This window comes from Bordetella muralis, from assembly GCF_965139205.1.
GTDB lineage: Bacteria > Pseudomonadota > Gammaproteobacteria > Burkholderiales > Burkholderiaceae_B > Bordetella_A > Bordetella_A muralis.
This window is the reverse complement of sequence record NZ_CBCSIU010000033.1, coordinates 1-42,415: the sequence shown is the minus strand read 5'-3', so window position 1 is coordinate 42,415 and position 42,415 is coordinate 1. Positions and strand designations below refer to the sequence as shown.

General features: G+C 60.2%; 33 protein-coding genes. 22 read left to right on the top strand and 11 right to left on the bottom strand.

Going from position 1 to position 42,415, the window contains the following annotated elements:
• Positions 1-149: 149 nt before the first annotated feature.
• The gene (locus tag ACNA0I_RS25285) at positions 150-830 is read right to left on the bottom strand and encodes an epoxyqueuosine reductase QueH (protein ID WP_415808786.1); all 681 of its coding nucleotides are present in this window, start codon (positions 828-830) and stop codon (positions 150-152) included.
• A 202-nt stretch (positions 831-1,032) separates the two neighbouring features.
• Entirely contained in the window at positions 1,033-3,828 is a 2,796-nt protein-coding gene (gene glnE / locus ACNA0I_RS25280) for a bifunctional [glutamate--ammonia ligase]-adenylyl-L-tyrosine phosphorylase/[glutamate--ammonia-ligase] adenylyltransferase (RefSeq protein WP_415808785.1), read from the bottom strand.
• 80 nt (positions 3,829-3,908) lie between these two features.
• Here glnE and ACNA0I_RS25275 point away from each other — a divergent pair, with 80 nt between their 5' ends.
• Entirely contained in the window at positions 3,909-7,703 is a 3,795-nt protein-coding gene (locus ACNA0I_RS25275) for a YhdP family protein (RefSeq protein ID WP_415808784.1), read from the top strand.
• A 77-nt stretch (positions 7,704-7,780) separates the two neighbouring features.
• Here ACNA0I_RS25275 and rho read toward each other — a convergent pair whose 3' ends face one another.
• On the bottom strand, positions 7,781-9,037 hold the full coding sequence (rho, locus tag ACNA0I_RS25270) for a transcription termination factor Rho (protein WP_415808783.1): 1,257 nt from the start codon (positions 9,035-9,037) through the stop codon (positions 7,781-7,783).
• A gap of 117 nt (positions 9,038-9,154) precedes the next feature.
• Positions 9,155-9,481: a thioredoxin TrxA gene (gene trxA, locus ACNA0I_RS25265; protein WP_415808782.1), complete on the bottom strand. Its 327-nt coding sequence runs from the start codon at positions 9,479-9,481 to the stop codon at positions 9,155-9,157.
• Between the two features lie 310 nt (positions 9,482-9,791).
• Between trxA and ACNA0I_RS25260 the strand changes: the two genes are divergently transcribed.
• The 3 genes from ACNA0I_RS25260 (at position 9,792) to ACNA0I_RS25250 (ending at position 15,404) form a co-directional block, all read left to right on the top strand.
• Positions 9,792-11,753 (top strand): DNA topoisomerase IV subunit B, encoded by a 1,962-nt coding sequence (locus ACNA0I_RS25260; protein ID WP_415808781.1) that lies wholly within the window; start codon positions 9,792-9,794, stop codon positions 11,751-11,753.
• A 160-nt stretch (positions 11,754-11,913) separates the two neighbouring features.
• Positions 11,914-14,232: a DNA topoisomerase IV subunit A gene (gene parC / locus ACNA0I_RS25255; protein ID WP_415808780.1), complete on the top strand. Its 2,319-nt coding sequence runs from the start codon at positions 11,914-11,916 to the stop codon at positions 14,230-14,232.
• Between the two features lie 233 nt (positions 14,233-14,465).
• Entirely contained in the window at positions 14,466-15,404 is a 939-nt protein-coding gene (locus ACNA0I_RS25250; protein ID WP_415808779.1) for a dihydrodipicolinate synthase family protein, read from the top strand.
• On the opposite strand, the gene sugE is transcribed toward ACNA0I_RS25250, so the two are convergent.
• Entirely contained in the window at positions 15,401-15,715 is a 315-nt protein-coding gene (sugE, locus tag ACNA0I_RS25245) for a quaternary ammonium compound efflux SMR transporter SugE (protein ID WP_415808778.1), read from the bottom strand. The genes ACNA0I_RS25250 and sugE overlap by 4 nt on opposite strands.
• Positions 15,716-15,933: 218 nt before the next feature.
• Here sugE and ACNA0I_RS25240 point away from each other — a divergent pair, with 218 nt between their 5' ends.
• The 3 genes from ACNA0I_RS25240 (at position 15,934) to ACNA0I_RS25230 (ending at position 19,779) form a co-directional block, all read left to right on the top strand.
• On the top strand, positions 15,934-16,980 hold the full coding sequence (locus ACNA0I_RS25240) for a CDP-6-deoxy-delta-3,4-glucoseen reductase (RefSeq protein ID WP_415808777.1): 1,047 nt from the start codon (positions 15,934-15,936) through the stop codon (positions 16,978-16,980).
• 205 nt (positions 16,981-17,185) lie between these two features.
• Positions 17,186-18,451 (top strand): D-amino acid dehydrogenase, encoded by a 1,266-nt coding sequence (locus ACNA0I_RS25235; RefSeq protein ID WP_415808776.1) that lies wholly within the window; start codon positions 17,186-17,188, stop codon positions 18,449-18,451.
• Complete coding sequence (locus ACNA0I_RS25230; protein ID WP_415808775.1) at positions 18,448-19,779, top strand: extracellular solute-binding protein; 1,332 nt, start codon at positions 18,448-18,450, stop codon at positions 19,777-19,779. The genes ACNA0I_RS25235 and ACNA0I_RS25230 overlap by 4 nt, the downstream gene beginning before the upstream one ends.
• A 210-nt stretch (positions 19,780-19,989) precedes the next feature.
• Here ACNA0I_RS25230 and ACNA0I_RS25225 read toward each other — a convergent pair whose 3' ends face one another.
• Positions 19,990-20,439 (bottom strand): hypothetical protein, encoded by a 450-nt coding sequence (locus ACNA0I_RS25225; protein WP_415808774.1) that lies wholly within the window; start codon positions 20,437-20,439, stop codon positions 19,990-19,992.
• 218 nt (positions 20,440-20,657) lie between these two features.
• A complete protein-coding gene (garD, locus tag ACNA0I_RS25220) occupies positions 20,658-22,268 on the bottom strand; it encodes a galactarate dehydratase (protein WP_415808773.1) in 1,611 nt (536 codons plus the stop codon).
• 325 nt (positions 22,269-22,593) lie between these two features.
• On the opposite strand from garD, the gene ACNA0I_RS25215 reads away from it, so the two are divergent.
• A complete protein-coding gene (locus tag ACNA0I_RS25215) occupies positions 22,594-23,568 on the top strand; it encodes a tripartite tricarboxylate transporter substrate binding protein (protein ID WP_415808772.1) in 975 nt (324 codons plus the stop codon).
• Positions 23,569-23,577: 9 nt separating this feature from the next.
• On the opposite strand, the gene ACNA0I_RS25210 is transcribed toward ACNA0I_RS25215, so the two are convergent.
• Entirely contained in the window at positions 23,578-24,621 is a 1,044-nt protein-coding gene (locus ACNA0I_RS25210; protein ID WP_415808770.1) for a LacI family DNA-binding transcriptional regulator, read from the bottom strand.
• A 1-nt stretch (position 24,622) separates the two neighbouring features.
• Positions 24,623-25,552 (bottom strand): LysR family transcriptional regulator, encoded by a 930-nt coding sequence (locus ACNA0I_RS25205; RefSeq protein WP_415808769.1) that lies wholly within the window; start codon positions 25,550-25,552, stop codon positions 24,623-24,625.
• Positions 25,553-25,713: 161 nt separating this feature from the next.
• On the opposite strand from ACNA0I_RS25205, the gene ACNA0I_RS25200 reads away from it, so the two are divergent.
• A complete protein-coding gene (locus ACNA0I_RS25200; protein ID WP_415808787.1) occupies positions 25,714-27,213 on the top strand; it encodes a CoA-acylating methylmalonate-semialdehyde dehydrogenase in 1,500 nt (499 codons plus the stop codon).
• 75 nt (positions 27,214-27,288) lie between these two features.
• Here ACNA0I_RS25200 and ACNA0I_RS25195 read toward each other — a convergent pair whose 3' ends face one another.
• Entirely contained in the window at positions 27,289-28,005 is a 717-nt protein-coding gene (locus ACNA0I_RS25195) for a FadR/GntR family transcriptional regulator (RefSeq protein ID WP_415808768.1), read from the bottom strand.
• Between the two features lie 182 nt (positions 28,006-28,187).
• Between ACNA0I_RS25195 and ACNA0I_RS25190 the strand changes: the two genes are divergently transcribed.
• The 5 genes from ACNA0I_RS25190 (at position 28,188) to ACNA0I_RS25170 (ending at position 31,732) form a co-directional block, all read left to right on the top strand.
• Positions 28,188-29,396: a mandelate racemase/muconate lactonizing enzyme family protein gene (locus ACNA0I_RS25190; protein WP_415808767.1), complete on the top strand. Its 1,209-nt coding sequence runs from the start codon at positions 28,188-28,190 to the stop codon at positions 29,394-29,396.
• Positions 29,397-29,509: 113 nt separating this feature from the next.
• Positions 29,510-30,475: a Bug family tripartite tricarboxylate transporter substrate binding protein gene (locus ACNA0I_RS25185; protein ID WP_415808766.1), complete on the top strand. Its 966-nt coding sequence runs from the start codon at positions 29,510-29,512 to the stop codon at positions 30,473-30,475.
• Between the two features lie 225 nt (positions 30,476-30,700).
• Complete coding sequence (locus tag ACNA0I_RS25180; protein ID WP_415808765.1) at positions 30,701-31,063, top strand: TrbG/VirB9 family P-type conjugative transfer protein; 363 nt, start codon at positions 30,701-30,703, stop codon at positions 31,061-31,063.
• Between the two features lie 52 nt (positions 31,064-31,115).
• Positions 31,116-31,445 (top strand): type II toxin-antitoxin system RelE/ParE family toxin, encoded by a 330-nt coding sequence (locus tag ACNA0I_RS25175; RefSeq protein WP_415808764.1) that lies wholly within the window; start codon positions 31,116-31,118, stop codon positions 31,443-31,445.
• Complete coding sequence (locus tag ACNA0I_RS25170; RefSeq protein ID WP_415808763.1) at positions 31,442-31,732, top strand: addiction module antidote protein; 291 nt, start codon at positions 31,442-31,444, stop codon at positions 31,730-31,732. Before ACNA0I_RS25175 ends, ACNA0I_RS25170 begins: the two co-directional genes overlap by 4 nt.
• Before the next feature lie 25 nt (positions 31,733-31,757).
• Here ACNA0I_RS25170 and ACNA0I_RS25165 read toward each other — a convergent pair whose 3' ends face one another.
• A complete protein-coding gene (locus tag ACNA0I_RS25165; protein ID WP_415808762.1) occupies positions 31,758-32,756 on the bottom strand; it encodes a LysR substrate-binding domain-containing protein in 999 nt (332 codons plus the stop codon).
• Between the two features lie 125 nt (positions 32,757-32,881).
• On the opposite strand from ACNA0I_RS25165, the gene ACNA0I_RS25160 reads away from it, so the two are divergent.
• The 8 genes from ACNA0I_RS25160 to ACNA0I_RS25125 all read left to right on the top strand — a co-directional run bounded on the left by ACNA0I_RS25160 (position 32,882) and on the right by ACNA0I_RS25125 (position 42,274).
• Positions 32,882-35,167, top strand: a complete 2,286-nt coding sequence (locus ACNA0I_RS25160) for an NADP-dependent malic enzyme (protein ID WP_415808761.1) — start codon at positions 32,882-32,884, stop codon at positions 35,165-35,167.
• 249 nt (positions 35,168-35,416) lie between these two features.
• Complete coding sequence (locus tag ACNA0I_RS25155; RefSeq protein WP_415808760.1) at positions 35,417-36,625, top strand: MFS transporter; 1,209 nt, start codon at positions 35,417-35,419, stop codon at positions 36,623-36,625.
• A 33-nt stretch (positions 36,626-36,658) separates the two neighbouring features.
• Entirely contained in the window at positions 36,659-37,540 is an 882-nt protein-coding gene (locus ACNA0I_RS25150) for a LysR family transcriptional regulator (RefSeq protein WP_415808759.1), read from the top strand.
• A gap of 68 nt (positions 37,541-37,608) precedes the next feature.
• A complete protein-coding gene (locus ACNA0I_RS25145; protein WP_415808758.1) occupies positions 37,609-38,550 on the top strand; it encodes an NAD(P)-dependent oxidoreductase in 942 nt (313 codons plus the stop codon).
• A gap of 34 nt (positions 38,551-38,584) precedes the next feature.
• The gene (locus ACNA0I_RS25140; RefSeq protein WP_415808757.1) at positions 38,585-39,535 is read left to right on the top strand and encodes a Bug family tripartite tricarboxylate transporter substrate binding protein; all 951 of its coding nucleotides are present in this window, start codon (positions 38,585-38,587) and stop codon (positions 39,533-39,535) included.
• Between the two features lie 69 nt (positions 39,536-39,604).
• Positions 39,605-40,183, top strand: a complete 579-nt coding sequence (locus ACNA0I_RS25135) for an amino acid synthesis family protein (protein ID WP_415808756.1) — start codon at positions 39,605-39,607, stop codon at positions 40,181-40,183.
• A gap of 143 nt (positions 40,184-40,326) precedes the next feature.
• Positions 40,327-41,292 (top strand): tripartite tricarboxylate transporter substrate binding protein, encoded by a 966-nt coding sequence (locus tag ACNA0I_RS25130; protein ID WP_415808755.1) that lies wholly within the window; start codon positions 40,327-40,329, stop codon positions 41,290-41,292.
• Positions 41,293-41,320: 28 nt separating this feature from the next.
• Complete coding sequence (locus tag ACNA0I_RS25125; protein WP_415808754.1) at positions 41,321-42,274, top strand: 2-hydroxyacid dehydrogenase; 954 nt, start codon at positions 41,321-41,323, stop codon at positions 42,272-42,274.
• The last annotated feature ends 141 nt before the right edge of the window (positions 42,275-42,415 follow it).

The following is a 42,415-nucleotide window of genomic DNA, read 5'->3' as shown; positions in this document are numbered from 1 at the left end:
GGGCCGTAGAGCGCGGATTNAGTCCGCGCAGCGGACCGAGCCCCCTGNTCATGGGGCGAGTCCGTGCGATAGGCCCGGTGCGGCTTTCTGCCCCCCGACAGGAACGTCTAAATAGAGACTCTGTATGCCAGCAAATAATGACTACGCAATCAATCTTTCAACGTAGTCAGATCGACAATCTCTTCTTTGCCGTAAAACTTTACGCCGATATGAATCCGGTCCCGCCCCTGAGAGCGCCGATGCCGGTTCGTGTCGCGCAGTGAATACACGCATCCGCAGTATTCCTGCTGATAGAAGTTTTCCCGCTTGGAAATCTCGATCATGCGCTGAGATCCGCCGCCCTTGCGCCAGTTGTATGTCCAGTAGACCAGATCGTCATAACGGCCCGCTGCACGCTCGCCGCAGCCGTTGATCTGGTTCATGTCTTTCCAGCGCGAAATCCCCAGTGAGCTGGTGATCGTATCGAAGCCGTGTTCGTGTGCATACAACGCCGTGCGCTCGAACCGCATGTCGAAACAGACGGTGCAGCGTTCACCGCGTTCGGGCGAGTTTTCCAGGCCTTTGACTCGGTCGAACCAGTTATCCATGTCGTAATCGGCATCGATGAATTCGATGCCGTGTTGCTCGGCAAAGCGGATGTTTTCCTGCTTGCGGATCTCGTATTCTTTGACGGGATGGATATTGGGGTTGTAGAAGAAAATCGAATAATCGATGCCCGATGCCTGCATGGCTTCCATGACTTCGCCGGAACAGGGCGCGCAGCACGAGTGCATCAGCACCTTGCGGCGGCCGGTGGGCAGTTCGAGTTTGGGACGCACGAATTCAGACATGGCAGGCAGGGGTATGGCGGTAAAAACCCTTATTTTACGATGATTTGCGAGTGCCCCATAGGGCTCTGGCGTGGCGTGTCTGTCTCCAAGGCATGCCGCGTGGCCAGCGCGAGGTCGGCTCCAAGACGGAACAGGGCCGTTTCTTCCAGGAGCGCCTCGAAACTCGACGCTGTCCGGCGGTTCCCGGCCAGCGTTGCCGCCGTTATCCCAGTACCGTGTTCCACAGCGCCGTGACGGCCGCGCGCTCGTCGATCAATCGATCCTGGGGCACGCGGGCTTTTTCGACGCCTTGCAGACGTAGTTGGTGTTGTGTGCGTCGCAAGGTGCGATACGCGTCGCCTGCGAGTTGGGCGAGGTCGGCGGGGATCAGGCCTGCCTCGCTGGCCAGGCGCAACAGCGCGATGTTGCCCAGGTTGTTGACCAGCACCCGATGGGTGGCTGCGTGGCAGAGCACCAGATACTGGGTGACGAATTCCACGTCGACCATGCCCCCGCGATCGTGTTTCAAATCGAAATCGCCGCTCTGGTTGGGATGCCCGGCGCTGATTTTGTCGCGCATGGCGAGGACTTCGTCGCGTAGGGCGGTGGTGTCGCGGGGTTGGACGAGGACGTCGGCGCGAATGCGCTCGAAGTGGGCGCCGATGCTGGTGTCGCCGGCGGCATAGCGGGCGCGGGTCAATGCCTGATGTTCCCAGGCCCAGGCGTGTTTCAACTGGTATTGTTCAAAGGCTTCGACGGACACGGCCAAGAGCCCGGCATCGCCATCGGGCCGCAAGCGCAGGTCGGTTTCGTACAGACGGCCCGACGACGTCATGGTGGAGAGCCATGACGTCATGCGGCGGCCCAGTTTGGCGTAGACCTCGGCGGCGTCGTCACGCGGGTCGTCAAAGAGGAACACCAAATCCAGGTCGGAGGCGTAGCCCAGTTCTTTGCCGCCGAGTTTGCCGTAGGCAATGATGGCGAACTGCGGCGCGGCGCCGGGTTTTTTGTTCACCAGCGGCCAGACGCGGTGAATGGTTTCGGCCAGCAGCATGTCGGCCAGGGCGGATAGCTGGTCGCCGAGCGCTTCGACAGTGAGTTCGCCTTCGAGGTCCTGGGCCAGTAATTGGAAGCTGGCCTGGCGTTGGACGTCGCGCATCAGGTTCATCTGCCGCTCGATATCCGGCTCTCCGTCGGGCAGCTTGCAGGCGTCGAGGTCGGCAGAGAGTTGACGCGCGATCTGCGCAAAATCCAGCGGCTGGAATAGGGTGCGCCAATCGATCAGGCTGTCCAGCAGCAACGGATGCTGCGTCAGGTATTGAGCCGCCCATGGGCTGGCAGCCACCATGCGGGCCACCCGAGCCAGTGTGTCCGGGAATTCGGCCAGCAAAGCCAGATAGGCACTGCGCTGTGCGATGGTTTCGATCAGGTCGAGTAAGCGCACGGCAGCCTGTTGCGGCGCTGACGTCTGCTGGGCGGCCTCGATGGCGGCAGGCAGCAGCGTTTCGAGGCGGCGCCGGCTGCTCTCCGGCAGGGTGCGTACGCGCGGGCCGTTCAACAGGGATTCGGCACGGCGCAGCAGGTCGTCGGCATCCTCGCCGAAGGCCTGCTTGATTTGTTCTGCCAGGCGGCTTTCCGCATCGTGTTCGTCGTCATGGGATGATGACTTGGCATCCTGGGCGTGGTCGAGCCTGGAGGCGGTTGCGGGCTGATCGTCGGTGTCGCCCATGCCGGCCAGACGGAAAGCGTTGCGAAATGTCTGTTCTACAAAGGTCCTGTGTTCCGTCAACGTGCGTTCGAATTCCTCGCTGCCCAGGCCGAGGGCGTTGGCCAGACGAGCGCGTTGTTCGGTATCGCCCGGCAATAGGTGGGTTTGCTCGTCTTCGCGATACTGCAGGGTGTGCTCGACGCGGCGCAGAAAGCGGTAGGCGTTTTCCAGTCGTTGTGCGTCGTCGGTGCTGATCAGGCCGGCATCGCGTTCGGCGTGCAGGGCCTGCAACAGGCCGCGCCGCTGCAGGGCAGGCATGCGGCCGCCGCGGATGAGCTGGAATAATTGCACGACGAATTCGATTTCGCGAATGCCGCCGTCACCGAGTTTGATGTTGTTGGCGCTGTCGACGCCGTTGCGCGCCAAGGCGCGGCGCTGCCAGTCCTGGCGGATGCGTTCGCGCAGGGCGCGTAATGATGCCAGGGCATCGAAGTCGAAATATTTCCGATAGACAAAGGGTACACGCAGGCTTTCGAGCTGGCGGGCTTGTGCGGTGGAGTCGCTATCGGGAAAGGCCTGCGCCGGAATCAAGCGCGCCTTGAGCCAGGCATAGCGCTCCCACTCGCGGCCTTGGGCGACGAGATAGTGTTCGAGCGCATCCAGGCTCCACGCGGGTGGGCCGGAGTCGCCGTCGGGGCGCAGGCGCAGGTCGGTGCGAAACACCTGGCCGTGGGCGTCGGCCTCTGACAGCACAGGCATCATGCGGCGCGTGAGACGCCCATAGAACTCGTGATGGCTGATGCGGCGGGGGCCATCGGTTTCCCCTTCTTCGCCATACAGCATGATCAGATCGATATCTGATGAGACGTTCAACTCGCCGCCGCCGAGCTTGCCCATGCCGAGGATCAGCATCTCCTGAGGAGCCCCGGTGGCGGGATCGCGCGGGATGCCGTGGGTCTCAGCCAGTTCTGCTGCGACGCTGCGATACGTGATGGCCACCGCCAGATCTGCGAGGGCCGTCATGGCGCCTACGACTTCTTCCAATGTGGCCTGGCCCGCCAGGTCGCGCACCATCAACGTCGTGAACACGCGTTCGCGCAGTTTGCGCAGGACCTCCCGGCATTGCGGGACCGGCAGGACGGCCGAGGCCTCGGCGCCTGCCAGTTCTGCTTGCCAGGCGGCCAGCACATTCGGCGTGACGGGGTGATGGCTGGCGACTTCCAGCCAGGCAGCCAGATCGGGATGGGTATCGACACGGCGGCGCAGATAACCGGACCAGGCCAGGGCGGGGGCGAGCAGAGAGGCAGACATGGGAGGGGAGTGCAGACGGAAAGACGCGTTTCAGGTATAAGGGGACGATACCCCAAGAAGTTCTTTCTGCCCACTGCTCTGTGTCGTTAATCGCCAAAGTCTTCCGTTGTCTATTCTGGACCGGTTTCGCCATATATATTGCCGCGGCCGCTGCGCTGCTCGGCTTGCGATATTGGATCCTGCCCAATATCGATCAGTGGCGTCCCCGCATTGAGGCCTATGCCAGCGATGCCCTGGGCGCGCGCGTGCAGATTGGCGAGCTGAGAGCGGATTGGCGCGGCCTGAATCCGAGTCTGCGCTTAACGTCGTTGGTGGTGTACGGCTCGGACAACGAGCCGGTGTTGACCTTGCCGACGGTCTCGGCCGTGTTGGGCTGGCGCAGCGTACTGGTGTTGTCGCCGCGTTTGCTCAGCCTGCGGGTGGATGGGCCGGAATTATGGGTTCGTCGCGACGCGACAGATCATTTGTGGATCGCAGGCCAATCGATCGATCTCAATACCGATACGGACAGTGAGCATGACCGCTCCCCGTTGGTGCGCTGGTTGGCGAATCAACGTGATCTGGCGTTGGTTGGCGCGACAGTGCACTGGCAGGATGAACTGCGGCAGGCTCCCGATGTGGCGTTGCGCAACGTCAGTCTGCGGCTTTACAACGGATTGCTGTCTCACCGCTTTGCTTTATCGGCAGAGCCGCCTGCCACCCTGGCAGGTGAGGTGATGGTGCGTGGCAACGTTCATCGCAATCCTCTGCAGGTGGGGGCGCCCCGTTGGACGGGAGAGCTCTATGCGGAAATCAAGGATGCTGAACCCGAGGCCTGGACACCCTGGCTTTCCGTGCCGGCCGTGTCGGGTCGAGGGGCAGCGCGTGCCTGGTTGACCCTGGATGAGGGAAAGATCACCGATCTCACGGCCGATGCGGCATTGCGCGAGGTGCGATGGCACGCGACCGATGATGCGAGTGCAACGCTCTCGCCATCGCAATCCGGCGGCGAGGCGTCGGCGACGTCTTCCACCTCTGCATCCGGGGCCATCGAGCGTTCCACGGCGACGTCGGCCTCCGGCACGAAAACCCAGACGGCACAGGTAGCTGATGGACATGCTTTTCCATCCGGACCGACGCGGGCGTTGCGCCTGGAGTCTGGCACTTTCCATCTGCAAGGGCCTCCAGGCAGCGTCGTGCAGTGGGACGGCGTGCCGCTGGCTTCCGCGGCAGAGGAGGCGGGGATGACCGTCCGGGCTGAGTTGACCGGCCTGCAGGCCAATCTGCCCGAGACATTCGATCCCGCCTTGCTACAGGCCGATACGGTGCGTCTGGATGCGACTGTGCGTCATCCCTCGCAGCAGCCATTGGTGGTCGACGTCAGGCAGTTTGACCTCGCCAATGAGGATCTGGATGCCCGTCTGAATGGGCGCTGGATCGGGCAGGGCAAGACCATCGCGGGCACCGCGGATTTCCAGGGAAACCTGGCTCGCGGCAGTATGTCGGCGATTCACAAATACCTGCCTTTGACCGTGAACGCCGATGCGCGTGAATGGCTGGCGCGTGGCCTGCCTGCGGGACACATCCGCGATGCTTCAGTGACGGTGAAAGGCGACCTGGACGAATTTCCCTTTGAGGACAAAGAGGATCATGGCCAGTTTCGTATTGCGGGCGCCTACAGCGGGGCGATCGTCGACTATGCGCCGCCGCACGGTCGGAACAAGGGCTGGCCGCGGCTGGAAAATGTCTCGGGTAACTTTGCCGTGGATAAAGTCAGCCTGTCGCTGGATACGCCGGGCGGAGCGATCGCGCATATCGGTGATGACCATACGCTGACGATCGGGGCGGTGAGGGCCACGATTCCCGACATGGAGCACGCGTCGACGCTGCATCTCGATGGTGAGATCTCCGGGGCCGTGCCCGCCTATATGGCGCTGGCAAACCATTATCAATTGGGACAGTTGTTGGACGGCATTCTTGATACCGCCGAAGGCACCGGCAATTGGCGGGTGCCGCTGAAGCTCGAGGTGCCGCTGTTGAACGCGGAAGACACCAAGGTGGATGGACGGATCGTGTTCGCGGACAATGATTTCCGTTTTGTGCCGCAAATGCCGATGTTGCGGGAATTGCAGGGCGAACTGATGTTCTCCGAGCGTGGATTGCGGGTCGATACGCTGCGCACGCAGTTTCTGGGCGGCCAGGCACGTATCAGCGGCAAACTGGAGCAGCGCCAGGACGCGTTGCTTGTCGAAGGAACGCTACCGGCCTCGGGACTGGCGCAATGGATACGCAACCCTCTCATGGAACGCCTTGCGGGCCAGACGTCGTATCGCGGGCATGTCGGCTATGGGCCGGGCGGGATACTGGATCTGGATATTGATTCGGACCTGGCTGGGATGGCGATCGACCTGCCCGCACCGCTTGGCAAGACGAAAACGGCTGCGTTGCCGCTGAAAGCGAGTTGGGGTGCGTCGAGTGCAGCCGATAGCGGCAAGCGCGATCAATTGTCGGTGAAGGTCGGATCGGATATCGCTTTGTTGCTGGAGCATGACCGCGCCTCTCGCGGCAGTTACTTCGCACGCGGCGCGCTGGGTGTCAGCCGGCCCGCTGTCCTGCCTGCGGTCCCGGGGATGCTGGTCGATATCCAAATGCCGGAATTGGATCTGGATGCCTGGCAGCAGGTGACCGATGAGGCCGGGGTCGGCAAGAAGGCCGATAGGGATAAAGACGCGGCGGCGCGTTCGGATGCGCTGCCGATACTGAACCAGATCAATGTGAATACGCAGCGTCTGCAGGTGGCGGGCTGGTCGCTGGACAGTTTGACGCTGGCCGCCACGCGCCCGCAGCCCACGCAGTGGCAGGTGTCGCTGAATTCCAAGCAGGCGGCCGGTTCGCTATCCTGGCAGGAGGCTTCAGGCGCGATTGCCGGGCGCGTGATTGCGCGGCTCAAGCATCTGGCCTTGGGAGGGGATTCGGACGTGGCCACCAGCATGCCCGTCAAGGACAGGCCGACCCCCGACGATGACCTGTCCGATATCCCGGCAATCGATCTGCAGGCCGACCAATTTTCCTTGTATGGCCGCGATGTCGGCAAGCTCGAGGTCTTGGGAACCAATCTGGAAAGAGGGCAGTTGTGGCGGTTGGACAAACTGCACATCGGCAATGAGTCGGCGACCCTGGATGCGACGGGCAGTTGGCGGCTTACCGGCGCGCAGCGAGGCCTGACTGTCGATGCCAAGGCCCAATTCAAGGATCTGGGCGCATTTGTGGACCGCATTGGCTACAAAGACTACGTGGGCGGCGGCAGTGGTTCGATCGTGGGCAAGTTGACGTGGCGCGATCTGCCCTGGACGCATGATCTGGCCAATCTCGATGGCAAGATGCAGATCAGCCTGGACAAAGGGCGGTTCTTGAATGTGAATTCCCGCAGCGCCCGTTTGCTGGAATTGCTGTCCTTGCAATCATTGCAGCGCTTGGCCAAGCTGGAGGCGAATCCAGCCGATGCCTGGCGCGACGGTTTCCCGTTCGACACGATCCGGGGGGATATGGCCTTGAGCCGCGGTATCGCGCACACCGAGGGTTATAAGCTCAACGGCCCGGTGGCGACGATTGTATTGGCCGGCGATACCGACATCATCGCCGAGCAGTGGAACATGAAAGCGGTCGTGATTCCCAATCTGGATGCCAGCGGGGCGGCCGTCGTGACGGCATTGGCGGTGAATCCCTTGATCGGGCTCGGCGCGTTTGTGACGCAGTGGTTATTGAAACAGCCGCTGGCTCGCGCGATGACAATGGAATACGCCGTGACGGGATCGTGGGATGATCCCAAGGTTGCTCCGATAGAGACGAAGCATGTGCCAAATCATTCGCCGAATAATGACTATGTCGAGCATTAAAAACGGGCGCTGCAAGAGCGCCCGATACAGACCTGAGGCGGGCCGCGTATCCACGTACGGACCCTGATGCCTAGGATTTATTTCTTCATCATGTCGAAGAACTCGGCGTTGGTCTTGGTGGCGCGCATCTTGTCCAGGATGAATTCCATCGATTGGATTTCGTCCATGTCGTGGATGAACTTGCGCAACACCCAGACCTTTTGCAGCAGGTCGGGTTTGATCAGCAGTTCTTCGCGGCGGGTGCCGGATTTGTTCAGGTTGATGGCCGGATAGACGCGTTTTTCGGCCAGACGGCGCTCGAGGTGGACTTCGGAGTTACCCGTGCCCTTGAATTCCTCGTAGATGACTTCGTCCATACGGCTGCCGGTTTCGATCAGTGCCGTACCCAGGATGGTCAGCGAGCCGCCTTCTTCGAGGTTGCGCGCAGCGCCGAAGAAACGCTTGGGGCGTTGCAGCGCGTTGGCGTCGACACCACCGGTCAGGACCTTGCCCGAAGCGGGCACCACGGTGTTGTAGGCGCGCGCCAGACGGGTGATGGAGTCCAGCAGGATCACCACGTCTTTTTTCATTTCGACCAGACGCTTGGCCTTTTCGATGACCATTTCCGCGACTTGTACGTGGCGGGTGGCGGGCTCGTCAAAGGTCGATGCGACGACTTCGCCGCGCACCGTGCGCTGCATCTCGGTGACTTCCTCGGGCCGTTCGTCGACCAGCAGGACGATCATGACGGCTTCGGGGTAATTGGTCGTGATGGCGTGCGCGATGTGCTGCATCATCACGGTCTTGCCCGATTTGGGGCTGGCGACGATCAGACCGCGCTGGCCTTTGCCGATGGGGGCAAAGATGTCCATGATCCGGCCGGTCAGGTTTTCTTCGCTCTTGATGTCGCGTTCCAGACGCATCGGCTGATTCGGGTGCAGCGGCGTCAGGTTCTCGAACATGATGCGATGCTTGATCGCTTCGGGGGCCGAGCCGTTGACCTTGTCGACTTTGACCAGGGCAAAGTAACGCTCGCCGTCTTTCGGCGTGCGGACCTCGCCCTCGATGGAGTCGCCGGTGTGCAGGTTGAAACGGCGGATCTGTGACGGCGAAATATAGATGTCGTCGGTGCTGGCCAGGTACGAGGTCTCGGGAGAACGCAGAAAGCCAAAGCCGTCGGGCAGGACTTCCAGTACGCCGTCGCCGAAGATCTGCTCGCCTTGTTTGGCCCGGCGCTTCATGATGGCGAACATCAGCTCTTGCTTGCGCAAGCGGTTGGCGTTTTCGATTTCCAGGCCGGCGGCCATTTCCAGCAACTGCGAAACGTGCAGCGCCTTCAGTTCATTGAGGTGCATCGCGGTGAAAGGGGGATAGTAGAGAAGGGTCTTGGCGGCAGGCCACGGACGGGCCCGCGCGGTAATCTCAGACGGAGCGCCGACCAGGTCGGCGATGTGTTTACAACACGTAGTGTATTACAACGCGCCGTCGAGGAAAGCAGTTAATTGCGATTTTGACAGGGCGCCGACTTTCGTGGCGGCGGCTTGGCCATCCTTGAACAGCATCAGCGTGGGGATGCCACGGATGCCATATTTGGCGGCGGTGTCCTGGTTTTCGTCGACGTTCAGCTTGGCGACCGTCAGGCGGCCGGCGTACTCGGAGGCGACTTCCTCCAGGAGGGGGGCGATCATCTTGCAGGGGCCACACCAGGCCGCCCAGTAATCGACCAGCACCGGCTGACCGGATTTGATCACATCGGTATCGAAGCTTGCATCGCTGACGTTCTTGATTTGCTCGCTCATGGTGATTCTCGGTTCCGCGGCATGATGGGCGTCAGACGCCCCTGCCATTTTTGTTCTACTAAAAGGTAGGTGAGGCATTAAGCATACCACTGTTGAAAACAACAGGGTTTGCCAGTTTTGTGTAGCATGTTGCGTCGTGGTCGACGGAATCCAGAAACTGGCACAACGCCATTCTGTCATTCTTTGACCTGCAAACTACTTATCCTACCGAATTCGGACTGGTCAGGACGTGCGCATCCTACCTAAGGCCGCGCAAAATCTAGACTTATCCGTAAAATGTCGGTTTTTTTCCACAGATCTTGGGGATAACTTGGCTACACCACGTTACACCGAAGCCTCCATCCGAGTCCTGAAGGGGCTGGAGCCGGTGCGTCAGCGTCCGGGCATGTACACCCGCACCGAAAATCCCCTGCACGTCGTGCAGGAGGTCATCGACAATGCCGCTGATGAGGCGCTCGCCGGCTACGGCAAGCAGATCCAGGTCACCCTGCATACCGACGGCAGTGTGTCGGTCGAGGACGATGGCCGCGGGATTCCCGTCGGCCTGCACCCCGAAGAAAACGCGCCGGTGGTCGAACTGGTCTTTACGCGGCTGCACGCCGGGGGCAAATTCGACAAGCAAGGCGGCGGGGCTTATGCCTTTTCCGGTGGCCTGCACGGCGTCGGGGTATCCGTCACCAACGCACTGGCGACGCGGCTCGAAGTCGTCGTCTGGCGCGATGGCGCGACCAACCGTCTGGTTTTCCAGGGCGGCGATGTGACCGAGCCCTTGGCGCCGTATCCGGAAGCAGGACGCAAAAAGTCCGGCACCCGCGTGCGTGTCTGGCCCGACGGCAAATATTTCGACAGCCCCCAGATCCCACTGGGCGAGCTGAATCACCTGCTGCGCAGCAAGGCTGTACTGCTGCCCGGCGTGAAAGTCACGCTGATCAACGAAAAAACCGGCGACACCAAGGTCTGGCAATACACCGATGGTCTGCGCGGCTACTTGGCCGAGGCGCTGTCAGGCTCGGAACTGATGGTGCCGTTTTTCGAGGGCCAGCAGTATGCCGGCGCCGATCACGAGAGCTTTGCCGACGGTGAGGGCGCGCAATGGGTCGTCGCCTGGACCGAGGACGGCAATGCGGTGCGTGAGTCCTACGTCAATCTGATTCCCACGCCGGCAGGCGGCACGCACGAGTCGGGGTTGCGCGAGGGCCTGTTCTCGGCGGTCAAGGGGTTTGCAGAACTGCACAGCTTGCTGCCCAAGGGCGTCAAGCTGTTGCCCGAGGACGTTTTCTCGCGCGCCAGTTTCGTGCTGTCGGCCAAGGTCCTCGACCCGCAATTCCAGGGGCAGATCAAAGAACGTCTGAACAGCCGCGACGCAGTGCGTCTGGTCGGAGGCTTCGCGAAAAGCGCGCTCGATCTCTGGCTGCACAGCAACGTCGAATACGGCAAGAAATTGGCTGAGCTGGCGATCCGCCAGGCCCAGGCGCGTGCGCGTTCGGCGCAGAAAGTCGAAAAGCGCAAGAGCTCGGGCGTGGCGGTGTTGCCGGGCAAGCTGACCGATTGCGAGTCCTCCGACGCTACCCGTACCGAGGTGTTCCTGGTCGAGGGCGACTCGGCTGGCGGCTCGGCCAAAATGGGCCGCGACAAGGAATTCCAGGCGATCTTGCCGCTGCGTGGCAAGGTCCTCAACTCCTGGGAGGTGGACCGCGATCGTCTGTTCGCCAATAACGAAATCCACGATATTTCCGTGGCGATCGGGGTGGATCCGCATGGCCCGAAAGATTCGCCGGATTTGTCGGGGTTGCGTTATGGCCGCATCTGCATCCTGTCGGACGCTGACGTGGACGGCTCGCACATCCAGGTGCTGCTGTTGACGCTGTTCTATCGTCATTTCCCCAAGCTGGTCGAGGCGGGGCACGTATACGTAGCCAAGCCCCCCTTGTTCCGTCTGGACGTGCCCGCGCAAGGCAAGCGCCCCGCGCGCAAGATCTATTGCCTGGATCAGGGCGAGCTCGAGGCGGCACAAGACAAGCTGCTCAAGGAAGGCGTGCGCGAGGGCGCATGGAGCATCAGCCGATTCAAAGGGCTGGGTGAAATGAATCCAGAGCAGTTGTGGGAAACCACGATGAATCCCGATACGCGACGGTTGCTGCCCGTAGGCTATGGTGCACTGACCCCCGAGGACACCACCAGCATGTTCGACATGCTGATGGGTAAAGGCGAGTCATCGCAGCGCCGTGCCTGGATCGAGGAAAAGGGTAATCTCGCTGAGCTCGATATTTGATTCCGGCCTAATCAGGCAGCTAGACCTGCATGGATCAACACTGCCTTGGCCGACCCGGTAAGAATGCCTCCTGGACTGTGTTCTGCACAATCCGCCCTGAAAAGGGCAGCCAGTGCGTAAGCGCAGCGGAGGCTTTTCCTCAAAGCAATTTCGACGACACATGACTGACAGCAATCAACCTGGCTTGTTTGACGAAGCCGCCGGCGGGGCCGAAGAGGCCATCACGCTGGGCCGCTATGCCGAGCAGGCCTATCTGGACTACGCCGTATCCGTGGTGCGCGGCCGCGCCTTGCCCGATGTGGGCGATGGGCAAAAGCCGGTACAGCGCCGTATTCTTTTCGCCATGCAGGACATGGGCCTGGGCCCCGGCGCCAAACCGGTCAAATCCGCGCGCGTGGTGGGCGATGTGCTGGGTAAATATCACCCGCACGGCGACCAGGCGGCGTATGACGCCATGGTGCGCATGGCGCAGGATTTCTCGCTGCGCTATCCGCTGATCGATGGCCATGGCAACTTCGGTTCGCGCGACGGCGACAATGCCGCCGCGATGCGTTATACCGAAGCGCGTTTGACGCCGTTTTCGCGTCTGCTGCTCGACGAGCTTGACGAGGGCACCGTCGATTTCGCGCCGAACTATGACGGCAGCCAACAAGAGCCGCAAATGTTGCCGGCACGTTTGCCGGTGATGCTGCTCAACGGCGCCTCGGGCATCGCCGTGGGGATGGCGACGGAGATCCCGGCGCACAACCTGCGCGAGGTGGCGCAGGCGTGCGTGGCGTTGATCAAGCAGCCGAGCCTGCCCGATACCGAGTTGTACGCGATGGTGCCGGGCCCCGATTTCGCCGGCGGCGGCCAAATCATCACGCCGGCGGCCGACATCGCGCAGATCTACCAGGGCGGCCGCGGCTCGCTCAAGGCGCGTGCACGCTGGCAGTTCGAGGAAATGGCGCGCGGCCAGTGGCAACTGGTCGTGCACGAACTGCCTCCCGGCACGTCCTGCCAGAAGGTCCTCGAGGAAATCGAAGAGCTCACCAACCCGAAGGTCAAGTCCGGTAAAAAGAGCCTGACGGCCGACCAGCAGCAGTCCAAGGCCGTCATGCTGAACTTGCTGGACGCCGTGCGCGACGAGTCTGGCAAGGACGCCGCCGTACGTCTGGTGTTCGAGCCCAAGACCTCGCGCGTGGATCGCGATGAGTTCGTCAATACGCTGCTCGCGCAGACCAGTATGGAAAGCAGTGTGCCGATCAACCTGGTGTGCATCGGCACCGACGGCCGTCCGCGTCAAAAGGGACTGCGCGACATTTTGACCGAGTGGGTGGCGTTCCGCACCGATACGGTCGTGCGTCGTACCCGCCATCGCTTGGACAAGGTCACGGATCGCATCCATGTGCTCGAAGGGCGCATGGTCGTGTACCTGAATGTCGATGAGGTCATTCAGACGATCCGCGAATCCGACGAGCCCAAGGCGGCGCTGATGCAGCGTTTCTCGTTGTCCGAACGCCAGGCCGAAGACATCCTCGAAATGCGCTTGCGGCAATTGGCGCGTCTGGAAGGCTTCAAGATCGAGCAGGAGCTGACTGACAAACGTGCCGAACAGGCAAAGCTGCAAGAATTGCTGGATAACCCGTCCTCGCTCAAGCGCCTGCTGATCAAGGAAATCGAGGCCGACGCGAAGCAATATGGCGACGATCGCCGTACCTTGATCGAAACCGCCGAGCGCGCCGTGCTGGAAACCAAGGTGCTGGACGAGCCCGTCACGGTCGTTGTGTCGCAAAAAGGCTGGTTGCGCGCGCGTCAGGGGCATGGCCATGATGCCTCGCAGTTTGGTTTCAAACAAGGCGATGATTTGTATGGCGCCTTTGAGTGCCGCACCACGGATATGCTGATCGCGGTGGGCGACAATGGCCGGGTATATACCGTCGCAGTTTCAGGTTTGCCCTCGGCGAGAGGCGACGGGCAGCCCGTCACCACGATGATCGATCTGTCGCCAGGTACGCGCATCGTCCATAGCATCGCGGCGGCTCCGGATAGCCGCTGGCTGCTGGCCACGCAACGTGGTTTTGGTTTCGCAGCCAAGCTCAGCGATATGACCTCGCGTCAGCGTGCGGGTAAGCAATTCATCACGCTCGAAGACGGCGATGCGTTGTTGCGGCCAGTCCCGTTGTTTGCCGGGGCCCAGCAATTGGCGTTGTTGTCGGCCAAGGGCAAGTGCCTGGTGTTTGGGTTGGACGAGGTCAAGTCCCTGTCGGGCGGTGGCCGCGGCACCATCTTGATGGGCCTGGACGCAGCAGACAAACTCGAACAAGCCGTACCTGTCGGGGCAGGCGGGTTGCGCGCAACAGGCGTGTATCGCAACAAGCAAACCGAAGACATCCTGGTTGGCCCGACCCTGGCGCCGTACATCGGCAAGCGGGCTCGCAAAGGCCGCACGCTGGACGTGCGGCCCAAGCTGCCGGTGCTGCTGTCGCCGGTGCTCTAGTCGACGTCACGCATTAAGGGGGCATGTATCCCGATCATTGGGCTGCTATCTGTTTCGGATAGCGGCCCAATTTGTTGACGCCGCCAAAGCACTTCCGTGGCGGACGATGCTGGACCAGCTACGTTTTTGTGTGCGCTGCATCGGCAGATACCTGAATGTTTTCAGGTTTTCATTCCTCGTCATCATGCGTCACAATAATCAAAAATTCAATTTATCTAGTCGAGGATGACCGAATGAAACTGACCGCCGATGCCCGCGGGGTATTCCCCATCGCTCCCACGCCCTTTTTTGACGATGGCGCCGTGGATCATGCCTCCATCGATCGGATGATGGATTTCTATCATGGCTGCGGATCCACCGGGCTGACCGTGTTGGGCCAATTGGGCGAAGCCCCCAAACTGGATTTCAACGAGTCTCTGGAAATCGCCTCTCAGGTCATCGGTAAATCCGCTGGCATCCCCATCGTCGTCGGCGTGTCCGCGCCGGGCTTCGCCTCGATGCGTTCTCTGACGCGAGCCGTCATGGATCGCGGCGCTGCAGGCGTCATGATCGCGCCGCCCAACACCTTGCGTACCGACGACCAGATCGTAAATTACTACCATCAAGCCGTCGAGGCCATCGGTGACGACGTGCCCTTTGTGCTGCAAGACTATCCGCTGACCTTTTCCGTACAAATGGCGCCTGGAGTCATCAAGCGCATCGTGGATGATCTGGCCTCATGCGTGATGCTGAAACACGAGGACTGGCCAGGCCTCGAAAAGATCTCGACGTTGCGCCGCTACGAGGCCGAGGGTGCCATGCGTCACATCTCGATCCTGTGCGGCAATAACGGCCTGTTCCTGGACTACGAAATGAATCGCGGCGCGGACGGCGCCAACACGGGATATTGTTTTCCCGACATGCTGTGCGATTTCGTCCGCATGATCGGCGAGGGCCAAAAAGAAGAGGCGCACGATCTCTTTGACGCCCACCTGCCTCTGCTGCGTTACGAGCAACAGCCCGGCGTTGGTCTGGCGGTACGCAAATACGTGATGATGCGGCGAGGCATCCTGTCCAGCGCCGCGCAACGCCGTCCCGGTGGCGCGCTGACGCCCGCCGCGCGCAGCGAGGTCGATCATCTGCTGACGCGCCTGGCACGTCACGATCCCCGCGCAGGAAAGCTCGTCGCTTAGCTGGAGAGCTTCAACCCGATCAAGCCGGCCGCGATCAATAGCACGCTGATCACTCGCATGGGGCTCAACGCCTCGTGAAACAGCACCAGGCCGGCGACGAATGCGCCGATCGCGCCTATGCCGACCCAAATGGCATAGGCGGTGCCCAGTGGTAGCGTTTTCATGGCGAGCGAGAGCAGCCAGAAGCTGATCAACATGCCGACCAGGGTGACGGCAGAGGGAACGAGACGGGTAAAACCCTCGGTGTATTTCAGGCCGACGGCCCAGACGACCTCAAAAAGTCCCGCGAGTACAAGAATGATCCAGGCCATGATGTGCAGCCCCTTTTCAATAGCCAGCGAGATGCTGGCACTGGGGCCGTCCCCGGATAGGAAAGCGACCGGCAGGTCGCCGGCGGGGCGCCGGCGGCTGCGTCGGGCCGTCCCGACGCAGCAAAGATTATAGAATAGCAAATTGACCGCCGTGTGGCAGGGGCCCTCTATCCCAGTCACGGTGTCGGCGCCACGCATTTTCCTAAAGATTCGTACACATGAGTTTCCAGGTCACTGTTCAACCCAGCCAGCATCAATTTTCCGTCGAGGCCGGCCAGACCGTGCTGGACGCCGCCTTGGCCGCCGGTATCGTGCTGCCCTACAGCTGCCGCAATGGCGCGTGCTCTACCTGTAAAGGCAAAGTCGTCTCCGGCCAAGTCGATGCAGGGGAGTATCCCGCCCAGATCTTGTCGCCCGAGGAGCTCTCCCAGGGTTACACGCTGTTTTGCCAGGCTCACCCACAATCTGATCTGGTGGTTGAGTCTACCGAGGTCAGGCTGGCCAGCGACATCCAGATTCGCAAACTGCCCGCACGCGTACAAGAAATGGCCCTGGCCGCACCGGATGTGACAGTGCTGCGTCTGCAACTGCCTGCAGCCGATCCTTTCCGCTATTACGCAGGACAATACGTCGAAATCATCCTGAAAGACGGCAAGCGGCGCAGTTACTCCATGGCGAGCGCGCCGCATACCGGCAGTCCGCTGGAGCTGCATATCCGGCATATGCCGGGTGGCGTGTTTACGGATCACGTTTTCGGTGCGGGCGATACGCAAATGAAAGTCCGTGAAATTCTTCGCCTGGAGGGGCCGTTCGGCTCATTCTTCCTGCGTGAAGACTCTGACAAGCCGATCGTGCTGTTGGCCAGCGGCACGGGCTTTGCACCGGTCAAGGCGATTGTCGAGCACATGGCACATCACAATATTCAACGTCCTGTATCACTGTACTGGGGCGGCCGCCGTCCGCGGGACCTGTACATGAACGAATTGGCGCAGTCCTGGGCCGATACCTTGCCGGATTTTCGTTACATTCCCGTTGTGTCTGATGGTTTACCCGAGGATGCCTGGGCGGGTCGCACGGGCTTTGTCCATGAGGCGGTCATGCAGGACCTGCCGGATCTGTCCGGCTACCAGGTTTATGCCTGCGGTGCGCCACCCATGGTGGATGCAGCACGGCGGCAATTCACGGCCCAGTGCGGCTTGCCGGCCGAGGAGTTCTACGCCGACGCCTTCACCTCGCAGGCAGATCTGGCCGTCGCCGGGGGCTGAGACAGAAATGCCGCTCGCGCCAGCAACGACCGTCGCTAAAAAGCCGCACCGAAACCTTTGGGTGTAAATAGATACCGACCCTGCTTTTATGTCATAGGCGAGGGTCCGCTGGCGCTGTACACTGCGGCACGAAACTTTGATCGGATTCAAGCTGCGACAGCAGGGGCATGACCCTGCGGCCAGCGGCGCAAGGAGCAAGTCGCGCATGAGAGTTGTGGTGTTGGGTAGCGGCATTATTGGCATTTCCAGCGCCTGGTGGTTGAGCCAGGCCGGCCATGACGTCGTGGTGATTGATCGTCGCCCCGGCGCAGCGCAGGAAACCAGCCTGGCCAATGGCGGACAGATCTCGGTGTCGTACGCCGAGCCCTGGGCCAACCCCCAAGCCCCCCTGAAACTGCTGAAATGGATGTTTCAGGACGATGCGCCGCTGTTGTTCCGTCCCCAACTCGATTGGCGGCAGTGGGCGTGGGTCTTGGCGTTTCTGCGCGAATGTCTGCCGGGGCGCTTGGCCCCCAATATCCGCGCCATGGTGCGCTTGGCCGAATATAGCCGCAGCACTTTGCAGGGCATGCGTGCTGAGCTGGGGATCACCTACGACCACCTGGAACGCGGCATCCTCAATTTCTATCGTGATCAACGCGAGTTCGAAACATCACAAAGGGCTGCAGGATTGATGCGCGATTTCGGCGTCGAGCGCCGTGTCGTCACCGCTGATGAGGTGATTGCCATCGAGCCCGCGCTGGCATCCTGCCGGGCTACCATCGTCGGCGGCGACTACACGCCGGAAGACGAAAGCGGAGATGTGCATTTATTCGCCACGAGCCTGGCTCGCCGGTGCGAAGCCGCAGGCGTCGAATTCCGTTTCGAAACCAGCGCGACCCGCCTGATCACCGAAGGCGGTCAGGTACAGAGTCTGGAAGTCATCCAGCCCGATGGCCGCTATGCCCGCGTGGCGGCCGATGCCTACGTCGTGGCGATGGGCAGCTTCAGCCCGCGCCTGCTGCGACCGTTGGGTGTGCCGTGCAACGTGTATCCGGCCAAAGGCTATTCCGCGACGTTCGATATCGTCGATCCGGCCCGCGCGCCGTCTGTCAGCCTGACCGACAGCAGCCACAAAGTCGTCGTATCGCGCTTGGGCAATCGCCTGCGCATGGCGGGAACAGCCGAGTTGTCCGGCTATTCCCGATCGCTGAATATGGGCCGTTGCGAGGCCTTGACGCGCCTGGCGCGTGAATTGTTTCCCGGCGCCCTCGATGTTGAGGGCGTCAGCTATTGGTCGGGTTTGCGCCCGGCCACCCCTTCGAACGTGCCGCTCATCGGCCGGACCCGCATCCCCAACCTGTATCTGAATACAGGCCATGGCACGCTGGGTTGGACCATGGGTGTCGGTTCGGGTCGGGCTTTGGCCGATCTGCTCAGCGGACGTAAACCAGAGCCTGAATTTCCTTTTCTTGGTCTACAAAACCTATGAAGACATTGCAATTGGCGGGCTTGACCCGTGGATTGGGCGCCAACCGGCGCACCTGGGTATTCGGCGTAGCTATGGCGGTCGCAGGAGCCGCGCACGGTGCTGGCGTCGAGATTCAGGTGTGGCATACCCTGAGCGGCCCCAACAAAGCCGAATTTGAAAAGCTCACGAAGAAGTACAACAAAGAGCAGGACGAGGTCGTCGTTGAATTACGCGACTTCTCGGATACCAAAGCCCTGCAAGCTGCCGCTACCGAGGCTATCAAGAAAAAATCCGGTCCCAACCTCGTGCAATTGGCGGACAACCGCTCGCCCGAGATGGTCTCCGAGCACAAGGCGATTCTGCCTTTGCATCAGTTGCTGGCCAAGTATCCGATCAAGGACTTGAACTGGTTCCTGCCGTCCACCTCAAGCTTTGTCCGCGACAGCAAAGGGCGCTTGTTGGCCTTTCCGTGGATGGCCGAAGTGCCGGTCATGTTCTACAACCTGAGCTACTACAAAAAGGCCGGGCTGGATCAGAACAACCCATCACGTACCTGGGCTGACTTGCAAGGCGACCTGCTCAAGCTGCGTGACGTGGCCAACCTGGATTGTCCTTATGCGTCCAGCAACCAGGTGCAGGTCCATCTGGAAAACCTGGCGCCCATCAACAAGCAGTTGTACACCTCGAACGACAACGGTCTGGCTGCCAGCAAAGCTGCGCCCGTGCTGAAGTTCGATACCTTGTACATGCGTCATATCTCGTTGATGGTCAGCTGGAAGCGTTCGTTCCTGCTCACCGAACACTCCGAAGGCACGCAAAGCGATGCGTTGTTCGCCAACGGAAAATGCGGCGTGCTGATGTCGGGGTCCGGCTCCGCCGGTACGTTCATGCATACGCGCAATCTCTCGTTTGGGGTTGCTCCGCTGCCGTACTATCCGCAAGCGACTCCCAGCGCAGGACGTCCCTTTGTCAGCGGCTCCGCGTTGTGGGCGATCGATGGCCGTCCGCAAAACCAGGAAAAAGCGACAGCGCAGTTCCTGGCCTGGTTGTCCAAGCCGGTCAATGCGGCCGAGTGGCATCAGCAAACCGGTTATCTGCCTTTGACCGATGCGGCATTGCGTGCGGCCGACGTGTCGTTCTACGACAAAGTCCCCGGCGCCAAGGCTCTGGTTGATTCGATGAAAGGTGATGCAGGCGCGACCAGCCGAGGCTTTCGCATGGCCAACTATGACCGTGTCGAGCCTGTCTTGAGCAACGAGTTGAGCCAGGCACTGGAAGGCAAAACGCCTCCCATGGCCGCGCTGAACAGCGCCTCGGATCAAGCACGCAAAATCGTGCAGCAACGCTAATCGTCATCGCGACGTTTGCGCGTCACATCCGGGCCGTGGCGGTTAATACCGCCACGGTTTTTTTTTTGTGACCACCGGCCCAGCGTCCGTGTGTCGACTGCGATAGCGAGCGCTTTGCTGGGCGGTGAGACGATCACCGTTGCACGCGTTGTTGCCACCACGCCTTGCCCTGCATCCAGCGCTTGCGCAGTCCTCGCGCGGCAATGGGGTCTAGAAAACCATCAGCGCTTTCCGGATCCAGAATCTCGTTGTCGGCAATAAAGGTGTCCAGTGCACTGGGCTTGATGAGATCCAGCAATTCCAGTGTTTTGCCGGTGCTCCGGCAGGCTTCAATGGCATCAACCAATGATCCACAGCGCTCGAAATGGCCCCGGCGATTTTGGCGGACGTGAAGTATTGATTTTCGAAATAGATGAAATCCTTAGCCGCAGCGATCATGTCCAGGTAGAGGGCTTCGATTTCCCGGATCTCGGATAGCTCTTGATAACAGGCACGGGTGCGAGCAATCGCAATCTCGACGTTCTCAAACTGCACAGCGAGATCAGCGGGCCATAGGTCGCTATCGCTCGCCGGGATTGGCTTCAGATGCGCGGTGGTCGCCGAGTGCCAGCGGTCTCGTGACAGCTCCGCCAGCGCCTGCGCGGCGGCGCCGGTGAGCATCATGGTCGTATCGTGCCACGGCGGATAAGCCTTTCCGTTAGGCAAGCGCCGCTTGGGGTCGTTGTCGACGTGTTCCGAGGTATCCCAGCGTGCTGTCGCGATATCAATGCCTCCGCATACCGCCAGTTGGCCTTTAGTTTAGGACCATGGTGCAATGGCTCCGGCAGGCCCCGCGTAGTGGTCCGCGCAGCGAGCGGACCACACGCATGACACTCCTATCAAGTCACCGGGCCCGGATTGAACAGCACCAGAGCGTTGTGCAGTTTCCAGCGTTCCGCCCAGGTTTGCTTGCGGCCGCTGGCGACATCCAACAGCAGGTGGAACATCTCCCAGCCGAGTTCCTCGATGCTCAGCTCGCCATCGGCGATACGTCCGGCATTTACATCCATCAGATCGTGCCAACGGCGCGCCAGATCGCTGCGAGTCGCGACTTTGACGACGGGTACCTCTGCCAGGCCATAAGGCGTGCCGCGGCCCGTCGTGAAGATATGCAGGTTCATGCCTGCAGCCAACTGCAGTGCGCCGCAAATAAAATCGCTCGCCGGCGTGGCAGCATAAACTAGGCCCTTTTCGATGCCGCGATCACGCAGGCTTTCGCCAGGGCTCAAGACCCCATTGATGGCGGCGGTCCCGGATTTGATCACCGAGCCCATCGCTTTTTCGACGATGTTTGAAAGCCCGCCCTTTTTGTTGCCGGGCGACGTGTTGGCACTGCGGTCTGCCTGTCCGCGTTGCAGATACGCGTCATACCAGGCCATTTCATGCACGATGGCTTCGGCGACCTCGACCGATTCTGCACGTTTAGTCAATTGCTCGACGCTGTCACGCACCTCTGTGGTCTCAGAGAACATGATGGTCGCGCCCGCCCGCACCAGCAGGTCTGCGCAGAACCCTACCGCGGGATTTGCCGTTACGCCGGAAAACGCATCGCTGCCCCCGCACTGCACACCTACGACCAGATCCGATGCCGGGCATGTCTCGCGACGGCGGCGGTTCAGCCGTTCCAGATGCGGCACAGCTTGAGCCAGAATGGCGTCGATCATCGCTTGAAAACCAACGTGTTCGTCGTCTTGCAGCCGCATGACGTCCAGCCCCTGGCTCATCGAGCCATCGGCCTGAATCGGGATACTGTTGGCGGGCATCAAACGCTCGGGCTGCAGCTTTTCGCAGCCCAGGCTCACGATCATGACCTCGCCGCCGAAATTCGGATTGCGGCTGATGTTGCGCAGCGTGCGTATGGGAACTATCGCGTCAGGTGCGTCGATGGCGACACCGCAGCCATAGCCGTGTTCCAGTACGACCACGCCGTCCACATTCGGATAGCGCGGCAGCAGTTCAGCGCGAATGCGCTGCAGTGCATGTTCCACTACGCCCGCCACACATTGCACCGTGGTGCTGATCGCCAGCAGATTGCGCGTGCCTACCGTGCCATCGGCATTGCGATACCCTTCAAACGTATAACCCTCCAGCGGGGGCAGGGCGGCCGGTGTGTGGGTAGCCATCGGCAGATCATCCAGACCGCGCGCCGCTGGCATCGTCAATACGTTTTCATTGACCCAACTGCCCGCGGGCAAATCACGATTCGCGTAGCCGATGGTGACGTTGTAGCGCCGGACCTCCGCGCCTTCGGCGATGTCGGTCAGCGCCACTTTGTGGCCTTGCGGGACGCGCTCGCGTAGCTGCGGACCATTCGGCAATTGAGCCCCGGCGCCGAGACCGCCCAGGTTGGCCACAATGGCGACGTTGTCGTTCGGATGCATGCTGATCGCACGCGGAGTGTCGGTGGCGGGCGAGGCCACCGCCGTAGCGGATGAAGTACAGGTCGACATACCTAAGGGCTGAGAAGAAGAGTAAAGGGATGATCGTTGAGGTTATGAATGTTAACGTTAACTATTTTTGGCGTCAACGTGCATGCTTGGGGCTGGGGAAATGCGCACAGAGGCCTCTGTGCTGTAGGCCGTCCTGTCGCGCATCTCGGAGCAGGGAGATTTTGCCGCAACGGATTTGAGGGAGGGGGCTGGCAGGATATTCCATTGCGTGGAATTCATGGGATCCCAAATTCGGTTTCGGGAACTACAGTTTGCTTTCAGGCTGCCGCACAGCAGGGCGCTGCGGTGATCGCCACAGAGAAACCGAAAACAAGGAGACGTCAGAATGAAGTCATTTTTACAGCGCGTGCTGATGCGTGCGTGTGTCGCTGTCGTTGGCAGCGCTTGCATCTCGACGGCGCTGGCCGCATATCCCGACAAACCCATCCGCCTCGTTGTGCCATTTTCACCGGGGGGCGGCACCGATTTGATTGCGCGTACTCTTGCGGCCGGCATGGCCAAAGACCTCGGTCAACCTGTCGTCGTAGAGAACAAACCTGGTGCCGGCACGATGATAGGCACGGACAATGTGGCCCGCAGCGCTCCTGATGGATATAGCGTCGTGGTCGCGTCTTTTGCGCACGCAGTCAATCCCTCTTTGCAGCCGAAACTCCTTTACGGCAGCAACAAAGCCTTTGCGCCCGTGATGCTCATCGGTCGGGGTCCGAACGTCCTGGTGGTACGTCCAGACGGTCCCTACCATTCTGTCAGCGATATTCTGCAGGCGGCAAAGGCGAATCCAGGAAGACTGACATACGCCTCGCAAGGTATCGGCACCTCTGCGCACCTGGCGGGCGAGATGTTTGCCAATTTGGGGAAAGTCTCGCTCACGCACGTTCCGTATCGTGGCGCGGGGCCTGCGCTGACTGATTTATTGGGTGGTCAGGTCGATATGATGTTTGCCACCGCCGCAGCCGTTTCTGCCTTTATCGACAATGGCAAACTGCGAGCCATCGGGGTGACGACGGCCGAGCCATCTGCAGCCTTCAAGGGCGTACCGACGATCGCGTCCACTGTGCCGGGTTACCAGGTCGAAAGCTGGTACGGCTTGTATGTCCCCGCAGGGACACCGGGTCCCGTCATCGATCGATTGAATGCATCGGCCCGTAAAGCCGCCGCATCGCCGGAGTTTGCCAGCAAGATTGAAGAGGAAGGCCTGAAGGTCACTGCCGGTGCGCCTGCAGAACTGGAGACCTATGTCCAGGGGGAAGAGGCTCGATGGGCGCGTGTCGTCAAGGAAAACAACCTCAAACCTGAATAGGGATTGCCGTTAGCCGCTTTCGCGTTGGACGAGCTTGAAACCGACATCCTGAATGGGGTTGTCCGGCGCAATGCCTTCGATACGATTGATCAGCATGCTGGCCGTACGGCGTCCGATATCCTCGTGATCCACCCGCACGGTGGTCAGGGCAGGGGTGACGTTGCAGGCAAAATCGAAATCGCCAAAACCCACGACGGCGAGGTCCTCTGGAACGCGCAGTCCGCGCATTTGCGCTTCCATCAAGGTGCCGAGTGCCACCATGTCAGTGGCCGAAAAAATGGCATCGACATCGGGATCGCCCTCCAGCGCGCAAACCAGGCCGCTGCGTCCGTGGCCGAGTTGGCTGGGCGGTTCGATCACAAACGACGAACCTTCCTGCAGATGGCGGCCCGCGATACCCAGGCGCAGGGCCTCATCGGCAAAACCGTGGAACCGTGCTGCCGTACGCGCCTCTGTTGCGGCGATCGAGGCGACACGGCGCCTGCCTTGCTCATGGAAATAGCGCGCAATGGCCACGCCCACATCATAGTGAGAAAAGCCCACCAGCATATCGATGGGCGTATCGGTCATTTCCCAGGTCTCTACGACCGGGATGCCCGATGCAGTGAGGCGTTGCCGTGCACGGGGCGACTCCATCAGCCCTGTCAGCACAATCCCGTCAGGCCGACGGGCAATCACCGAGTCCAGCACCATGTCGTCGCGTGAGCGGTCATAGCCGCGTTCGCTCAACATCACCTGATAACCGGCCTCGACCAGAATTTCTGTCATCGCGTGCACGGCCAGCAGGAATGCCGAGCCTGAAGCAATGGAGGGCACCATCAGCGCAATCATCCGCGTGCGTTTTGAACGCAGTCCGGCCGCATGCAGATTCGGCACGTAGCCGCTGTTGGCAACGGCCTCCAGCACTTGTTGCCGTGTGTCGTCGGATACCAGATGAGGTTGATTCAAGGCGCGCGACGCCGTCATGACGGAGACTCCCGCCTGGCGTGCGACGTCGGTCAGCGTGACGCCGCCACCGCTGCGTCTGCCGACGCGCGTCGTGGTCTTGCTCACCTTAGAATCCTTGCGAATACTTGTCACGTAAAAACTCCACCAGGCATTTCACCGATTGCGGTACATGCGCGGACCAAGGGCGCAAGGCATAGAGTTTGCCACCAAAAAAGCCATGTACCCGCCAGTTGGGCAAGACCTCGACGAGCCCATTGGGCGGCGTCGTCACAGCGCTGAAGTCTGGCAGCATACCGATTCCCACACCTTCGAGTACGGCTTGACGCAGCACCTCGCTGTTATTTGCCCGAAAATTGGTTCGTATCGGTATCACGATGGGCTGCGCCGATTGGCGCCGGCCTTCGCGTACAAACGACCATGTTTCATAGGTGCGATTGCCGAGATAGGTGGCACACGCATGATCGCTCAGGTCGCGCGGATGCTGCGGCTCGCCATGGGTTTGCAGGTACTGCGGGCTGGCGACCAGCATCGAGCGCGACGAGCAGAGTTCCCAGGCGATGTACGATTCCGGCGGATGGTCGGTATGGCGGATCGCCAGATCAAAGCCCTCGTGCGCCAGGTTCACCAGACGGTCGACCAGCTCCAGGTCGATGCGCACTTCGGGATATTGCCGTAAAAAGGCCGGCAGGACTGGCGCCAGATGTTGCCGGCCAAATGCGACAGGCGCGGTCACGCGCACCGTGCCGCGCGGCACATCCGACAAATCCTTCACTGCCAAAAACCCTGCGCTGATGCGATCAAACGCCGGCGCTGCATTTTCGACCAGATTGTGTCCCGCCTCGGTCAACATGACATGCCGGGTCGTGCGGCGCACGAGCGGCAGACCGACGGCCTTTTCCAACGCATTGATGCGCGTACTGACCGAGGCCTTTGATACGCCCAGGCGCTTGGCCGTCTGGGTAAAGCTGCGGGTTTCCGCCAGCGCGGTCAATAAATAAATATCCGCCACGAGCGGCGCAATCTGATCGGTGGCCATCGTGATGCTCCCGGGCTGACGATTGTTCATTTTATCAAACACTGATGTCGCAAAACCGGTCTTCTCGTCAGGAGGCCGCAGCCGTAGACTGAGCCTGTTTTCCGATCAACTCCATCTGGATACCGCCCGTGACTACCGCACCCTCCAACGCCTCCACGCCCCTGATTGGTCACTGGATCGACGGCCATCGTGTCGATCCGCAATCTCCTAAAACCCGCGACGTTTTCAACCCCGCGTTGGGACAGGTGTCGGCGCGTGTCGCATTGGCCGAGCTGACAGATGTCCAGGCTGCCGTGGCCTCGGCCCGCAAGGCTTTTCCCGCTTGGGCCGCCACGCCGCCGTTGCGCCGTGCACGGGTGTTGTTCCGTTTTCTTGAGCTGCTGCATCGCCACCAAGACGATCTGGCCCGCCTCATCACCTCCGAGCACGGCAAAGTGTTCAGCGACGCCCAGGGCGAGGTCGCGCGCGGCATCGACATTGTCGAATTCGCCTGCGGTGCGCCGCAGTTGCTGAAAACCGACTTCACCGAACAGGTGTCGGCCGGCATGGATAACTGGACCTTGCGCCAGCCGCTGGGTGTAGTGGCTGGCATCACGCCGTTCAATTTCCCGGTGATGGTGCCTATGTGGATGTTCCCCATGGCTTTGGCCACCGGCAATACTTTCATCCTGAAGCCCAGTCCAATTGATCCCAGCGCATCGTTGTTCATCGCCGATCTGCTCAAGCAGGCCGGCTTGCCGGATGGCGTTTTCAACGTGGTGCAGGGCGATCATCATGCCGTGCAGGCATTGATCGAAGACCCCGATGTCAAGGCGATCTCGTTTGTGGGCTCGACGCCTGTCGCGCAACAGATCTACGAGGGCGGCGCACGCAACGGCAAGCGCGTACAAGCCTTGGGCGGCGCAAAGAATCACATGGTGATCATGCCTGATGCCGATCTGGATCAAGCCGTTGATGCTTTGATGGGCGCTGCCTACGGCTCGGCTGGCGAACGCTGCATGGCGATCTCGGTAGCTGTCTTGGTCGGCTCCGCCGCCGATCAGGTCGTGCCGCGCGTAGCCGAGCGCTTGAAGCAACTGAAAGTACTGAACGGTACGAACGCCCAGGCTGAAATGGGCCCTATCGTGACAGCGGAAGCGCGTCAACGCATTGCCGGCTATATCGATATTGGCATCAACGAAGGCGCGACGCTGTTGGCCGATGGCCGGGAGTTCAAGGGCGCACAAGCAGGCGAGGGCTGCGACGATGGCTTCTGGCTGGGCGGTACGCTGTTCGACAACGTCACCCCGGATATGCGTATCTACAAAGAAGAAATCTTCGGCCCCGTGCTGTCATGTGTGCGTGTGCCCGATTTCGCCTCGGCGGTGCAATTGATCAACAACCACGAGTTCGCCAATGGCGTCAGCTGCTTTACACGTGATGGCAACGTGGCGCGTGAATTCGGCCGCCAGATCGAGGTCGGCATGGTAGGCGTGAATGTGCCGATTCCGGTGCCGGCGGCATGGCATGGTTTTGGCGGTTGGAAACGTTCCCTGTTTGGCGACATGCATGCGTATGGTGAAGAGGGCGTGCGCTTTTACACCCGTCAAAAGAGCATCATGCAGCGTTGGCCTGAGAGCATCGGCAAAGGCGCGGAATTCGCCATGCCGACGATACGCTAGACGTCATCAGCGGCCGCATCAGTCTGTGGTGCAGCCGTTCAGATCGACATGCGCGGCTTTTCTGCCGCGCAGTTTTTAAGCCCCGGCGGAATGATTTCCGCCGGGGTTTCGCACATTATCAATACCGAATAATCGCGTCATTCCGCCGCGCAAATGATCGACCATCGCCGTACGCGCCGCCTCTGCATTGCCTGCTTTGATTGCCTCGCCAATGGCGCGGTGTTCATTGCGCACATCCACAGCGCGTCTGACCATCGGCAGCGGTGACAGCTCGCGGATCAGCTTGATGGAAACCCGTGTCTGTTCAGCGAGTGCGGCCATCGTCATGCTGAAAAACCGATTGCCGCTGGCCGCGGCGATAGCACCATGAAAGGCGATGTCTTCTTCGATGCCGAGTTCACCGCGCGACCAGGCAGATTCCAAGAGGCGTTGGCGCCGTTCGATTTCCGCGAGCATTTGCGTATCGGTGCACCGAGCCGCCTCGGCAGCGCTTTCGCCCTCGATCAGACAGCGAAACTCCAAAAAGCTGCGCACATCCGGAATGCTGTGCAGCGGGCCGAACGTCGCGCTTTGCAGGGCAGGCGGCTTCCCCACAAAATTTCCCGAGCCGCGCCGGGCATAGACCCAGCCCTCTGAGCGTAATCGGGCCAGGGCCTGGCGCAGGACCGGACGCGATACGCCCAGTTTGCGCGCCAATTCGTCTTCGCTGGGGAGCCTATCGTCCGGCTCCTGTTTTTCGATGATTTCCAGCACCTGCTTGTAGGCGAAATCGCTCAGCGGGGAAATTGCCATTGGCGTCGTCCATGATCTGTAAATCGATATTGCCAAAGCAGTAATACTACTTTGTCATTTTGTTGACAAGATAATTGCTCGCCACGAGCATGACAACTCGCGCGCAGATCGATGTGATTCGGACCGATTCAGGTAACACCCGATTCGCCTTTCCTTTCTACAGACAAGAGCAGATTCACGGCATGGCTACCATTACGGCATTACGCAGTATTCGCATCAACGAACGTCCCAATCTGATTTGGGTGGAAATCGAAACCGACGAGGGTCTGATTGGCCTGGGCGAGTCATTCCGCGGTGCACAGGCCGTCGAGGCCGTCCTGCACGAGACCGTTGCACCCTGGCTGTTGGGCCGCGACGCACGGCATATCGAAGCCGTCTCGCAACAACTCATGAATCCCTACCTGGGATTTCACAGCGCCAGCGCCGAGATTCGTGCAGCGAGCGCCGTAGACATCGCCTTGTGGGACCTGGCCGGTCAACGCCAAGGCGTGCCGACCTATATCGCGATGGGCGGGGGCGTGCGTGATCGCATTCGTGCCTACAACACCTGCGCTGGCTATGCCTACAACACAGGCGGCGTAGTACGCCGCAGTACTGATGGCTCCGAGCTGTCGGCAGGCCCCTATGACGATCAGATCGCATTCATGCGTGATGCCGGGACACTGGCACAAAGCTTGTTGGACGAGGGCTACTCGGCCATGAAAATCTGGCCGTTCGATGCCTATGCCGCTGCTACGGGTGGGCACTTGATCAGTGCACAGGATTTAAAACATGGCCTGGAGCCCTTTAAAAAAGTGCGCGAAGCCGTGGGCGACCGCATTGAAATCATGTGCGAACTGCACAGCCTTTGGGGCGCCAATGCCGCATTGCGTATCTGCCGCGGGCTAGAGGACTACGGTGTCTTTTGGGCCGAGGATCCCATCAGCAAAATGGATGATGCCCAGGCGCTAGCCGACCTGCGCCGCCAGACCAGTGTGCCCATTTGCGGCAGCGAGACCCTGGCCGGTACCGTGCCATTTCGCGATCTGTTGGCCAAAGACGCCCTGGATATCGTGATGCTCGACTTAGCGTGGTGCGGCGGCCTGACCGAGGGACGCAAGATCGCAGCGTTGGCGCAATCCTACGCTCGACCACTGGCCCCCCATGATTGCACGGGGCCCGTCACGCTGATCGCCGGCTTGCACTTGGCCATGCATGCACCTACCGCAATTTTTCAGGAAGTCGTGCGCGCCACGCTGAGCACATGGTATCGCGATCTGGTCACGCATCTGCCCATCGTCGACCACGGCATGGTGCTGGCGCCGACCGCGCCGGGGTTGGGGACCAGTTTGAATCCTGCGATCCAAACCAGGCAAGACGCCATTGTGCGCGAGAGCGTTGCAAAGCAGTGAAGTAAACCGGCGCGCCGCGCAACCTCATCACCAGGCCCCAACACATATTGGCAAACAAGCGATGCCGTCATCCTGGGCGGCCGCTCTAATGCGTACATCAAGGAGACATAACAATGCAAAAATTATTGGCCGCCATGATGCTGTCATGCGCCGCATTCGCTGCAGCGGCTCAAACGCCATGGCCCAAAGAAAAGCCTGTGCAAGTCGTCGTGCCATTTCCCGCAGGCGGCGCTACCGATACGCTGGGCCGGATGATGGCCGAGCAACTGCAACGCCGCCTGGACCAATCGTTCGTGGTGTACAACCGACCCGGTGCCACAGGCACTATCGGTGGGGGCCAGGTGGCGCGTGAAAAACCCGATGGCTATACGCTGATGTTTTCCTCGCTGGGCACCTACGTCATTGCGCCGCACCTGATCAAATCCACGCCCTACGACGCCCTCAAGGATTTCGATTACATCACCGTTGCAGTACAAACGCCCAACGTCCTGGTCACGCCGCCCAGCAAATCGGCACGTACAGTACAAGACGTCATCGCCGAATTGAAAGCCAAACCCGGACAAGTCAGTTTCGCCAATTCGGGGTATGGCGCTTCGGATCATTTATCTGCCGAAGTCTTTCTACAGCAGACGCATACCGAAGGCATGCACGTGGCCTACAAAGGCGGCGCTCCCGCCATCAATGATTTGATGGGCGCCCAAGTCGATTACTCATTTCAGAACGTGAACTCCGTATTGCCGTACATCCGCGCCGGCAAACTGCGCGCCATCGCTGTGACCGGCGAAAAGCGTGCCGCCGTGTTGCCCGATGTGCCTACGCTGACAGAAGCCGGCGTACCGAATGTCGTGATCTATTCCTGGCAAGGATTATCGGCCCCCAAAGGCTTGCCCGCCGATGTCAAAGCCAAACTCGCCGAGACCGCGATCGCCAGTTTCAAAGACCCTGAAGTCGCCCGCAAACTCGAAGAGCAGGGCCTGGAAATCGTCGCCAATACCCCCGCGGAGTTCACTGCTTTCCAGGCTCAGGAATTCAAGCGCTGGAAAGATCTGATCGAGGAACGCGGGATCACGATCGAATAGGCTGGCGTGCGCCGGGCGTGGGCCAAGGGTAGAACCTGGCGTCGCGCAAGCGCCTTATCGCCAAAGTGAACGGAAAAGTCCGTTCGTATAAGTCAGTCTAGTCACCATCGCGGCAACTCGTCACCATGTTGGGGATGCGCTCCTTTCCGAGCGCTCCTTGATTTCAGGAAAAGCATGGTTCGAGGTTTATGTGCAGTCGTGCTGTCACTGTGTCTGGCAGGGTGCATGACATGGCCAAATAGCGCACCCGGCTGGCCACGCGATGGTGCGCCCGTGGCTGACTACGATTTCAACTGGCAGCTGTCCGGCGATCCCATGGTCGCACCGTTGCAGGTGTTCAGCGGAGCCGGACGTATCTGGCTGCAGTTCGCGCCGGGGCGTACGCCTCCGGCGCTATTCGCCCAAACGCCCAGCGGACTGCAACCGCTGCCGTATCAACGACAGGATCCCTATGTCATCGTGGACGGAATGTGGCCCGTATTGATCGTGCGCGGCGGACATCAGGTGGCGCGAGTAGAAAAGCATATGCCGCACGTCTCTGATGTTGACGACTCCGGTCGTGACATGGGATCGGGAAGCGAGCCGTGAGAGGAAATAGGAGCATGCCCCAGCTCACATTGTTGGTATCTTATATGATACTATGTTGATAACGCTAAGGATTTATCAGACCGAGGAGGGCAACGTTCCCTTCGACGAGTGGTTGGCCGATTTGAGAGATGTGCAAGCTCGTGCCCGAATCCGAGCACGGCTGGCGCGTGTACAAGCGGGAAATTTGGGCGACTGCAAGTCCGTGGGCGATGGAGTGCAAGAGCTACGCATCGATCATGGTCCTGGCTATCGCGTCTATCTGAGTCGGCAGGGATCAGTTGTCGTGTTGTTGCTTTGTGGCAGTGACAAATCGAGGCAGCGTGGCGGGATCAAGCTTGCCTTGAGATACCTGAATGATTGGCGTGAGCGAGGCGAACTATGAATGCACGTGACACAAGCTACGACGCATCGACCATTGCGGCAATGCGTGATCCTGTCGAAGCTGCGGCCTATCTGGCGGCAGTAATCGAGTTGGACGATCCGGCTGCCTTGCTTGTGGCATTACGCCAGGTGGCCAAGGCGCACGGAATGGCGGAGGTGGCACGTCGGGCGGATGTGGGTGAAAAAACCTTATTTCGTGCGCTGTCCGACAAGGGGAATCCGACACTCACCACGGTACACAAGGTGCTCCATGCGATGGGGTTGCGCCTCAGCGTTACAGCGATTTGAGCTGCAGGCAAACAGACCACAGCGCTTAGAAATCGGTCTGCCGTCCCGGATGCGCAGCCCTGCGCGGCATACCGCTCGACGCATGGCGCACCGCTTCCAGAAAGCGTCGATGAGATTCGCTATTGCCTACATCATTACGAACAATCGCCGCCACCGGCGGCAGGTTCCACTCGATGGTGTACGGGACAATTGCCACGCCTGCGATATGCACGAGCTCGGTGGCAATATCCGCCGGCAATAGCGACACTGCACGTTCGGACGAGGCGATGATTTCGCCGATCAGCTTTGCCGAATAGCCCTCAGTGATCGGCACGGGGGGCGCAATGCCGGCCTGGATGAACAGGCTGGCGACTTGCTCGCGCAGCGCGGTATTCGGCTCTCCCAGTACCCAATCCAGTTCAGCCAGTTGCGCCCAGGACAACGGCACCCGCCCCAACTGCGCCGCCAGTTGTCTGCTGCTGATGAGTCTGGCCTGTTGATGATAGAGCGGTTCGAACACCAGTCCTTGCAGGTCCAATTGGGGGCTTGCCCGCGCAATGACCACATCTAATTCGTGATCGCGCAGCGCGCGCAGCAGGCTCTCGCTGGTGCCGTCGTGAATGCGCACAGCCAACCGTTGAGTGCCGGTCTGCGCCGCACAGACGGCATCGGCGATCAAGCGCCCCGAAACATACGGCGTTACGCCCACGTGCAGGCGTGCAGCCAGGCCGACGCTGGATGCCTCCATATCCCGCACCAGATGCCCCAGGTCCTGCAAGATCGCTTGCGCCCGGGCGGCCACGACGCGCCCCATGTCCGTCGGAGCCATCCCGCGCGCTGTTCGCACAAACAGCGGGGCGCCAAACATGGACTCCAATTCCGACAATGTATTGGTCACCGCGGGCTGGCTGGTCGCCATTTGCTCGGCGACCCGGGTCAGCGAGCCGAGCCGATGAACCTGCACGATCAACTGCAGGTGGCGCATCTTGAGCCGCGAGATCAGGCGGCGGACGACATCATCGGAGGGAAAAACGGATTCGGGCATGCCGGAATGGGGAAAGATATTAGGTAAATGATATGAATATATCTTTAATCAGAATATTTCAATGATAACTCACCGCCTAGAATGGCCGTTCTTTCGCACTATTCGCCGTCATCAGGAAAATCACCATGAGCGATCGCCAAGCCGCCCTCGACTATCACGAGTTTCCCGTTCCGGGAAAAATCTCCATCGCTGCGACCAAGCCCCTGGTCACACAGGGTGATCTCGCGCTGGCCTACACCCCCGGCGTCGCCGCCGCCTGCGAGGAAATCGCCGCGGACCCGGTCAATGCCTTTCGGTTTACGGCCCGTGGCAATCTGGTTGGCGTGATCACCAACGGCACCGCCGTACTGGGGCTGGGCAATATCGGCCCGTTGGCCTCCAAGCCCGTCATGGAAGGCAAGGCCGTATTGTTCAAGAAATTCGCTGGCATTGACGTGTTTGATATTGAGATCGACGAGACCGATCCCGACAAACTGGTCGATATCATCGCCTCGCTAGGCCCCACTTTTGGCGGCATCAACCTCGAGGACATCAAGGCGCCCGAGTGTTTCACCGTCGAACGCCGGTTGCGCGAACGCATGAGCATCCCCGTGTTTCACGACGATCAGCACGGAACCGCGATCACCGTGAGCGCCGCATTCATTAACGGGTTGAAAGTCGTCGGCAAGGACATCACACAGGTCAAGGTCGTCGCATCCGGTGCTGGTGCCGCGGCGCTGGCCTGTCTGGATCTGATGGTGGATCTGGGCTTGCCGCGAGAAAACATCTGGGTCACCGATATTGAAGGCGTGGTGTACGAAGGACGTACTGTGCTCATGGACGAGCAGAAAGCTATTTTCGCGCAGAAGACCGATGCGCGTAATTTGGCCGACGTCATCGCCGGTGCTGACGTGTTCCTGGGCCTGTCCGCCGGTGGCGTGCTCAAGCCCGAAATGGTCGCGGCCATGGCCGCTCGGCCATTGATCCTGGCGCTGGCCAACCCTACGCCAGAGATCCTGCCCGAAGTGGCTCATGCGGTCCGCGACGACGTAGTCATGGCTACCGGACGTTCGGATTACCCGAATCAGGTCAACAACGTACTGTGCTTCCCGTACATCTTCCGTGGCGCGCTGGACGTAGGCGCCAGCACGATCACGCGCGAAATGGAGATGGCCGCGGTCCGTGCGATTGCAGCCCTCGCTGAAGAAGAACAAAACGAGGTCGTGGCGGCCGCCTACGGGACCTACGATTTGCGATTCGGTCCCAACTACTTGATCCCCAAGCCTTTTGATCCGCGTTTGATCGTGCGCATCGCACCCGCCGTGGCTGCAGCAGCGATGGAAAGCGGCGTGGCGACACGGCCCTTGGCGGATCTGGAGGCGTACGCCGAACAACTGCAGCAGTTCGTCTACCGTTCCGGCGCTTTCATGAAACCGCTGTTTGCCAGCACCAAGCGTCTGGTGCGTACAGGAGGCAAGGCCCGCATCGTCTTTACCGAAGGCGAGGACGAACGCGTTCTGCGGGCGGTGCAGGTGGTGGTCGATGAAGGCTTGGCCAAACCTATACTGGTCGGCCGTCCGGCCGTGTTGATGGCGCGTATCGAGAAATTCGGATTGCGCCTGCGCCTGGGGCAGGACGTCGAAGTGACCAATCCCGAGTTCGACGAGCGTTTTCACCAGTACTGGACGACCTACTGGGACAAGATGTGCCGCCGTGGCATCACCAAGGAAATGGCCCGTGTGGAAATGCGCCGCCGCATGACCTTGATCGGCGCGATGATGGTGCACCTGGGGGATGCGGACGGCATGATCTGCGGTACGGTGGGGGCGTATCACGACCACCTGCGGTTTATCGACGAGGTCATCGGCCTGCAACCGGGGCACAACGTCTACGCCGCGATGAATATCCTGTTGCTGAACGAACAGACCATCGCGCTGGTCGACACGCACGTCAATGATGACCCCAGCGCCGAGCAGATTGCCGAATACACGGCGATGGCCGCACAAACTATGCGGCGCCTGGACGTGATGCCCAAGGTCGCCCTGTTGTCGCGCTCGAACTTCGGCTCGGGCAGCTCTGCATCCGGCGCCAAAATGCGCCGAGCGCTGGAGTTGATACATGAACAGGCGCCGGACCTCGAGGTGGACGGCGAAATGCACGGCGATTGCGCGCTGGACGAGGCGCTGCGCCAGCGCCTGTTGCCCGAATCTCCCTTGAAAGGCGCGGCCAACCTGTTGGTCTGCCCGAATGTGGACGCGGGCAATATCGCCTATAACCTGCTCAAGACCGTCGCGGGAGGCAACGTCGCCGTGGGGCCATTCCTGTTGGGCGTCAACGCACCCGTGCATATCCTGACCTCGAGCGCCAGTGTTCGCCGGATTGTCAATATGGCGGCGCTGGCGGTGCTGGAGGCTAACGGCGGATTGGGCTAGGCCGCGCATGTCTCGCGCGGTGTAGTCGAGGGTTCCTTTGGAACTGGGACTGCATTCAGCGTGCAGTCCCGGCCCTTGGCCCTCGCACGCGCGCTAAAACAACGCTTGACTTAAAGTTAACTTTAATTTCTAGACTTCAGCCATCCCCGAGTCCGGATGCATCCTGGCAGCTACCCGCTGCAGGGGGACACTGTTCAGATATCCAGAGCAGGCGTCGCGCACCGGCTCATCAACCTGTGATTGGCTGACATGACACCACCACCCCGCACCGCTTGGCGCAACATCGCACTGGCGATTCTTGCCGCGCTCATCGCCTCATTCCAGATTGGCAAGGCCATCATCGCTGCGCCCTTGCTGCAAGGCGATCCACTGCACTTGAGCCTGGGGCAAACGGGGCTGGTGATATCGGCCTTGGCGATTGTCGGCGCCCTATTGGCGATGCCGCTCGGCGTGCTTATTGCGCGCTTTGATGCGCGTAAGATCCTCGTGGGCGGATTAGTCATCATCGCTCTGACCAGCTTGTTGGGTGGTGGCGCGCCGAGTGTCGCAGTCTTGCTGATATCGCGCGTTCTCGAGGGCATAGCTGTTGTCATGCTATTGATCTGTGCGTCGAGTGTCGTTGGGCGTCAGGCAGCCCTCGAGGACCGCGATTTGGCGATGGCCTTGTCGAGTACTGCCGTTCCCAGTGGGATTGCGTTGGTGATCTTTGCGACGACGCTGTTCTCATCGTTGGGTCAGCCGCTGTCGTGGCCTGCGATTTGGCAAATCAACGCTGGCTTGGCCATCGTATGTGCGATCGTGATGCTGTTCGGATTGCCGTCGATGCCTGCCATAGCAACTCCGCCTCTCGATGCAACACCTCCCGGAAACCCGCACGAGAGGAGCGCGTGGAATGCCATACGCAAGGTGGGCATAGCACGTGGCCCGCAGTTCATTGCGATCTGTTTTGCCCTGTACGCGATTGTCTACTTTGCATTCTCCGGATTTCTGCCCTTGTTGCTGCGTGATCTTCTGGACTTGACGCCCATACAGGCAGGTTTTGCGAGTGCGGCAATTGTCGCCTCCAATGTGCTGGGGAACATTGGCGCAGGCATGTTGATGCGACGCGGCATTGCCTCGCGGCGGATTGTGTCGACGAACTTCATTATTGCGGCCCTCTGCATACCGGCGTTGTTCTGGCTGCATCTGCCGCCCATCGTTGCCGTGTCTGTTGCCGCGGCAATGATCGGCTGCATGGGCGGCATCCCTGGGGCGTTGACTGCCATTGCCCCCAGAGTTGCTCCCAGTCCAGCGCTGGTCGCACCGACGATCGGCTTGATGTTGCAAGGCAGCTATGCGGGGCAATTGATAGGGCCGATGTCAGCGGGCGCGCTGGCGCAAGCCGGCGGCTGGACATTAGTGGCACTGATGCTGTTACCGCTGGCCGTAGGCGGTGCGATGTTGGCACGTAAGCTCTAAACTGCATCTGGTTCAAGACGGGGGGACACCCGCATGCGATTCAGCTTGCGTCAGATGGAAGTATTCCGAGCGGTCATGTTGACCGGCTCGATCAAAGGAGCATCTCGCTTACTTTTTACCTCGCAGCCTGCGCTGAGCCGCATCGTCGCGCATACGGAATTGACGCTGGGACTGACGCTATTTAACCGGGTCAAAGGCAAACTGGTTCCTACCTCAGAGGCCGAGGCCCTGTTTCGCGAGGTGGATCAGTGTTACCAGCAAGTGCTGCGCGTGGACGATTTCGCGCGTGGGCTGGTCAGCGGTCCGTCAGGCGTGCTGAATCTGGCATGCAGCCCTGCGCTCAGCCGTGGCATTGTGGCCAGGACGATCACACGGTTCGTTCAGCAGTATCCCAATATTCAGGTGAACTACTGCCTGACGCTCTTGAACAGCATGGCGCAAGACGTGCTGAGCAACAAGGTCGACCTGGCGATCTCCGTGCTGCCCATCGAGCATCCCAACCTGCATGTAACGCCATTCCTGTCTGGCCGCATGGTGTGCGTCGTGCCTCGCGGGCATGTGCTGGCGGAGCTGAAATGCGTGAGCATCGCAGATCTGGCGAGATATCCTCTGATCGCCCATCATCCCAGCATCCCTTTCGGCCAGCTGGTGTCTGCGGCATTCAACAAGGCCAATATCAGTCTGCAGGCCTCTATCTATATTCATCACACCGACATGGCCTGCAGCCTGGTGCGAGCCGGCGCCGGCGTTGCGATGGTGGATCAGTTCACCGCCGAGAGCATGGACTGGCCCGATATTCAGGTATTGCCGCTGGCAGAGGACATCCCGCTGAATCCCAGTATCGTGCGATCGGCTTTTGATACAGGAAAGACTCATGCCACGAAGTTTATCGAGCTATTGCTGAAGCACGATTAACCTGAAGCTATACCCCATCGAGGAATCAGCACTCGCCCAGTTCTCTCCTGATCCCTAGGATTCCATTGATGACGCCAGGCCATTGGCTGACGCGAATCGTGAAACCTGTGGAGACAGCAATAATGAAGTTGGGACTGATAGGTCTGGGTAACATCGGCCAGCATTTTGCAAATCGTCTGTTGGCCGCCGGCCATGAGCTGATTGTGCATGATCGCTCATCGGCGGCGCAGGAACGCATCGTGGCGCGTGGCGCAAAAGGGGCGGGCAGCGTCGAGGAACTGGCAGAGCAGACGCCCATCGTGCTGTTGTGTTTGCCGATGCCGGCTGTTGTCGCCGAGGTCGGCGCCCAAGTCGCCCAGGTAAAGAACGTACGTATCCTGGTCGACTTGTCCACGACAGGCCCTTCTGTCACCAAGACCGTCGAAGCGTTGTTGAGCCAACAGGGCATCGCCATGATCGGTTCACCCGTCAGCGGCGGCACGGTGGCCGCTGAAAAGGGCACGTTGGCTGTGATGGCGGCCGGCCCTAAAGAGGCATTTGACGAAATCGAGCCAGTGCTGCGCGTCATCGGCAAAAACGTGTTCTATCTCGGAGCCGATCCCAGTCTGGGCCAGACCACGAAGATCATCAACAACACGCTTTATGCCACCAGCATGGTGGCCAGCTGCGAAGCCCTGGTCTACGGCGTGAAGGCCGGGTTGGATCCTCAAACGCTGCTGGACGTGATCAATGTCTCCAGCGGACGTTCGTTCGCGACGTTGGAGCGTATTCCCCAATGCGTCCTGGACCGCAGCTTTCCCGTGCGTTTTACGACGGAGTTGCTGCACAAAGACGTCAAGATGTGCATCGACGAGGCCGAGAAACTCGGTGTTCCCATGTTGGTGAATCCGGCTGCGCGGCAATTTCTGGCATTCGCGATCACGCAGGGCGATGGACAGCGCGACAACGTCTATCCCATTCGGCATATCGAACAATGGGCGGGCGTGGAGTTTGGCGCCAAGCCGCAGTGACGGCGTTGCACTGAAAAAGATGAGGAGACAGTTAATGAAGCGACGTCTGTTCGCGGCGTTGATGTGCGCCTTGCCCGTGCTAGCGTGGGCGGCCTATCCAGAAAAGCCTGTTCGTTTGATCGTGCCCTTTACACCAGGCAGCATTACGGATGTGGTGGCGCGTGCGCTGGCCCAGGGCCTGGATAGCGAATTGGGGCAATCTGTCGTAGTCGAAAATCGCGCCGGCGCCAACGGCACAGTGGGCACGGCTTCCGCGATACGCTCTGAGCCGGATGGGTATACCTTGTTCATGGTGGGCGTCAGTACCGGGGCCAGCAACGTCAGTGCATTCAAGTCCTTGCCCTATGATCCTCGCAAGGATTTCGCACCCATCGGCCTCGTTGCCGAAGCGCCTTTCATGTTGGTCTCGCGCGGTGATTTGCCTGTAGATAGCGTCAAGGACCTGATTGACTACGCCAAGGCGAATCCCGGCAAGCTGTCCTATGGCTATGGATCGGGCAGTGCGCAGCTATGCGGGGCGCAGGTCGTATCCATGGGCGGGTTTACTGCTACGGCCGTGGCCTACCGTGGCGTGCCTCAGGCCATGACGGACCTGATGGGTGGGGTACTTGATTTTACGATTGCCGATATGGTCAACGGTCTGCAGCAGGCGCAGGCCGGCCGGGTAAAAGCCCTGGGGGTAACCAGCAAAACGCGTTCTCCGTTAGCCCCGGAGCTGCCGACCTTGGCGGAAGCGGGGCTGCCCGATTACGACCTGAATGTCTGGTTTGGGGTGGCGGCTCCTGCCGGTACGCCATCTGACGTGATAGCGCGCGTCAACCAAGCATTGGGGAATGTTCTGCAGTCATCATCGCTGCAACAGCAGTTCGCGACAAATGGGCTGACTGTGCGTACCTCTACGCCCGAAGGATTCCGGCAACTGATTGCATCCGATATTGATAAATGGGGCAAGGTTTTCGTCGATGCGGGCTTAACCCCTCAGTAGTGATCATCCATACGGCGTGGTGACCGCGCCGGCGTAATTTTCATTCAGGAAACAAAGGAGTACACCAGTATGGCAATTCAGATCCGCAAAAAGCTGTTGAACGTCGAATCCATCTATCACGAAGGCGGCCCCGTTCGTGACAAACCCATCAAGATGGCGTCGATCGCGGTGGTGATCAAGAACCCCTATGCGGGCCGCTATGTCGAGGACCTCTCCCAACTGGTCGAGGATTCCAAGGTGTTGGCCAAGGACATCGTGCCCGAGCTCATGGAAGCCGTGGGCGGCCCTCAGAATGTCGAGGCCTATGGAAAAGGGGCCATCGTGGGGTTGAATGGCGAACTGGAACACGGGGCCATCTGGCACGAGGCCGGCGGTTGGACGATGCGTGCGGTGTTGCCCAAAGCAAAATCCATTGTGCCGGCAGCCAAGGTCGTTGCTTCGGCAGGTACTCGACTGCAGATTCCGTTGCATCATATCGAAGCCTGCTATGTGCGCAGCCACTTCAGCACCATGGACGTAGGCGCTATTGACAGTCCGCGTCCCGATGAGCTGCTGTACGCATTGGTGGTTTCCACCGGTACACGTGTACATGAGCGCCTGGGCGGCTTGCGTGCGGATAATTTGACGGTCGGTGACGGCCAACGCTGAGTGTTTTTGCCCTCGCCAGAGCACAGGACTGAGGGCGTGCGATATGGCGCATTCCACTTTGGGACGGCGCCATATTTCTATAAATCGATAGGTGTTGCGCGTATCCCGATGCGGGGGCGACGCACGCCAGCAAGGAGACAAGCATGATCAAGACAATTACCGCCATCATGGCAGGCGTGATGTGCCTCGCCGCTACCCCTTTGGTTCACGCTGAAAATTGGCCTACGCGTCCGATTACGCTGGTGGTGCCGCTGGCGCCCGGTGGCAGCACCGACGCAACCGCTCGCCTGATCGCCCAGAAGCTGCCGAACGAACTAGGGCAGCCCGTGGTAGTCGAGAACCGTGCAGGTGCAGGGGGCAATATCGGCGCGGATTATGTGGCCAAGGCGACACCGGATGGGTACACGTTTCTGATGCATACCAGTACGCTGATGACTAACGTGACGCTCTACAAGAAAATGCCGCTCGATGTGCAAAAAGACCTGGCCCCGGTGTCTCGCGTTTCGCTCATCCCGAACGTTCTGATGGTCAACACGAGTTTTCCGGCAAAGACGCTGGCTGATTTCATTACCTATGTAAAGGAGCACAAGGGCGCCGTCAATTACGGCTCGGCGGGCAATGGCACGTCGCAACAGCTATCGGGGGCGTTATTCGGCCAGATGGTGGGCGCGGAGATGACGCATGTGCCCTATAAAGGGGGCGCACCTGCGAATACCGACCTGCTGGCAGGGCAGATACAAGCCGTTTTCTCACCTATGGTCGAGATACTGCCGTTCATTGATAGCGGCAAACTGCGTCCATTGGCCGTCACTACGGCAGAGCGGTCGCCGCGGTTACCTGATGTGCCGGCAGTGGCCGAAGCCTTACCCAGATATGAAATCGTATTATGGAACGGCGTATGGGCGCCTGCAGGCACACCCAAGCCTATCATTCAGCGTATGAATGTGGCCATCAATGCTGTGCTGAACGATCCCGATGTGAAGAAAATCCTGCGTGAGCAGGGTTCGACTCCTGCGGGTGATACCCCGGAAGCTTTCCAACAATTGGTGGGTACCGAAATCAAGAAATGGGGCGAGCTGGTAAAACTGTCGGGCGCGAGTATTCAATAATCAAATCCCGTTGACGGAGACACGTCGCATGAAACCTGTATTGCTGGTGCTGGTATTTTTGTCGGAAGAACACCGTGCTTTGGTGAGCGAGCGATTCGATATGATCTACGCGCCGAATGCCCACTTGGGCAAGGACCGGTCAAACGGTGAGGCACAGATCGCGGCTCGTGGACATGAAATCAAAGTGGTGTTGACGAATGGCACCAATGGCTTATTGGCCAGCGAGATCGACCGCCTGCCCGCGCTGGAGCTGATCTGTACGGTGGGCGTCGGTTATGAAAACGTGGCCGTTGAGCATGCCAAAGCGCGCGGAATCCCTGTTGCCAATGCGGCGGGCACCAACGACGACTGTGTCGCCGATCATGCGATGATGCTGTTGTTGGCGGCTATTCGACGCTTACCCTTTCTCAACAATGGCGTACGGCATGGCTTGTGGCGCGACGATATTCCGCGTCCGCCGCATGTGTCATATCGCCGGCTGGGCATTCTGGGCATGGGGGCGATCGGGAAAAAGGTAGCCCGCCGGGCCTTGGGTTTCGATATGGAAATCGGCTACCACAATCGCCGGCCACGCGAGGACGTGGATTTTCAATACTTCGGGGACGTGAAAAGCCTGGCTGAGTGGTGCGATTTTCTGGTGGTGGCCGCGCCCGGGGGCAAGGAAACGTATCACATCATCGATGAGACTATCGTCAATGCGATCGGCCCGCAGGGCGTGCTGGTGAACATTGCTCGTGGCACATTGGTCGATACGGACGCGGTCGCACAGGCATTACGCGATGGCAGATTGATGGCGGCGGCTCTGGATGTCTACGAGAACGAGCCCACACCGCCGCAGCCGTTGCTGGATCTGGATAATGCTGTGTTGACCCCGCATATCGCTGGGATTTCGCCGCAGGCGATCGATATGTCGGTGCGTAAGTTTCTGGAGAACGCCGAATGCTTCTACGCGGGTAAGCCGTTGGTTACGCCGGTTGTGTGAAGGGTATATCTGGTCGGGTTTGAACAGCCTTGCTGTTCTTATGCTATGCGGTAGTTTTTGATGGAGATTGATTTGCTTATTGGACGTCGAGCCGAGGCAATCGGGCCGTGAGGGCTTCACAAAGCCGGTCCGGCGCGCGGG

What these genes read in the sequence shown, in the direction of transcription:
- ACNA0I_RS25285 (WP_415808786.1), bottom strand. Translation starts at nt 830, where the DNA reads ATGTCTGAATTCGTGCGTCCCAAACTCGAACTGCCCACCGGCCGCCGC.
- glnE (WP_415808785.1), bottom strand. Translation starts at nt 3,828, where the DNA reads ATGTCTGCCTCTCTGCTCGCCCCCGCCCTGGCCTGGTCCGGTTATCTG.
- rho (WP_415808783.1), bottom strand. Translation starts at nt 9,037, where the DNA reads ATGCACCTCAATGAACTGAAGGCGCTGCACGTTTCGCAGTTGCTGGAA.
- trxA (WP_415808782.1), bottom strand. Translation starts at nt 9,481, where the DNA reads ATGAGCGAGCAAATCAAGAACGTCAGCGATGCAAGCTTCGATACCGAT.
- parC (WP_415808780.1), top strand. Translation starts at nt 11,914, where the DNA reads ATGACTGACAGCAATCAACCTGGCTTGTTTGACGAAGCCGCCGGCGGG.
- ACNA0I_RS25250 (WP_415808779.1), top strand. Translation starts at nt 14,466, where the DNA reads ATGAAACTGACCGCCGATGCCCGCGGGGTATTCCCCATCGCTCCCACG.
- sugE (WP_415808778.1), bottom strand. Translation starts at nt 15,715, where the DNA reads ATGGCCTGGATCATTCTTGTACTCGCGGGACTTTTTGAGGTCGTCTGG.
- ACNA0I_RS25240 (WP_415808777.1), top strand. Translation starts at nt 15,934, where the DNA reads ATGAGTTTCCAGGTCACTGTTCAACCCAGCCAGCATCAATTTTCCGTC.
- ACNA0I_RS25235 (WP_415808776.1), top strand. Translation starts at nt 17,186, where the DNA reads ATGAGAGTTGTGGTGTTGGGTAGCGGCATTATTGGCATTTCCAGCGCC.
- ACNA0I_RS25230 (WP_415808775.1), top strand. Translation starts at nt 18,448, where the DNA reads ATGAAGACATTGCAATTGGCGGGCTTGACCCGTGGATTGGGCGCCAAC.
- ACNA0I_RS25225 (WP_415808774.1), bottom strand. Translation starts at nt 20,439, where the DNA reads ATGCTCACCGGCGCCGCCGCGCAGGCGCTGGCGGAGCTGTCACGAGAC.
- garD (WP_415808773.1), bottom strand. Translation starts at nt 22,268, where the DNA reads ATGTCGACCTGTACTTCATCCGCTACGGCGGTGGCCTCGCCCGCCACC.
- ACNA0I_RS25215 (WP_415808772.1), top strand. Translation starts at nt 22,594, where the DNA reads ATGAAGTCATTTTTACAGCGCGTGCTGATGCGTGCGTGTGTCGCTGTC.
- ACNA0I_RS25205 (WP_415808769.1), bottom strand. Translation starts at nt 25,552, where the DNA reads ATGGCCACCGATCAGATTGCGCCGCTCGTGGCGGATATTTATTTATTG.
- ACNA0I_RS25195 (WP_415808768.1), bottom strand. Translation starts at nt 28,005, where the DNA reads ATGGCAATTTCCCCGCTGAGCGATTTCGCCTACAAGCAGGTGCTGGAA.
- ACNA0I_RS25190 (WP_415808767.1), top strand. Translation starts at nt 28,188, where the DNA reads ATGGCTACCATTACGGCATTACGCAGTATTCGCATCAACGAACGTCCC.
- ACNA0I_RS25185 (WP_415808766.1), top strand. Translation starts at nt 29,510, where the DNA reads ATGCAAAAATTATTGGCCGCCATGATGCTGTCATGCGCCGCATTCGCT.
- ACNA0I_RS25180 (WP_415808765.1), top strand. Translation starts at nt 30,701, where the DNA reads ATGACATGGCCAAATAGCGCACCCGGCTGGCCACGCGATGGTGCGCCC.
- ACNA0I_RS25175 (WP_415808764.1), top strand. Translation starts at nt 31,116, where the DNA reads ATGTTGATAACGCTAAGGATTTATCAGACCGAGGAGGGCAACGTTCCC.
- ACNA0I_RS25170 (WP_415808763.1), top strand. Translation starts at nt 31,442, where the DNA reads ATGAATGCACGTGACACAAGCTACGACGCATCGACCATTGCGGCAATG.
- ACNA0I_RS25165 (WP_415808762.1), bottom strand. Translation starts at nt 32,756, where the DNA reads ATGCCCGAATCCGTTTTTCCCTCCGATGATGTCGTCCGCCGCCTGATC.
- ACNA0I_RS25160 (WP_415808761.1), top strand. Translation starts at nt 32,882, where the DNA reads ATGAGCGATCGCCAAGCCGCCCTCGACTATCACGAGTTTCCCGTTCCG.
- ACNA0I_RS25155 (WP_415808760.1), top strand. Translation starts at nt 35,417, where the DNA reads ATGACACCACCACCCCGCACCGCTTGGCGCAACATCGCACTGGCGATT.
- ACNA0I_RS25150 (WP_415808759.1), top strand. Translation starts at nt 36,659, where the DNA reads ATGCGATTCAGCTTGCGTCAGATGGAAGTATTCCGAGCGGTCATGTTG.
- ACNA0I_RS25145 (WP_415808758.1), top strand. Translation starts at nt 37,609, where the DNA reads ATGACGCCAGGCCATTGGCTGACGCGAATCGTGAAACCTGTGGAGACA.
- ACNA0I_RS25140 (WP_415808757.1), top strand. Translation starts at nt 38,585, where the DNA reads ATGAAGCGACGTCTGTTCGCGGCGTTGATGTGCGCCTTGCCCGTGCTA.
- ACNA0I_RS25135 (WP_415808756.1), top strand. Translation starts at nt 39,605, where the DNA reads ATGGCAATTCAGATCCGCAAAAAGCTGTTGAACGTCGAATCCATCTAT.
- ACNA0I_RS25130 (WP_415808755.1), top strand. Translation starts at nt 40,327, where the DNA reads ATGATCAAGACAATTACCGCCATCATGGCAGGCGTGATGTGCCTCGCC.
- ACNA0I_RS25125 (WP_415808754.1), top strand. Translation starts at nt 41,321, where the DNA reads ATGAAACCTGTATTGCTGGTGCTGGTATTTTTGTCGGAAGAACACCGT.